This is a genomic window from Burkholderia sp. SIMBA_062 (assembly GCF_046534765.1).
Taxonomy (GTDB): Bacteria; Pseudomonadota; Gammaproteobacteria; order Burkholderiales; family Burkholderiaceae; genus Burkholderia; species Burkholderia ambifaria.
Genome location: NZ_JAWRYD010000047.1, coordinates 1 through 47,199 on the forward strand (window position 1 = coordinate 1; position 47,199 = coordinate 47,199).

The window sequence follows — 47,199 nt, forward strand, 5'->3', positions numbered from 1 at the left end:
CGGCGAAACCAGCGGCGAAACCAGCGGCGAAACCAGCGGCGAAACCAGCGGCGAAACCAGCGGCGAAACCAGCGGCGGCTTCATCGCCTTCTACCGGCGATGAAGCCGCGCCGCGCAACGCAATGGCGTCAGTCGAGCAGCGTCAGGATTTCGTCGTACAGCGCCTTCGGAATCCGCACGCCGTGCGCGATGCTGCGCGCGCGGGCATCGAAGCGCCGCTGCGACGGCAGCCGCGCGCCTTGCCCGGTGATCGACGCGAACATCCGCTCGCCGCGCGCAAGGCCCGCGTCGAGTTCATCGCCGAGGAAAACCTTCGGATCGAACGCGATCACCAGCTCTCCATGGCACGGCGTCGCGCCGACGCCTTCGTCGAAGTCCATCGACTCCCGGCTCGTCATGTCGCCGATCAGCGCGCCGCCGAGCAGCTCGACCATGGCCGCCAGCGCCGAGCCCTTGTGGCCGCCGAAGGTGCGCATCGCGCCCTGCAGCGCGGCCTTCGGATCGGTGGTCGGCTGGCCGTCGGCATCGATCGCCCAGTGCGGCGGGATCGCCTTGCCCTGTTTCGCGTGCAGCTCGATGTCGCCGCGCGCGATCGCGCTGGTCGCGAAGTCGAACACGAAGGGCACGCCGTCCGGGCGCGGCCACGCGAACGCAATCGGGTTCGTGCCGAACACCGGTTCGCGGCCGCCCTCCGGCGCGACCCAGCTGTGGCTCGGGTTCACCGCGATGCCGACCAGCCCCTCGGCGGCGATCGCCTCGACCTCAGGCCACAGCGCCGAGAAGTGGTAGCAGTGGTTGATCGCCATCGCCGCGATCCCGTGCTGCTTCGCCATCTCGACCAGCACCGGCAGGCCGGTTTCGAAGCTGAGCAGCGAGAAGCCGCGATGCGCGTCGACCGCGACGATCGACGACGACAGCCGGCGCAGCGTCGGCACGGCCTGCGCATCCACCTTGCCCTTCTTCAGCGAGCGCACGCAGACGAGCAGCCGGTACACGCCGTGCGAGTGGCACTCGTCGCGCTGGCCCTGCGTGATCACGTTCGCGATCGCCTGCGCGTGCGCCGCGGACATCCCGTTGTGCGTCAGCACCCGCAGCGCGAGCGCGTGGACCTCATCGAGCGGCAGGACGACTTCGGCGAGCGGCTCAGACATCGCGCGCTTCCCGCGGCGCGGGCACGCCGTCGATGCGTTGCGGCACGTTCAGCGGGTTGCCGTTGCGGATGGCGTCGGGCAGCAGCGCGTCCGGCACGTCCTGGTACGACACGGGGCGCAGGAAACGCTCGATCGCGCGTGCACCGACCGACGTGGTGCGCGTGTCGGACGTGGCCGGGAACGGGCCGCCGTGCACCATCGCGTGACCGACCTCGACACCCGTGCCGAAGCCGTTGACGAGAATGCGGCCGGCCTTGCGCTCCAGCGTCGGGCGCAGCGCGGCAAACAGCGCGGCGTCGCCGTCGGCGAGATGCGCGGCGATCGTCAACTGGCCTTCGAGCGACTTCAGCACGCGATGCAGCGTGTCGGCATCCGGGCAGCGCACGATCAGAGATGCGGGGCCGAACACTTCGTCACGCAGTTCTTGGTGCGCGATGAACGCGTCCGCCGACGTCGCGAACAGCGCCGCGCGTGCCTGGTAGCGGCCGCCTTCCACTCCTTGCGCCAGCAGCTCAACCGCGTCGTGCGCGCGCAGCGCGGCCACGCCTTGCGCATAGCTCGCATGGATGTGCGGCGTGAGCATCGTCTGAGCGGCGCTCGCCTGCACGGCGGAGGCCGCCGCGGCTTCGAACGCGCGCAGCGCAGGGCCGTCGACCGCGAGCACGAGGCCCGGGTTCGTGCAGAACTGGCCGGCGCCGAGCGCAAGCGACGCGGCGAACTGCGGCGCGATCGTGTCGTGGCGCGCGTCGAGCGCGGCCGGGAACAGCAGCACCGGATTGATCGAGCTCATTTCCGCATAGACCGGAATCGGCTCGTGGCGCGCGGCCGCGATGTTCATCAGCGCGACGCCGCCGCGGCGCGAGCCGGTGAAGCCGACGGCCTTGATGCGCGGATCGGCGACGAGCGCCTGGCCGATCTCGCGCGACGCGTCGAACAGCAGCGAGAACACGCCGGCCGGCAGCCCGCATTCGTGCACGGCTTGCTGGATCGCGCGGCCGACGAGCTCGGACGTGCCCGGATGCGCGGAGTGCGCCTTGACGATCACCGGGCAGCCGGCCGCGAGTGCCGACGCGGTATCGCCGCCCGCGACCGAGAACGCGAGCGGGAAGTTCGACGCGCCGAACACGGCGACCGGCCCGATCGCCACGTTGCGCAGGCGCAGGTCGACCCGCGGTAGCGGCTTGCGGTCCGGACGGGCCGGGTCGATGCGCGCGTCGACGTAACCGCCGTCGCGCACGAGCGACGCGAACAACGCGAGCTGGCCGACCGTGCGGCCGCGTTCGCCTTCGATGCGTGCGCGCGGCAGGCCCGTTTCGGTGACGCAGCGCTCGATCAGATCGTCGCCGAGCGCCATGATGTTGCGGCCGATCGCGTCGAGAAACGCGGCGCGCTGCTCGGGATTCGTTTCGCGGTACGTGTCGAACGCGTCGTCGGCGAGCGCGCAGGCCGTCTCCAGGTCGTGCAGGCTCGCGCCGCCGAACGCGGGGTCGAGCGGTTCGCCGGTCGCGGCGGCGATCGCGTGGAGGGTGCCGTTCTGTCCGGCGATGGCCGACTGGCCGATCAGGAGCTGACCTGTGAGTTGCATGGTTTTTCCTCGGAAAATGCGGGGCCGGGCGTGATGCGCCCGGCCGGAATGGAAAGGGGAAAGCGGGGGCGTCAGTCTTCGTCGTCTTCGAGCTGCAGCTTGTCGGAACGGATGCCGGTGTTGGCGCCCCAGTAGAAGATGACGAGCGCGACGGCCGCGACGACGACCGTGTCGTACGGATGCGCGAGCTGGCCGGTGCCGCCGAAGCCGCCGAAATACGACAGCACGATCATGGCCGCGTAGAACGCGATCAGCCACGCGGACGAACGCACCTGCTCGGCGATGCTCAGGTGCGCGGTCGGCACCCAGCGGCGGCACGCGAGATAGATCACGAACATCACGATCTGCAGGCCGAGCAGCCAGGACACCGTGCCCCAGCCCGACCAGTAGACGATCAGCGCGGCGATCACGAACGACGCGGGGCCGGTGATGCCGAAGGCCACCGCGCGGAACGGCCGCGGCAGGTCGGGCGCGGTGCGGCGCAGCGCGGCGACCGACACGGGCGCGACCGCGTAGCTCAGCACGAGCGCCGCCGACACGATGTTGATCAGCGCTTCCCACGACGGGAACGGCATCGTCCAGAAGATCGCGAGGCCGAACGTGAGCCACAGGCCCGCGCGCGGGATGCCCGACGCTTCGTCGACGCGCGTGAACACCTTGAAGAACGTGCCCGTCTTCGCCCAGCCGTAGACGACGCGCGGCGTTGCGTTCATGTAGATGTTGCCGCAGCCGCTCGGCGAGATCATCGCGTCCGCGACGACCATCACCGCGAGCCAGCCCACGCCGAGAGCGAGCGCGATGTCGCGGTACGGCAGCGAGAACGCCTTGCTCACGTCGTGCCAGCCGGCGGCGAGCATGTCGGTCGGGATGCTGCCGATGAACGCGAGCTGCAGCAGCACGTAGATCAGCGTCGACAGCAGGATCGACAGGATCAGCGCGATCGGAATCGTGCGCTGCGGATTGCGCACCTCGCTCGCGACCGACACGATCGGCGTGAGGCCGAGGTACGCGAAAATGATCCCGCCGGCCGACACGGCCATCTCGATGCCCGGCATGCCGAACGGCGCGAAGCCGTGCACGGTCAGGTTGGCGGGCTTGAAGAACGTGAATAGCACGCCGATCACCGCGAGCGGCACGATGAACTTGAAGATGCTGATGATGTTGTTCGCCTTCGCGAACGTCTTCACGCTCGAATAGTTCAGGTAAAAGAAGAAGCACAGCAGCCCGGCCTGCACGAGCCAGCCGATCGTCGTCGGGTCGCTCGACCCGGCCTTGGTGAGGCCGGGGAACCACGCGGCCGCGTACTGGCGCGCGGCGACCACTTCGATCGCGATCAGGCTCGAGAACGCGATCAGCGTGATGAAACCCATCAGGTAGCCGAGCAGCGGACCGTGCGAGAACACCGGGTAGCGGACCACGCCGCCCGCGCGCGGCAGCGCGGCGCCGAGCTCGCAGTAGACGATGCCCAGCAGCAGCACCGAGAAGCCGCCGAGCAGCCACGAGAAGATGCCGGCCGGGCCGGCGATCGCCGACACGTGACTCGCGGCGAACAGCCACCCCGAGCCGAAGATCGCACCGAGACCGATGAACGTCAGGTCGGTCAGCGACAGCTGTTTCTTGAACTTGCCGTGACCGCCGTCGGCGGGCACGGAACGGGAAAGCGGGACGGACGGGTGTGTGTTGCCTTGGCCTGGCATGGGTTTGTCTCCTGGGAAATATCGTGGCAGGTGGGCTTGCGCCGCGCTCCGACGGAGCAGCGGCACACACCTGCCGGCCGGCGTGCGACCGGTTCGAACGACCGGGCGGGCCGACGGCCGTTCATGCGCGGCGCGGGCTGGCGCCGCGGCGAACGGACCCGTGCGGGCCATACCTGACCGGAAGTGGCGATGCGACGAGGGGAAGCCGTTGCACCGCCGGGTGGGGAAGTCGCTCAGCGGTTCGCCCGGTTCTGTTCGGCGCGGTGCGCGGCGTCGAATGCGATGGAAGCGCGCGGTGCGAACTGGTTGCGGATGGCGGGGAAAATTTCGGTCCGCCGGATGGCGTTTCGGCTCACTGCAATCTCCTGCTTGGTATTGCTTCCTGTTGCTGCGTATCGCTTCATCTCGGCTGGCGACAGGCGCGTCGACGAGCAACCAGTATCGCCGTGCAAACACCCATCACGCTTGAGTCGTATCGCGGAGCAGAATGACGAAATCGGCACAGTGGCGGGAAGGGCCGCGAAAGGCGTTCCGCACTGTGCCGATTTCGTCGCCGTCCTCATCGAAAAGCCACAAGCGGACCGGCGCGCGACGGAGGAAGCTATGCTCCTTTCCCCACTTCGGACGGCTCATGATGAAGCGCATTCAGATCATCGATTCGCACACGGGCGGCGAACCCACGCGGCTCGTCGTGTCCGGCTTCCCCTCGCTCGGCAACGGCACGATGGCCGAGCGCCGCGACGTGCTCGCGCGCGAGCACGATCGCTACCGCACCGCATGCATTCTCGAGCCGCGCGGCAGCGATGTGATGGTCGGCGCGCTGCTGTGCGAACCCGTGTCGCCGGAGGCTGCGGCCGGCGTGATCTTCTTCAACAACAGCGGCTACCTCGGGATGTGCGGGCACGGCACGATCGGCGTCGTGCGCACGCTGCATCACATGGGCCGCATCGAGCCGGGCGTGCACCGGATCGAAACGCCGGTCGGCACCGTCGAGGCGACGCTGCACGACGACCTGTCGGTCAGCGTGCGCAACGTGCTCGCGTATCGCCATGCGAAGGCCGTCGCCGTCGACGTGCCGGGCTACGGCTCCGTGAAGGGCGACATCGCGTGGGGCGGCAACTGGTTCTTCCTGATCAGCGATCACGGCCAGCGCGTGGCCGGCGACAACGTCGCGGCGCTGACCGCCTATTCGTCGGCCGTGCGCGAAGGGCTCGAGCGCGCGGGCATCACCGGCGCGAACGGCGGCGAAATCGACCATATCGAACTGTTCGCCGACGATCCCGAGCACGACAGCCGCAGCTTCGTGCTGTGTCCGGGCCATGCGTACGACCGTTCGCCGTGCGGCACCGGCACGAGCGCGAAGCTCGCATGCCTTGCGGCCGACGGCAAGCTCGAAGCGGGCGTCGTGTGGCGGCAGGCGAGCGTGATCGGTAGCGTGTTCCAGGCGAGCTATGCGCAGGCCGACGGCGGCATCGTGCCGACGATCCGCGGCAGTGCGCATCTCAGCGCGGAAGCGACGCTGCTGATCGAGGAGGACGATCCGTTCGGCTGGGGCATCGTGTCGTGAGCGAGGCCAGGACCGACGTCGTCGTGATCGGCGCCGGCATCGTCGGTGCCGCATGTGCGCATGAACTCGCGCAGCGCGGGCTGCGCGTGCTCGTCGTCGACGACGCGAGCGGCGGCGCGACCGGCGCCGGCATGGGGCACCTCGTCGCGATGGACGACAACGCGGCCGAGCTCGCGCTGAGCCATTACTCGATCGCGCTGTGGCGTGCGTTGAGCGGCGACATGCCGGAAGGCTGCGCGTACCGCAATTGCGGCACGCTGTGGCTCGCGGCCGATTCCAACGAGATGGACCTCGCGCGCACCAAGCAGATGACGCTCGCCGCACATGGCGTGGCGGGCGAACTGATCGACGCGGCGACGCTCGCGCGGCTGGAGCCAATGCTGCGCGCGGGGCTCGGCGGCGCGCTGAAGATCCCGGGCGACGCGATACTCTATGCGCCGGTCGCCGCGAGCTGGCTGTTGCAGCGCGCGCCGGGCATCACGTTGCGGCGCGACCGCGCGGTGGCGGTCGACGGCCCGAGCGTGACGCTCGCGAGCGGCGACACGCTGCGCGCGGAACGCGTCGTCGTCGCGAACGGCGTCGCCGCGCGCACGCTGTTGCCCGAATTGCCGCTGCGCCCCAAGAAGGGCCATCTGCTGATCACCGACCGCTACCCGGGCCAGGTGTCGCACCAGCTCGTCGAGCTCGGCTATGCGGCGAGCGCACACGCGAGCGACGGCACGTCCGTCGCGTTCAACGTGCAACCGCGGCCGACCGGCCAACTGCTGATCGGCTCGTCGCGCCAGTTCGATACGGAAGACGCGCGTATCGAGCCGCCAGTGCTCGCGCGCATGCTGCGCCGTGCGGCCGGCTACCTGCCGGATCTGACCGACCTGAACGGGATTCGCGCATGGACGGGCTTTCGTTCCGCCAGCCCCGACGGCCTGCCGCTGCTCGGCGAACATCCGGCGCGGCCGGGCGTGTGGCTCGCGGTCGGGCACGAAGGGCTTGGCGTGACGACCGCGCCGGGCAGCGCGCGACTCGTCGCTGCATTGATGACCGGCGAGCGGCCGCCGATCGATATCGAACCGTATTTGCCGGGACGTTTCCTGACGACGTCCCACGTAGCCGGAGCGCTGACATGAAACGACCCCCACGCTCACTTCGTTCGCTTGGCGGGACGCAGTCCCCCCATCCCCCGAAGGCAGAGTCCCGTACGTGCGGGGCGGCCCGGCGGAGGCTGACATGATCATTCATCTGGACGGCCGCGCGCTGACGGTGGCCGATGGCGTGACCGTCGCGGCCGCCGTCGCGGCGAGCGGCGACGACACGACGCGTGTGTCGTGCACGGGTGCGGCGCGCGCGCCGTTTTGCGGGATGGGCATCTGCCAGGAGTGCAGGATGACGATCGACGGCCGCCGTCGTCTGGCCTGCCAGACGCTGTGCCGCGACGGGATGCGGGTGGAGCGCACGCGATGAAACAGGAACGACTGAGCGTCGACGTCGCGATCGTCGGCGCGGGCCCGGCCGGGTTGTCGGCCGCGCGGGCCGCCGCACGAAGCGGCGCAACGATCGCGATCGTCGACGACAACCCGCGCGCGGGCGGACAGATCTGGCGCCAGGCCGCCGCCGCGACGCCGGTGGCGGCCGCGGCGGAACGCCTTGCCGTGCTGCGGCAGCCGAACGTTACGCATCTCGCGGCCACGCGCATCATCGCCGAAACGCAGCCGGGCACGCTGCTGCTCGAGGACGACGAGCGCGGCTTTCTGCTCGAATTCCGCACGCTGATCGCGTGCTGCGGCGCGCGTGAGTTGCTGCTGCCGTTCCCGGGCTGGACGCTGCCGGGTGTCACCGGCGCGGGCGGCCTGCAGGCGCTGATCAAGTACGGCCTCGACGTGCGCGGGCAGCGCACGGTGATCGCCGGCAGCGGCCCGCTGCTGCTCGCGAGCGCGGCGACGGCCCGGCAGGCAGGCGCGCAGGTGTCGCACGTGCTCGAACAGGCGGCATGGGGCGACGTGGCCGGTTTCGGCGCGGGGTTGTGGCGCTGGCCGTCGAAACTCGCGCAGGCCGCGAAGCTCGTCACGGCCGCCTACCGGCCCAATGCCTACGTCGTCGAAGCGTTCGGCGACAAACGGCTGGAACGCGTGCGGATCCGGCAGGGCGAGCGCGAGTTCGACGTCGACTGCGACCGGCTCGCGTGCGGCTTCGGGCTCGTGCCGAACACCGTGCTGCCGACCCATCTCGGTTGCCGGATCGAGAACGGCGCGGTCGTGGTCGACGCGCACCAGCGCACGAGCCGCGACGGGTATTTCGCCGCGGGCGAGTGCACGGGTGTCGGTGGTAGCGAACTGGCGATGGTCGAAGGCGAGATCGCCGGCTGCGCGGCCACCGGGCAGGTGGCGCCGCTGGCCGCGCTGGTTGCGCGGCGCGCGCACTGGCAGGCGTTCGCAGACGCGGTGCGCGAGCGCTTTGCGATCCGCGAGCAGATCCGCCGGCTCGCGCGGCCCGATACGCTGCTATGCCGTTGCGAGGACGTGCGCTTTGACGCGGTGGCAGACGCGGTCGTGCCGGCGCCGGGCTGGACGGCCGCGAAGCTGCAGACGCGCTGCGGGATGGGCGCATGCCAGGGCCGGGTGTGCGGCGCGGCCGCGCAGGCGCTGTTCGGCTGGACGCCGCCGGTGCCGCGCACGCCGCTCGTGCCGGCGCGGGTCGGTACGCTGATGCTGGACGACACGGCGTCCTGCGACGCCGCCTGACGCGCCATCGGTCTGGGGTCGATCAAGGGCATCGCGTTCGTCGTCGCGATGCTGGTCGGGGATGGCATTGTTCGAATGGATCGAGCGTGCGCGGAAGGTGCGGTAGCCGGAAATCTCGCCCCGGCTGAATCGGTCTGGCGCGGCGAGGGCGCCGGACGAGATCACGCTCGCCGCCGGATGAGGCGATATGGTGGTTGCATGACGATCCCGGCGGCAGCGCGAGCCACCACGTCAGGGCTGTTCGCGCACATGCCGCTGGCCGAATGGCCGCGCGATCACCCCGTGCAGCCACGCGCTCCACGCAGCGAACGCCCCGGCCCGGGCCGCGGGTTCCGCAAGGGTCGCGTCGACCGGCCCGGCACCGCCGGCAGTCAACGTCGCATGACCGGCCGCTTCGAGCGTCAGGCATTCGCCCTCATCGAGCACGCGACGGACGTATTGCGGCGCATCAGGCAGCCAGTCGAGCCTGCCGTGGCGCAACGTGACCGCGAGCGCGCCGTCGAGCACGATGACCTGGCTGCCCTTGTCGAACCACGCAAAGTGGCTTTGCCCGGCGTCGAGCCGGATGTCTTGTGTTCGCATGGCGAGTCCCTTTCCTGGTTGCGCAGCCCCGCGACGGCGGGGCGACAGCGTGCAATCAGGTTAGGGAAACGCACGCGGGCCGGACAGATTCAGGGGACGGGAATCTGTTACGGTGCAGGCGGCGATTTTGACCGGCTGTATCGGTGGGTTTTCCCCGCATCTGTATCTGGCGTGTGCCGGGGCGCGCGGGCACGATGGCCCGCATGACATCCGTCACCGACTCGTCCCGCACGCCTTTGCCGATGGCCGGCGAGCCGCTGTACGAACGACTCGCCGAGCATTACCGCCGCATCATCGCGGCCGGCACGCTGTCGCCCGGCGACCGGATGCCGTCGGTGCGCGCGTTCATGGCGCAGCACGGCGTGAGCCTGTCGACCGCGATCCAGGCGTTCCGCCGGCTCGAGGATACGGGCTGGTGTGAAGCAAGGCCGCGCTCGGGCTACTTCGTGCGGCGGCGCGCGGCGGCCGCGCTCGATACGCTGCCGGAGTGCGACGGGCCGCCGCTGAGCGTCGAGCCGCCATTCGCGGGGCTGCACGAACGCGTGTCGCGCGTGATCGATCGCGCGAACGCGTCTCCCGATGCGTTGAATCTTGGCGGCGCATCCGCGCTGGCGACGCTGTATCCGGCCGAGCGCCTGCAGGCGCTGGCGATCCGGCTGCTGCGGCGCAAGCCGACGCTGTTGACCGACGCGGGGCCGGTCGGCGGTTCGCCCGAATTCCGCCAGACGATGGCCAAGCGTGCGCTGTCGTACGGCGTGACCGTGTCGCCGGACGACGTGATGTCGACGAGCGGTGGCGTCGATGCGGTGAATCTCGCGCTGCGCGCGGTGGCGCGACCCGGCGACACGATCGCAATCGAATCGCCGGCCTTTTTCGGCTTGATCCAGCTGCTCGAAAGCCTCGGCCTGCGTGCGCTCGAGATTCCGGCCAGCCCGACGACCGGGCTGGCGATCGAAGCGCTCGACGTGGCGCTGACCGCGTACCCGGACATTCGGGCCGTGGTCGTCGTGCCGAACCTGCAGAACCCGCTCGGCAGCGTGATGCCCGACGAGCGCAAGGCCGCGCTGGTCGCGCTGTGCTCGCGCCGCGGCGTGGCCGTGATCGAGGACGAACCGTACCGCGAACTCGTCGAAGCGCCGCACGCGGTGAAGCCCGTGAAGGCATGGGACCGCGACGGCACGGTGATCTACTGCCCGTCGTTCAACAAGGTGCTGGCGCCCGGGATGCGGCTCGGCTGGATGAGTGCGGGCCGCTGGCACGCGCGCGTGAAGATGCTCAAGTTCGCGCACAGCCGCCACAACGCCGCGTTGCTGCAGGCCGTCGCGGCCGAATTCGTCGGCTCGGGTGCGTTCGATCGGCACCTGCGCCGGTTTCGCGAACAACTGCGTGTGCAGCGCGACGTGACGATCGATGCGATCGCGCGCCATTTTCCGGCAGGCACGCGGATGAACCGGCCGCCGGGCGGCATGCTGCTGTGGATCGCGCTGCCGGACGGCGTGCGTTCCGAAGCATTGTTCGACGCGGCGCTGGCACGTGGGGTAAGGATCGCCCCCGGCTCGATCTTCTCGAATTCCGACCGCTTCGATGCCTATATCCGGCTTGCGTGCACGCGGGTATTGGACACGGCTCACGAAGCGGCCATCGAAACGCTCGGCCAGCTGATACGCGACGCGGCGGCCGCTGCGTAAGCGGGCCGGCTGTCGGCCGGGCAGGCATGCCGGCTACCGGGCCCGGCGGGCGCGACGGCGGCACGGGCCGGCCGAGCCGGCACGCCGCGTTCACCGCGGCCGGCCGCCGTGCCATCACGCGCCGACGATACGGTTTCGGCGATTTCATCGGCCGACCGTATGCGCGGCGAGGTGCTGACGGATCAGCGACAGGTAGCGATCGCCGACCGAGAAGTCGCGCGCGGCGCGCGGGCGTTCCGCCTGGCGCAGCGTGGCCGGCGCGCTCATGCCGAGGTATCGGCATAACGCGGACGGAAACGGCTTGCGCGTCGCCCCAAGCTGGCGCGCCGCGCGCTCGACGCGGGCGTCGCCCACCTGTGCACGCAGCCATGCCAGCACTTGGCGATCGGTGTCGTTGACGATACGGACCAGATGTTCCATCGCGCACCCCACTGTTCATAAATACAGTACTGTAAATATAACCAGTATATGAGGCGGCCGCAAGCGGCGCGCATGCGCGTGGCCGTTCGGCCAGGGTCAGCGCGCCGGCGCGGCGAGGCGGGCAGCCGGGGATCCGGTAGTCCGGGCGGCATGCGCCGCGGGGGCGGCGGGCGGGGCGGCCGGGGCGAGATTCGCGTAGCGCGCGTCGGTCAGCGTGCCGAGGAACGCGACGATGTCGTCGATTTCCGCGTCGGTCAGCGCGGGCGGCGTGCCCGGACGGCGGTTCATCGGCGTCGAATTGACGTTGATGTTGCCGCGATAGGCGGCCGGCACGTCGTCGAACGTTCTGGCGCCGTGATACCAGTAGCCGGGGTCGGTCGAGCGCGTGTTGTAGAACGCGACTGCATCGCGCAGCGTTGTGAACACGCCGTTGTGCATGAACGTCTGCTTGATCGCGACATTGCGCAGCCCTGGCGTGCGCAGGTAGCCGCACCATTGTGTCGGCTCGGGCCAGCGCAGCCGCGTGGCCGTGTCGCACAGGCCGTTGTCGAAATGGCGCGGGTCGCGGTTCGCGGGCAGCGCGCGATTGCGCGGCACCGCGATCGCGTCGTAGCCGAAATCGGTGAAGAGCGAGCGCTCCGGCCGGCTCGACGTCTCCGACAGCGTGTGGCAGCTCATGCAGTTGCCCTTGTCGGGATTGCGGAACAGCGCCAGACCGCGCATCTCGGCCGGCGCGAGCGGCTTGCGGGCGCGCAGGAATGCGTCGAAACGCGACGTGAACGGCGCCATGTCGTCGCTCTGCAGATAGGCCTCGACGGCCGACCCGAGCGCGCGCACCAGTTGCTCGGGATCGCGCCGCACCGACGCGCCGAAGCGGGCGGCCAGATCGCCCGCCAGTTCGGTGCCGTCGACCTTGCGCAGCAGCGCGGCCGGCGACCGGTTGTTCATCTCGTTCGGATCGAACAGCGGCCCGCGGATCTGTTCGGCGAGCGTGTCGGCGCGGCCGTCGCTGAAGAGCCCGCCGAACGGCGACGGCGCGGGCGCATCGTCGTCCTGGTAGAAGTGTCGGCGCGGCACGTAGCGCACGTAGAGCAGCGACGGCGCATTGCGCTGGCTGAAACGTCCGTGGCGACTGCCTTCCGGCACGCCGGGCCCCGCGAGCGAAGCGGCCGACAGCGTCGGCGCGAATGCACGCCCCGGATCGTGGCAGCCCGCGCACGACATGCCGCGCGGCTCGGACAGCCGCGGATCGAAGAAGATCCGGCGGCCGAGCGCGACGAGCGTCGGATCGGGCGCGAAGCGGGCGGTCGCCGCGTCGACCTTGCCGGTCACCTGCGGCGTGCCGTTGCCGATCGTGTCGACGACGCGCGACGGCGGGGCGCCGGGGAGCAGGACCGTTTCGGACGGCGCGGCATGGGCCGCGAGCGCCGCGCCGACGAGGACGGCGGCGGCAAGCACGCGTACCGTGCGGCCGCTGCCGGCGATCGACACGGAAGCCCGATCCGAACGGTCGGCACAGGCGGCGACCGACACGGAAGCGCAATCCGAACGCTCGGCGCTGCCGGCGACCGACACGGAAGCACAAACCGAACGCCCGGCACAGGCCGCCGACAAAACCGGCCACTTCCCCGATCCGCCCATCCGTCGCCAGCAGCCGCCCGAATCTGTCAAACCCGTCAAACCGTCAAGCAATCGAACGTCGTCGGTCACGGCGCGATGAACCCCGTCTTGTCGCATGCGAGCGTCGTGCCCGACTGGTCGCACGACGCGAGCAGCTTGCCCGCCGCCGAATACGCACGAAACACCCAGCCCGTCGCCGGCGCTGCCCGCCGCTCCATGATCAGGAAGCCGAAGCTGTTGTTGTGCGACAGCCGCTCGATCACGGCGCCCGGTGCGGGCGTCAGGCCCGCGGGGAACGGATCGGGCAGCGCGACGTCGAGGTTGTCGCCGCCGTTGCCGGACACGATCGTCGCCGGATGTCCGGACGAGAAGTTGATTGCCTGGAAGTCGTGCACGTGCCCGTGCAGCGCGACGTGGACGCCGGGCGGGTAGTACGCCTGCGCGTTCAGGCTCGACATCACCGACTGCAGCGCGAGGTTGCCCGGCGCGGGCGTGCTGCCGGCGATCGGCGCGAACGCGAGGATCGGATGGTGGTTCGTGAAGATCGTCGTCGTGATGCCGGCCTTCGATGCGAGCGACGCCACCGTCTGGAACTGCTTCTGGTAGATCCGGAATTGCGCGTCGGTCGTCTTCAGCGGATTGCGGCCGACCTTCGCGGTGTCGAACACGATCACCTGCGTGCCGCCGCCGAGCGACACCGCATAGGGCTCCGAGTAGTTCGCGTCGTTGTCGTTGGCCGGATCGTCGCACGAACGGCCTGCCGAATACGGGCGCGGATCGAGGAAGCGGTACCAGCCCTGGCCGGCCCGCGCGCATTCCTCGTGGTTGCCGCGCACGACCACCCACGGCGCCTTCGCGAACAGCGGCGCGGCCGGGCGGAACAGGTCCGCCTGCCACGTATCCCAGCCATAGCCCCACGGGCTGTCCTTGCAGCCGGCGATGTCGGGCGGGCACGCGTTCTCGCGATAGTGATAGTCGCCAACATGCAGCACGAGATCCGGCGACAGCTTCGCGACGCTCGCCGCGATCGTGTCGAACGGCCAGACCGTCGCGTCGTTGCACGCCTGCCATGCGTTGTCGGCCTTCTTCATCCGGCAGCCGGTGTCGGCGATGATCGCGATGCGCTGCGGCTGCGCTTTCGGCAGCGGCAGCGCACGGCCCGCGACGCTGGCCGTCTGCGCATCGGCCGGCAGCGTCGTTTCACAGACCGACACCGGGAAGCTCGACGGTTTCGAGTCGGCCGGGTCGCTGGCGGTCGGCCGCTGGGCGACGGTCGCGGCGCCGGCGCGCAGCGTCATGCGCGACAGCTTGCCGTCGACGGACAATTGCGGACACAGCGGATCGCCGGCCGACGCGGGCGTGTAGTTCGTGACGACGCGCGCGATCGCCTCGTTCGCGTTGCCGATCTCGACCCATGCGGACTGGACGTTGACCGGCGCACTGGCCGGATCGGCCGGCGTATCGATGTGATTCGAGCACGCGGACAGCGCGGCGAGGGCAACAAGGGTAGCGCAGCGCGCGAGCAGTGCGCGCGGGAGGAGTCGTCGCATGGGAGGCACCGTAGGAAAGTCGTCAACGATACGCAGCACGAATGTAAGAAATGTGAAAAAAATCGGGGCGCGACAGGATGCATCGACGATGCGCCGGATATCGCGGCCGGCGTCTTGACTTCAAGCCGGCTTGAAGCAGTACAGTCCGGTTCATGATCCACGAACAATAACGGGAATCGACGATGGAAACCAATGGTCGCAACGACGAACAATCCGCGCTGTGGAATGGCCCGTCGGGGCGTGCGTGGGTCGATGCGCAGGCGCTGATCGACCGGATGTTCGAGCCGTTCGAGGCGCTGCTTGCCGATGCGGCGAGCGCGTCGCCGTGCGCAGCATGCTTGACGTCGGCTGCGGCACGGGCGCGGTCACGCTCGCGATTGCACGCAGGCTCGGCGAGAACGCGCAATGCACGGGCATCGACATCTCGGCCACGATGATCGATGCCGCGCAGGCGCGCGCCGAACGCAGCGGCATTCCTGCCCGCTTCGTGCGCGCGGACGTGCAGACTCATGCGTTCGAGCCCGCGAGCGTCGACCTGATCGTGTCGCGCCTGGGCGTGATGTTCTTCGACGACCCGGTCCGGGCCTTCGCGAATCTGCGGCACGCGGCGCGGCCGGACGCGCGGATGCGGTTCGTCGCGTGGCGCAGCGCGGCCGACAATCCGTTCATGACGACGGCCGAGCGGGCCGCCGCGCCGTTGCTGCCGAACCTGCCCGCGCGCCGGCCCGGCGCGCCGGGGCAGTTCGCGTTCGGCGACCGGCAGCGGATCGCGTCGGTGCTGTCGGACAGCGGCTGGGCCGACGTCGCGATCGAGCCGGTCGACAGGGTGTGCGCATTGCCCGAGCCCGCGCTGAACGGCTACATCGCGCGGCTGGGCCCGGTGGGGCTCGCGCTGCTGGAGGCGGACGACGCGACGCGGCGGCGCGTGGTGGACACGGTGCGTGCCGCGTTCGAGCGTTACGTGCACGGCGCTCAGGTGCGCTTCGACGCGGCATGCTGGCTCGTGACGGCGCGCGCGCCGTCCGCGTAACGCGTTGCGATCAAAAACGGATCGGGAAAGGGCCGCCTGACGCACGACGCCACCGGGCCGCGCGACGTACGCGTGTCAGCGTTTGCGCGCGCGCAGCATCAGCCACGCGCAACCTCCGGCAGCCAGCGCGAGGCCGAGCAGGACAGCCTCGACGCCGAGCGCGAAACCGGGCGGCATTTCGCCGCTGTTCGGCGCGGGCGACAGATTGCCGCCCATTGCGATGGCGCCGCCGGCCAGCAGCGCCATGCAGACGATCCAGTAGACCTTGCCGCGCGGCGCCGCGGCCCGGATCCGCCACAGCGCGATGCCGGCTCCGCCGAGATAAAGCACGGCGAGCGTGCCGAGCGCGACGATGTCGGCGGAGCGGCTTTGCAGGAGCCCGTTCATCGTGCGGCTCGGCCGAACGTGCCGGACCGGCGCGGTGCAGCAAAGGCTGCGGCGTGCGCGTTCATTCGGCCTCCGTCGCGTGCCCCGGCGCGCGGCTCAGCAGATGCGTGCGCTTGTCGGCCGCGAGCGACACATAGCGTTCGTACTGGCGCAGCACGTCGGCGATCACTTCGTCGCCGCGCAGGTATTCGACGTCGTAGCCGAGCCGCCCGTCCTCGAAGAACGTGACGATCCCGTACACGTGCGCACGCGCCGCGTCGGGCTCGGCCGCCTCGCGCACCAGGAACGCGGCCGCGGATTTCACCGTCACGCGCACGCCGTACACGAAATCGCGGTGCTCGGCGGTCGGCACGGTGAGCCGCACGGCGTCGTCGCTGTCGCGCTGCACATGCGCATCGACGCCGCCCGCGCGCAGTTCGTCGGCGACCTTGCGCAGCGCGGGCTCGACCGTCTCGGCGACGAACCGGCGCGCGTCGGCCTCGGTCGTCTGCCGCAGGATGTGCGTCAGGCGGTCGCGCCAGTGCTGGCCGGTCCAGAAGGTCGTCGCGGGTGCGACGTCCTGCGAATAGTGCGCGCGGTCGGCCGCGAGCCCGCGCCACAGCCCGTAGCAAAGCGCGAGCATGATGATGGCGACCGGCAGTGCGGCGATCAGCGTCATCGCCTGCAGTGCGCCGAGCCCGCCGGCGACGAGCAGCACCGCGGCCGTTACGCCGAGCAGCGCGGCCCAGAACAGCCGTTGCCAGACCGGCGAATGCGCGGCGCCCCGCGTCGCGATCTGGTCGAGCACGAACGCGCCCGAATCGGCGGACGTGATGAAGAACACCGCGATCAGCACGATCGCGGCGATCGACAGCAGTTGCGACAGCGGCAGGAAATCGAAGAAGCGGAACAGCAGCGCGTCGACATTGGTGGCGGTCTGCGCGAGCGCGCCGGCCGCCTCGTGCGTGTCGAGCCAGATCGCGCTGTTGCCGAACACAGTCATCCACACGAGGTTGAACGCGGTCGGGACGAGCAGCACGCCGATCACGAACTGGCGGATCGTCCGGCCGCGCGAGATGCGTGCGATGAACATGCCGACGAACGGCGACCACGACACCCACCACGCCCAGTAGAGGATGGTCCAGCCGCCGAACCAGCCTTCCTCGCGCGGCGACGCGTACGCATAGGTGCGAAACGACAGGTCGACGAGATTCGACAGGTACTGGCCGATGTTGTCGCCGAGCGCGCGGAACAGGAATGCCGTCGGGCCCGCGACGACCACGAACGCGAGCAGCAGGAACGCGAGCAGCAGGTTCAGCTCGGACAGCCGGCGCACGCCCTTGTCGAGACCGCTCGCGGCCGACAGGCCCGCGAGCAACACCACGATCGCGACGAGCCCGATGCGAAACAGATTGCTGCCGGTGTCCCAGCCGACGACCGTATGCAGGCCCGCGCTCATCTGCATCACGCCATAGCCGAGCGTGGTCGCGATGCCGGCGACCGTACCGACCAGCGCGAATGCATCCACGGTATGGCCGATCCAGCCGTTCACGCGTTCGCGCAGCACCGGATACAGGCCCGAGCGCAGCGTCAGCGGCAAGTTGTAGCGGAACCCGAAATAGGCGAGCACGAGGCCCATCAGCCCGTAGATCGCCCACGCATGGAAGCCCCAGTGGAAGAAGGTCATCAGCATCGCCTCGCGCGCGGCGGCGGGCGTGCCGGGGTCGACGGTCGGCGGCTTCAGGACGTGCTGCATCGGCTCGCCGACGCCGAAATACATGAGGCCGATGCCCATGCCGGCCGCGAACAGCATGGCCGTCCACGATACGAAGCTGAACTCGGGTTCGGCGTCGTCGGGGCCGAGCCGGATGTTGCCGAAATCGCTCGCCGCGATCAGCACGAGAAATACGAGGAACGTGGTGACGGCAAGGACGTAGAACCAGTCGAAGCGCATGACGACCCATTGCTGGCCGGCGGAGAACAGCGTGCCGGCTTCGCTCGGGAGCAGCGCGCAGACGGCCAGCAATGCACCGATGACCGCGAGCGCGGGCAGGACGACCTGCGGCTTGAATGTTGTGCGCGGGGAGGGACGGGAATCTGGCATGTCGGGCATCCAGTTGTGGGCGCAACGAGGCGCGACGCCATCCGGCGTGCGTCGAGTGTACCGCGGTGTCAGGACTGCAAGAAGGGGTATGCAGGAGAGTTAAACCTGACAGATTGTAAGGTATCGAGGGAATCGAGGAAACCCGCGCTGTTTGCACGGCGGGCCGACGGGACGTGGAAAGCCCGGTGAACGCCGGGCGTCGGGCGCCCGGACGGCGCGCGCAATGCGCATCGTCCGGGGCGCGGGCAGCGCGCAGAAGGCGCTGCCGCCCGGGTCGCGAAGTTCTGCGAGCAGCAGGTGGACGACGCGATTGCGCGCGGGGCGCGCCTGCTGGTCAGAACGTGACGGCGATCCCGGCCATGCCGACGAACTGGCCGTGCGTCGTCGACGGCGTGAGCTGCTGCGAATCGCCGACGATCGGCGCCGCATCGATGATGTGGCCGGCGCCTTGCGCGCCGAGCGTCTGCCCGCTCGAATGCGTGTACGCCTGCAGCGCATAGAGCGTCGTGCGCTTCGACAGGCTGTACGACTCCTTCAGCGAATACTGCTGGTAGCGGGCCGCGCTCGCGACGCCGTTCGCCTTTGACGCGAGCGTGTACGCGAACGCGCCGGCCACCGAGAAGGTCGGCGTGCAGCGGTACGCGGCGAGCGCGCCGTAGGTGTTGAACACGGCGGTGTCCGTGAACGCGGCGCCGTTGCCGGGCAGGTACTTCACGTTCGAGTAGTTGAGGCCCATCGTCAGGTTGCCGAGCGTATAGTTGCCGGCCGCCGCGACCTGCTCGACGGCCTTCGCGGTGAGGTAGCCCTGGTTCAGCACCGACACCGCGAAGCTGCCCGACGCCGCGGTCGCCGGATTCAGGAAGCCGGTCGACGAGCCCGAGCTGTTGATGCGCAGGTAGCCGGCCGCGATCCCGATCGGCCCGTTCGCATAGCGCAGCGCGGCGCTGAACGTGTTGCCCTTGCCGGTCGCACCGGCGATGCCGCCGAACGCGTACATCGCGCTCGCGCTCAGCCCGGCGAAGGTCGGCGACGTATAGGTAACCGAATTGTTCACGCGGATCGTCGTGTCGAGGCCGTCGATGTCGCCCGGATGCGCGCCCGTCGCGCCGGTCAGCCAGCTGCTCGACGCGTACGGGCCGACGAACAGGAAGTACGGCGTGTACTGGCGGCCGGCCGTTACCGTGCCGTAGCGGTCGTTGCGCAGCCCGACGAAGGCCTGGCGGTTGAAGATCGTGCCGGCGGCTGCCTGCGCGCCGGTGTTCAGGTTGAAGCCGGATTGCAGATCGAAGATCGCGTGCGTGCCGCCGCCGAGATCCTCGTCGCCGCGCAGCCCGAACTTCGACGCATACAGGTTGCCGTCGCGCATGTACACGTTCGAGTGGCCTTGCTGGTTGTTCACGTACGCGATCGAATCGTCGACCACGCCGTACAGCGTCACGCTGCTCTGCGCATGCGCTGAGCAAGCGCCGAACGACGCGGCCGATAAAATCAGGATTGCAAAACGGTGATGCGGTGCATTCATCGTCGATCTCCAAGTCTCTTCAACGGGGCGGGAGGCTGGGTGGCCTCCTCTTTGGTAAGGGGGCGGGCCGCGGGGACGGCCCGCCCGATCAGGATGTCGAGTTCGCGCAGGCTTGCGCGATCAGTCGACGAGCGCCACGACGATGCGACGCCACGCGCCGTCGCGCGCCTCGTGCTCGACGCGCGCGCCACGCACCGCAAGCGCGCCTTGCAGCGACGCCGGCAGCAGGATCTCGACGCGCTCGGCGGGGCGGCGCATGCGGCCTTCCCAGCGGACCGACACGCCGAGTTCACCCGATGCCTCGCGCGCGGTCTCGATGCGCCACAGCCCGTATTCGCCGTCGCGCCACGCTTCCGTTTCGCCGTCGTCCTCGACGCATTCGCCGTACGCAACACCGTCCTCGATGCGCGGCGCGACGATGAAGCCGCGCGTGTCCGCCCGTGCGCCGAACCGCTGCGCGGCGACGTTCAGCGGCAGCACGCGGCCTTCGCGCAACAGCATCACCGGCGTGTCCAGCGGCGCGGGCAGCGTCACGCTCGCGCCGCCGTCGAACGACTGCGCACTCGCACAGCACGTCCAGCGCGCACCGGACGGCAGGTAGACCGTGCGCTCCGTGCGGCCCGGGTCGACGACCGGCGCCACCAGCAGCGCATCGCCGAGCATCATGTCGTCGCATTCGTCGTAGCAGCGCGGGTCGCCGGGGAAATCGCCGAAGGTCGGCCTCAGCACGGGCTCATAGCGCGTGGTCGACAGCCACAGCAGGTGATAGAGATAGGGCAGCAGCCGGTAGCGCTGCTTGATCAGCGACGCGAGCTGCGCGGTGATCTCGGGATACATCCACGGTTCGTTGACGGTGCCGTCGTCATTCCACGAATGGATGCTGAAGCGCGGCATGAAGATGCCGAACTGCACCCAGCGCAACAGCAGCTCGGGCGACGGCGCGGGACCGGAGAAGCCGCCGATGTCGTGACCGATGTTCGACACGCCGGACAACGCGAGCCCGAGGCCCATCTTCAGGTTGTAGCGCAGCGTTTCCCACGACGTGTAGTTGTCGCCGGACCAGGTCTGAACATAGCGCTGCATGCCTGCGCCGCCCGAGCGCGACACGAGGAACGGCCGCTGCGCCGGCGCATGCGCGCGCTGCGCGTCGCGCGACGCGCGCATCATCAGCATCGTCTGCAGCACCTTCGCCTCGCGCGCGGGGAACGGCCGGCCGAAGCCGTGCGCGATCGCGTCGGGCGACCAGATCTCGTATTCGTTGTTGTCGTTCCACGTCGACTCGATCCCGTAGTCGAGCAGCGCCGACGTGACCTGCTCGCGCCACCAGCGGTAGGCGTCCGGCTGCGTGAAGTCGATATACGCACCGACTTCGTCCCAGAACTGCACCCACGCCGGTTCGCCGGACGCCGAGCGGATCAGCAGCCCGCGCCGCGCGGCGTCGTCGAACGCGGGATGGTCGCGCAGCAGGCACGGCTTGATGTTCGCGCACAGCCGGATGCCATGGTCGCGGTAGTGCTTCACGAAACCCTTCGCATCGGGAAACTTCTCGCGGTTCCAGTTGAACACGTAGCGCTTCGCGCCGATCGACGTATAGCCCGACGACAGGTGGAACGAGTCGCACAGGATGTCGTGCGCATCGCACTGCTCGACGAACCGGTTCATCTGCCGCTGCGCGTCCGGCGCATCGGTGTAGCTCATCGTCGAGCCCGAATAGCCGAGCCCCCATTTCGGCGTGCGCGCGGGGCGCCCGGTGAGCCACGTGAAGCGCCGCGCGGCCGTGAGCGGCGTGTCGGGCGACGCGATGAAGTAGTAGTCGAGATCGCCGTGCTCGGCGACGAAGTAGCGGTACAGCCCGTGGTAGTTGTCGAGCTCGCGGCCCATGTCGAACGTGCAATCCGACAACGTGTCGTAGAACAGCCCGAAGCCCTGACATGCGTTGGGCGACCACGTGACGTAGAACGGGATGTGCTTGTACAGCGGATCCGTGTGCTTCGCGCTGTAGCCCATCGCGTCGATGTTGCGCATCTCGAAGCGTGCGCCGGTGCGGTCGAGGTCGCCCGCGCGTTCGCCGAGACCGAACACCTTGTCGCCGCGCGCGCGTGCGACGTAGTGGTAGGCGCGATCGTCCCACCAGCCGAAGTTGTATGCCTGCGTCGCGCGGTCGGCGAGCACGACGCGCCACGCGCCGTCCGCGCCGCGCATCGACCACGTGCAATGGCCGCCTTGCCGGCGCACGGCGAGACGGACCTGCGCGGTCTCGATGCGCACGTCGCTGTCGTCTTCCGCGAACGCATAGGCCGGCAGCGCGAAGCCGCTCAGGTCGAGACGGTCGCGCCCGTCGAGCGGCACGTCGTCGAGGCCCGGCGCGATCGTCCATGTGCGCGGAGTGCGCGCCGTCGCGTCGGGCAGCACGCGCACGCGCACGATGTCGTCCTCGAGCACGAAGATTTCGAGCGTCGCGCCCGCGTCGGACGCGAGCAGCACGCGGTTCGCCTGCCGGTCGGCGACGCGGAACACGGGCGGATGAAGAAGCGAAGTCATGAAGGCGATTCCTGGTGAGAACGGATGTCAGGCATGCTGCGCGAGCAGGCGTTCCTGCTTCGACTGCCCGCGGATCAGCACCGCGAGCAGCGTGACGCCGATGATGTCGAACAGGCCGAGGCACGCGAACAGCGGCGCGTAGCCGATCTTGTCGGCGAGCGCGCCGACCAGCAGCGAGAAGCCGAGCCCGCCGATCCACGCGGCCATTCCCGCGAAGCCGCTGGCGGTGCCGACTTCCTCGGAATCGAACACGTCGGCCGACAGCGTGTTGACGAGCGCAGAGATCATCTGGTGCGCGAAGCCGCCGACGCAGAACAGCGCAATGGCCGTGTACGGCGACGACACGAGCCCGATCGTCGCCGGCCCGAGCATCAGCACCGCGCCGAGCGCGACGCCCGCGACGCGCGACCATACGAGCGGCAGGCTGAACCGTTTCGCGAGGTAAGGCGACAGGTAGCCGCCGGCAATGCCGCCGAGGTCTGCGGCGAGGAACGGCATCCACGCGAAGATCGCGATCTCCGTGAGCGCCATGTGGCGTTCGGTCGCGAGATACAGCGGAATCCAGAAGCTGAAGGTCTGCCATGCCGGTTCCGCGAAGAAGCGCGGCAGCGCGATCGCCCAGAAGCGGCGCGCGGTGACGACGTCGCGAATCCGGCGCTTCGACACGGCCGGCATCGTGGCCTGGCCGCCGCGGATCAGCGCGCGCTCCTGCGACGTGAGGCGCGGATGATCGGCCGGCGACCGGTATTGCGTGTACCAGAGCACGGCCCACGCGAAGCCGAGCGCGCCGGTGACCATGAACGCGGATTGCCAGCCGAACCGCATCGACAGGAACACGACGAGCGGCGGCGCGATCGCGGCGCCGAGCGACGTGCCCGCGTTGAAGTAGCCGACCGCGACGGATTTCTCGCGATCGGGAAACCATTCGGCCACGGCCTTCATTCCCGACGGAATCGCCGCGGCCTCGAACAGCCCGAGCAGGCCGCGCAGGATGCCGAGCGACAGCCAGCCCGACGCGAAGCCGTGCGCGACGCCGACCACCGACCACAGCATCGCGAACAGCGCGAACCCGAGCCGCAGCCCGATCAGGTCGACGATGAATCCGCACACCGGCTGCATGATCGTGTAGCCGATCTGGAACGCGCCGACGATGTACGAGTACTGCTGCGTCGAGATCGCGAACACGTGCTTCAGTTCCGGTGCGAGCACCGCGAGGGAATTTCGTGCGAGATAGTTGAGGATCGTGCCCAGACATACCAGCACGATGATCCACCAGCGCAACGCCTTGACTGTCTTCACTGCTGTCTCCTGATCGATGCAAGCCAGCCCGGCCGGGATGCCTTGCTCAGTCTTATTCATACGACGTCCGATCTTGCCGAACGCCGATTTGCCTGATTCCTGACCTGAACGGCCGTGTTCACTCGAACATTCGGCTGGAATCGAAAGCTACGTTATCTGACGACTGATCATTTTCGAACATCCTATGTTCGAATTCGAATCCGGTCAACGTGAATCTGCATTCGAACGAACGTGCTCGGGGCTTTCCCGATCGGCAGGCGGATACGGTGTCCGCCGCAGGCCGCGCGACCGGGTGCAGAACGCCCGGGCGACGATACCGAGCGCCGTTCGTACGCCTCATCCACCAGAAAGGCGCGACGGGGCCGTGACAACCCTGATGAAAATTTATTTTTTTCCGGACGACAGATTGTGTAAATTCATTTTCATCTACCTTGCAAAACCATTCGCATGACGCCTCTCGCTCCGCACGAAGCCAGTCAGGATGAATCCGCGATCGCGGAGCGCATCGCGTCGGCCATGCCGCGGATGACGCCGATCCACCGCCGGATGGGCGAGTTCGTGCTCGCGAATCCCTTTCGCGCAGCGACGATGCGGATCGACGAGCTCGCGCAGGCGGTCAATGCATCGATCGCGACCGCGAACCGCTTCGCGAAGGCCCTCGGCTTCGACGGCTATCCGGCGATGCGTGCGGCGCTCGTGCGCGGCTTCGAGGCGACGCTCGGCCCCGTCGAGCGGCTGCGTTCCGCGCAGGAGCAGGAACAGGAGCAGGGCGTTCGCGGCGCCGCATGGATCGATGCGGTGTTCGATCAGGCCGTCGAGAACATCGAGAACACGCGTGCGCAACTGGATGCGACGGACGTCGAGGCGGCCGTCGAGGCGATCGTCGGCGCGCGGCGCGTGCTGATCCTCGGCGCCGGTTCGAGCGCGTTTTTGACCGGTTTGATGGAGCACGGATTGTCGGTGTGTCACGACAACGTGCAGTCGCTCGCGCTGCTCGGCGGCCCTTCGCATGCGGCGCGGCGCTTGTATACGGCCGACTCGCGCGATCTCGTGATCGCGCTCGCGTTTCCGCGCTACGTGAAGGACACGATCGAGCTGGCCCGCCGCGCGGCCGTGCGTGGCGCGCGCGTGCTCGGCATTTCCGACGGACCGGGCTCACCGCTCGCGCCGATCGCGTCGCTGAACCTGTACGTGAAGGCCCAGCGGCGTTTCGCGGCCACGTCGGAAGCGGCCGTGCTGACGATGATCGAGGCGCTGATCGATGCGGTCGCGCTGCGCACCCATCGCTCCGCGAAGTCCGCCGCCGAAATGACCGAATTCCTGTTGCCGTGGCTGATGCAGCCCCAAGCGGCGCTGCCGGCCGCCAACCCTTCTTCCTCCGGTCCGAAAAAATCATGACATCACCCGCGATCATCGCGATTCACGGCGGTGCGGGCACGATCCTGCGCGATGCGATGGATACCGACACCGAACACCGGTACCGCGCCGAGCTCACCGCGATCCTGCAGGCCGCGCAACAGGTGCTCGCCGACGGCGGCAGCGCGCTCGACGCCGTCACCGTCGCCGTACGGATGCTCGAGGACTGTCCGCTCTTCAACGCCGGGCGCGGCGCCGTCTATACGGCCGAAGGCAAGCACGAACTCGACGCGGCGGTGATGGACGGCGCGACGCTCGCGGCCGGCGCGATCTGCAGCGCGACCCGCATGCGCAATCCGGTGCTCGCCGCGCGGCGCGTGATGGAGGCGAGTGAGCACGTGCTGTTCGCCGGCGCGGGCGCCGACGCGTTCGCAGTCGAGCAGGGCCTCGAACTCGCCGAGCCCGGCTATTTCGACACCGAAGCGCGCCATGCGCAGTGGGTCAACGCACGCGCGGCGGCGGCCGGCACGATGCTCGATCACGACGCCGCGAGCTTCGCGTTCGGTGCAGGACCAGGGGCTACGCCGGCCGGCCGGGCCGAGCCGCTCGATCCCGATCGCAAGCTCGGCACGGTCGGCGCGGTCGCGTGCGATCTCAATGGCCATGTCGCGGCGGCGACGTCGACCGGCGGCATCACGAACAAGCAGCCCGGACGCGTGGGCGATTCGCCGATCATCGGCGCCGGCTGCTACGCGGACGACGCGACCTGCGCGGTATCCGCGACGGGCACCGGCGAGATGTTCATCCGGCTCGCGACCGCGCACGACGTGGCCGCGCAGATCGCGTATCGCGGCGCAACGCTCGCCGACGCCGCGCACGATGCCGTGATGAACAAGCTGCCGCGCCTGGCCGGGCGCGGCGGGATCATTGCGGTCGACGCGCAGGGCAACGTCGCGATGCCGTTCAATACGGAAGGGATGTATCGCGGCTATGCGCGCGTCGGCGAGACGCCCGTGGTGGGCATCTATCGCGACGATGCGGCCTGATTCCGGATCGCACCAGGAGACCTACACATGACTTCGAGCCGAACCCCGTCCGAGCTGGTGCTGCCGGATCAGCGCGTCGTCGCCGTCGACGACCTGTCGGTCATGTTCCGTCGCGAAGCCACGACGTTCGATGCGGTGCGCAACGTGTCGTTTCACGTCGACCGCGGCGAGACGCTCGCGATCGTCGGCGAATCGGGCTCCGGCAAGTCGGTCACGTCGCTCGCGCTGATGCGGCTCGTCGAGCACGGCGGCGGCGAGATCACGAGCGGCCGGATCGCGTTGCGGCGTCGCGGCGGCGCGCTCGTCGACCTCGCCCAGGCGAGCGCGGCGACGATGCGCGGGATTCGCGGCGCGGACATCGCGATGATCTTCCAGGAACCGATGACGTCGCTGAACCCGGTGTTTACGGTCGGCGACCAGATCAGCGAGGCGATCGCGCTGCACCAGTCGAAAAGCGCGAGCGACGCGCGCGCGGAGGCGTTGCGGCTGCTCGATCTCGTGCGCATCCCGGAGGCGCGCCGCGTGTTCGCGCGGTATCCGCACCAGTTGTCCGGCGGGATGCGGCAGCGCGTGATGATCGCGATGGCGCTGTCGTGCCGGCCCGCGCTCCTGATCGCCGACGAGCCGACGACCGCGCTCGACGTGACGATCCAGGCGCAGATCCTGCAGCTGATCCGCGGCCTGCAGGACGAAATGAACATGGGCGTGATCTTCATCACGCACGACATGGGCGTGGTCGCCGAAGTGGCCGACCGCGTGCTCGTGATGTATCGCGGCGAGAAGGTCGAGGAGGGCGAGTCCGAGCGCATTTTCGCGACGCCCGCGCATCGCTACACGCGTGCGCTGCTCGCGGCCGTGCCGCGGCTCGGCTCGATGCAGGGCACCGATATCCCCGAGAAATTCCCGCTGCTGAAGGTGGACGCGACGGGCGCGCCCGCGCCGGCGCCCGCCGCGCACGACGCCGCCGACGCGCAGCCGCCGGTCGATCCGGCCGCGCCGCCGATTCTGCGCGTGCGCGATCTCGTCACGCGGTTTCCGGTGAAGAGCGGCGTGTTCAGCCGCGTGTCGCAGTACGTGCATGCGGTCGAGCGCGTGAGCTTCGAGCTGCGCGCGGGCGAGACGCTCGCGCTCGTCGGCGAATCGGGCTGCGGCAAGTCGACCACCGGGCGCTCGCTGCTGCGCCTCGTCGAATCGCAGAGCGGCTCGATCGAATTCGACGGCCGCGACATCAGCGCGATGAAGGGCGCGGACCTGCAGGCGCTGCGCCGGAACATCCAGTTCATCTTCCAGGATCCGTTCGCGTCGCTGAACCCGCGCCTGACGGTCGGCTTCTCGATCATGGAGCCGCTGCTCGTGCACGGTGTCGCGAGCGGCCGCGAAGCGCAGGCGCGCGTCGACTGGCTGCTCGACAAGGTCGGCCTGCCGCCGGAGGCCGCGCGCCGCTATCCGCACGAATTCTCGGGCGGCCAGCGCCAGCGGATCGCCATCGCACGCGCGCTCGCGCTGAACCCGAAGGTCGTGATCGCCGATGAATCGGTGTCCGCGCTCGACGTGTCGGTGCAGGCGCAGATCGTCAACCTGATGCTCGACCTGCAGCGTGAACTCGGCGTCGCGTATCTGTTCATCTCGCACGACATGGCGGTGGTCGAGCGCGTGAGCCATCGCGTCGCGGTGATGTATCTCGGCCAGATCGTCGAGATCGGCCCGCGCCGCGCGGTGTTCGAAGCGCCGCAGCATCCTTACACGAGGAAGTTGATGAGCGCGGTGCCGGTGGCCGACCCCGCGCGCCGGCATGCGCCGCGCCAGCTTGCGGCGGACGAGATTCCGAGCCCGATCCGGGAGATCGGCGACGAGCCGACGGTCGCGCCGCTCGTCGCGGTCGGCCCCGATCATTTCGTCGCGACGCATCGCGTCGGCGGCGCGTATTGATTGCACGGCGAGTCGCATATGGACCGCAGCTGCGCACGCGCCAGGCAACGGCGTCATTTTCCCGAGCGGATGCAATCACGCCGCGATTTCAACCACGCGTTACCGAATCATCCACAGGAGCCAGACAAAATGAACAAGCCGCATTCGTTCCCGATGTTCCGTCCGCGCGCGCTCGTCGCTGCGGGGGCAGGCGCGCTCGCGCTGTCGGTCGCGGCGCCCGCGTTCGCGCAGCAGAACGTCGTGGTCGCCGTGTACTCGACGTTCACGACGATGGACCCGTACGACGCGAACGACACGGTGTCGCAAGCCGTCGTCAAGTCGTTCTACGAAGGGCTGTTCGGCTTCGACAAGGACATGAAGCTCGTCAACGTGCTCGCGACGGGCTACCAGGCGTCGCCCGATGCGAAGGTCTATACGGTCAAGCTGCGCGAGGGCGTGAAATTCCAGGACGGCACCGACTTCAACGCCGCCGCGGTGAAGGCGAACTTCGACCGCGTGACCGATCCGGCGAACAAGCTGAAGCGGTACGGGCTGTTCCGCGTGATCGAGAAGACCGAGGTGGTCGATCCGATGACGGTGAAGTTCACGCTGCGCGAGCCGTTCTCCGCGTTCATCAACACGCTCGCGCACCCGTCGGCGGTGATGATTTCGCCGGCCGCGCTGAAGAAGTGGGGGCGCGACGTATCGCTGCATCCGGTCGGCACGGGCCCGTTCGAGTTCGTCGAATGGAAGCAGACCGACGACATGAAGGTGAAGAAGTTTGCCGGCTACTGGAAGAAGGGCTACCCGAAGGTCGATTCGATCGACTGGAAGCCGGTGGTCGACAACAACACGCGCGCCGCGCTGCTCAAGACCGGCGAGGCGGATTTCGCGTTCACGATTCCGTTCGAGCAGGCCGCCGACCTGAAGAGCAATCCGAAGGTCGAGCTGATCGAGCGGCCGTCGATCATCCAGCGCTACATTTCGCTGAACACGCAGAAGAAGCCGTTCGACAATCCGAAGGTGCGTGAGGCGCTGAACTACGCGGTCAACAAGGAAGCGCTCGCGAAGGTCGTGTTCGCCGGCTATGCGACCCCGCAGACGGGCGTCGCACCGGTCGGCGTCGAATACGCGACCAAGCTCGGGCCGTGGCCGTACGATCCGGCGAAGGCGCGCGCGCTGCTGAAGGAGGCCGGCTATCCGAACGGCTTCGAATCGACGCTGTGGTCCGCGTACAACCATTCGACGGCGCAGAAGCTGATCCAGTTCGTGCAGCAGCAGCTCGCGCAGGTCGGTGTCAAGGTGCAGGTGCAGGCGCTGGAAGCCGGCGAGCGGGTCGCGAAGGTCGAGAGTGCGCAGGATCCGGCAACGGCACCCGTGCGGATGTACTACACCGGCTGGTCGGCGTCGACGGGCGAGGCGAACTGGGCGCTGTCGCCGCTACTCGGGTCCACGTCGGCGCCGCCGAAGCTCTACAACACGGCGTACTACAAGAACGGTGCGGTCGACGACGATCTCGCGAAGGCGCTCGAGACCACCGACCGTGCGAAGAAGGCCGCCCTGTACGCCGACGCGCAGAAGCAGGTGTGGGCCGATGCGCCGTGGATTTTCCTGGTGCAGGAGAAGATCGTTTATGCGCGTAACAAGCGCCTGCACGGCATGTACGTGATGCCGGACGGTTCGTTCAACTTCGACGAAATCTCGGTGAAATGACGGCGGTTCACCCGCTGCGCGGCGCCGGTGGCACACCCTGCCGGTGCGCTGATTCGATCGGTGCCCCATGCTGAATTTTCTCGTCAAACGCCTGTTCGGCCTGCTGCCCACGCTCGCGATCGTCGCGGTGCTGGTGTTTCTGTTCGTGCATCTGCTGCCGGGCGACCCTGCGCGGCTCGCGGCGGGCCCCGAAGCCGACGACGCGACGGTCGCGCTGGTGCGCGCCGATCTCGGCCTCGACCGGCCGCTGCCCGCGCAGTTCGCGAACTTCTTCGTGAAGATCGCGCACGGCGATTTCGGCACGTCGACGCGCAGCAAGCGGCCGGTGTCGACCGAGATCGGCGAGCGCTTCATGCCGACGCTGCTGCTGACGCTCGTCAGCATGGTGTGGGCGACGGCGTTCGGGATGGCGATCGGGATCGCGTCGGCGGTGTGGCGCAACCGCTGGCCCGACCGCCTCGGGATGACGATCGCGGTGTCGGGCATCTCGTTTCCGGCGTTCGCGCTCGGCATGCTGCTGATGGAAATCTTCTCGGTGAAGCTCGGCTGGCTGCCCGTCGTGCCGGACGGCACGTGGAAAAGCTACGTGCTGCCGTCGCTGACGCTCGGCGCCGCGGTCGCGGCCGTGATGGCGCGCTTCACGCGCGCGTCGTTCGTCGAGGTGCTCAACGAGGACTTCGTGCGCACCGCGCGCGCGAAGGGCGTGCACGAGCCGATGGTCGTGCTCAAGCACTGCCTGCGCAACGCGATGATCCCGGTCGTCACGATGATGGGGCTGCAGTTCGGCTTCCTGCTCGGCGGCTCGATCGTCGTCGAGGCGGTGTTCAACTGGCCGGGAATCGGGCGCCTGCTGGTCGACGCGGTGACGATGCGCGACTACCCGGTGATCCAGGCGATCGTGCTGCTGTTCTCGCTGGAATTCATCCTGATCAACCTGACCGTCGACGTGCTGTACGCGGTCATCAACCCGACCATCCGGTTCAAGTGAGGCCCGCATGAACGCGACTGTCCAGCCCGCGGCGCCGGCCGCATCGAACGCGATCCGCACGCCGTGGCGCGAATTCTGGCGCAAGTTCCGCAAGCAGACCGTCGCGCTGGTCGCGGGCGGTTTCGTGCTCGGGCTCGTCGTGCTGGCGTTCGTCGGCCCGCACATCGCGCCGTTCGATCCGGAAAACTATTTCGACTACGACGCGCTGAACGCCGGGCCGTCGGCCGTGCACTGGTTCGGCGTCGACTCGCTCGGCCGCGACATCTTCAGCCGGATCATCACCGGCACGCGCATCTCGCTCGCGGCCGGCTTCTTCTCGGTCGCGCTCGGCGCGCTCATCGGCACGTTCTTCGGGCTGCTCGCCGGCTACTACGAAGGCTGGTGGGACCGCATCACGATGCGCGTGGCCGACGTGCTGTTCGCGTTCCCGGGGATCCTGCTCGCGATCGGCGTGGTCGCGATCCTCGGCAACGGGATGGTCAACGTGATCTGCGCGGTCGCGATCTTCAGCATTCCGGCGTTCGCGCGGCTCGTGCGCGGCAACACGCTGATGCTCAAGCACATGACCTACGTGGAAGCCGCGCGCAGCATCGGCGCGTCCGACTGGACGATCATCATGCGGCACATCCTGCCGGGCACCGTGTCGTCCGTCGTCGTCTACTTCACGATGCGGATCGGCACGTCGATCATCACGGCCGCGAGCCTGTCGTTCCTCGGGCTCGGCGCGCAGCCGCCGACGCCGGAGTGGGGCGCGATGCTCAACGAGGCGCGCGCCGACATGGTGAGCGCGCCGCACGTCGCGATTTTCCCGAGCCTTGCGATCTTCCTCACCGTGCTCGCGTTCAACCTGCTCGGCGACGGGCTGCGCGACGCACTCGATCCGAAGCTGGAGCGCCGCTGATGCGTGCACTGCCGATGTGGGCCGCGACGCTGCCGGCCGGGCCGCGCGCCACGATTGCCGACGTGCCGGGCGTGACGGTCGGCCATGCGACGCTCGATGCCGGCGACGTGCAGACGGGCGTGACCGTCGTGAAGCCGCATCCGGGCGACCTGTACCGCAGCAAGGTGCCGGCCGGCGCGGCCGTGATCAACGGCTTCGGCAAGAGCGTCGGGCTGGTGCAGGTCGATGAGCTCGGCACGCTCGATACGCCGATCGCGCTGACCAACACGTTCGGCGTCGGCGCGATCGCGCACGCGCAGATCCGCGCGGCGATCGCGAACAATCCGCGGATCGGCCGCGACTGGTCGACCGTCAACCCGCTCGTGTTCGAGTGCAACGACGGCTTTCTGAACGATATCCAGGCATTCGCGGTGACGGCCGCGCATTACGACGACGCGTGCCGCGCGGCGGCGCGCGACTTCGCGCGCGGCGCGGTGGGCGCCGGGCGCGGGATGTCGTGTTTCGACCTGAAGGGCGGGATCGGCTCTGCGTCGCGCGTGGCGGTCGCGGCCGGCCGGCCGTATACGGTCGGCGCGCTCGTGCTCGCGAATTTCGGCCGGCTGCCGATGCTGACGCTCGGCGGCGTGCCGCTCGGGCGCGTCGTCGCGCAGCGGCGCGCCGCCGCGGCCGCTGACGCCGCCGCCGCCGCGCACGCTGCGCCCGAGCAAGGCTCGATCATCCTGCTGCTCGCGACCGATGCGCCGCTCGACGCACGGCAACTGTCGCGGCTCGCACGCCGTGCGGGTGCGGGCCTGGCGCGCACCGGTTCGGTCTACGGGCACGGCAGCGGCGACATCGCGCTCGCATTTTCCACCGCATACACGATCGCGCACGACGCGTCGACCATCGCGCTGCCGGCCCTCGTGGCCGATGCGGCGCTCGATCCGCTGTTCATGGCCGCGGCCGAAAGCGTCGAGCATGCGATTGCCGATGCGCTGCTGCAGGCCGTGACCGTGGTCGGGCGCGACGGCCACGTGCGGCAATCGCTGCGCGACGCGGTGCCCGATCTCGAGCGCCTGTTCAACGACGACTACGAAGGGCGTCATATTCCGTCATGAAAATCCTGATCTCGACCGACATCGAAGGCGTCGCCGGTGTGTTCGCCGTCGAGCAGACGCGGGCCGGCAATCCGGAGTACGAACGTGCGCGCCGCTGGATGACCGCCGAGGCGAACGCGGCGATCGAAGGCGCATTCGCGGGCGGCGCGCAGGCCGTCTGGGTCAACGACTCGCATGGCGGCTTTCGCAATCTGCTGCCCGACGGGCTCGATGCGCGTGCGCGCGTCGTGCTCGGCAAGCCGCGCACGCTTGGGATGATGGCGGGCCTCGAACAGCAGCCCGATCTCGTGTTCATGATCGGCTTTCACGCGAAATCGCAGACGCGCGGCGTGCTCGCGCACACGATCAACAGTTTTGCGTTCACGCAGGTGTGGCTGAACGGCGTCGAACTCGGCGAAGCCGGGCTGTACGGCGCGCTGGCGCGCGAATACGGCGCGCACGTCGCGCTGGCGTCGGGCGACGATGTGTTCGCCGAGGAAACCCGGCCGCTGTTTCCGGACGCGCGTTTCGAGACGGTCAAGACGGCCCGCGGCGCATCGAGCGGCGACACGCTCACGCCGGCCGCGTCCTGCGCGCGCATTGCGACCGCCGCACGCGAAACGGTCGCGCATGCGCTGGCGTCCGGCTGGCGCGCGACCGCGCATCGGCCTGCACCGGCCGCTTGCACGCTGCGCGTGCAGACGGCCGCACTCGCCGATCTGTTCGGCATGCTGCCGTCGCTCGAGCGGGTCGATGCGGTGACGTTGCGCTTCGACGGGCCATCGGTCGAGCACGTGGTGCGCACGCTGAACTGCCTGTCGGCCATGTCGTTCATGCTGCGGTGATGTGTGCCGACCGGATGTCGCCTATGCGCGGCGCGTCACGCAGGCCGGGCGGCCGTTTCGAGCAGGAACGCTTCCATCGCGGCAACCAGCGCAACAAGGTGGGGGCCGTCCCGCACGCGATGAAACGTAGTGAGCATCTCCGCGCCGATGAAGTCGCAATCCGGCCGATTTGGCCGTCGGGTCGTGCGGCTGTCCGGTCGCACAAGCGTGGAGCGGATCTCGGACCGATCGAAGGTGACCCGCCTTCGATGCCAAATCATTCATGATGGAATTCGGGCCTTGAGAAATACACTGCCAGATCCCTACGACCATATTCCCCGTAGCGTGGTCGTGACCGCCAACGACTATGCGGCGGGCACGACGTTTCCGGAGCACGCGCACGGGCGCGGACAGTTCGCGTTCGCGTCGCGCGGCACGATCAGCGTGTCGACGCCGCACGGCCGCTGGCTGGTGCCGCCGCAGCGCGCGTGCTGGGTGCCGCCCGGCGTGCGGCACGAAATGACGATGACCGGGGCGGTCACGATGCTCAACACGTTCGTGTCCGACGACGCGGCCCGGGCCGCGGGGCTGCCGGACCAGTGCGGCGTGTACGGCGTGTCGCCGCTGTTGCGGCAACTGATCGACGATGCGATCGAGCTGCCGGCGATGTACGACGTCGACGGCCGGGCGGGCAAGCTGATGGCGCTGCTGGTCGCGGAAATCGCGACGATGCCGCGGTTGTCGCTGCACGCGCCGCTGCCCGCCGACGCGCGCCTCGCGAGCATCTGCCGGCACCTGTTCGCGTCGCCGTCGATCGCGGCCGATCTCGACCAGGTGGCGACCCATGCGGGCGTGAGCCGGCGCACGTTTACGCGGCTGTTCCGCGCGCAGACCGGCGTGAGTTTCGCCGCGTGGCGTCAGCAGGTCTGCATGCTCGCGGCGATTACGCGCCTGAGCGATGGGCAGCCGGTGACACGGGTCGCCTTCGAGCTTGGCTATGCGAGTGCGAGCGCCTTTACGTCGGCGTTTCGCCGCATCCTCGGCGATACGCCGAGCCGGTATCTGGAGGTTCGCCGCTAGCCGGGGCGGCGCTGCGGTCGCACGAAAAAAACGCGCCTGCCAGGATTCGGTCAGGCGCGCTTAAAGGCACTCGGTCAGAAAAATGCGCGTCCAGCCGGCGAGGCGGTGTTCGCGCATTGATTCGTGAAATTGTTGCGTATCCCGATTCAATTCCATCGGTGTATCGCGGATAGCAAAGCATACGCCGCATAACCCGCGAACGATATCGCGCGCCGCCAACGATTCATGTGCTGCCGCAGCATGCGTTTGAATCGCGCGTTCGACGCCGCGGCCGGAGGCCGCCAATCATGGACTTTGGCGATGGTCGTCGCGCGTGCTGCGGCGCAACATCGAATGTTGACGCCCAAAACGAAAACCGCCGCGCGACGCGATGCCGGTCGGTATCGCGCCATGCGGCGGTTTAGTGCGAGCAGCCGGCCTGCGCCGGCTCGTCGTCACACGTCGAAGAACACGGTTTCGTCCGGCCCCTGCATGCGGATGTCGAAGCGGTACACGACGGGCCGGCCCGGCTGCGCATCACGTTTCGCGACGAGCGTCGCACGGCGTTCGGCCGGCACCAGGTTCAGCACCGGATCGGCCGCGTTTGCCGCGGCTTCGTCGTCGAAATACACGCGGGTGAACGCGTGGGTCAGGATCCCGCGCATCATCACCGTCACGGTGATGTGCGGCGCTTCGTCGGCAGAGATGCGGCCCGGCTTCACCGTCGGGACCACGAAGCGGTTCTGCGCATCGGTGCCCGTGCCGACGCGTGCGAAGCCGGTGAAGCCGGACTTCGCGACGTCGTCGCGCGATGCGGGATAACGGCCCGCGCCATCCACCTGCGTGAATTCGAGCACCGCGTCGCCGACGACGTTGCCGTCGCCGTCGAACACCTGACCCACCAGCAGCACGTGCTCGCCTTCGGCGTCCGGCGTGGCGATCGCCGGCGTGAACAGGCTCTTCAGGTCGTAATCGTATTGCTGCGGGCACAGGCCGTATGCGAAGTACGGGCCGACCGTCTGCGAAGGGGTTTGCTTCAGCGTCGTCATGGTTCAGCGCTCCATCGGGGTAGCATCGCGGCCGCGCAGCACGATGTCGAATTCGTAGCCGAGCGCATAGCCTTCTTCGGTAATGTCCATCGAGAAGCGCGAGATCAGGCGATCGCGCGCGGCTTCCGGCGTGCCCTGGAAGATCGGGTCGTACGCGAGCAGCGGATCGCCGGGGAAGTACATCTGCGTGACGAGGCGCGAGCCGAAGTAGTCGCCGAACAGCGAGAAGTGGATGTGATTCGGGCGCCACGCGTTCGGATGGTTGCCCCACGGATAGGCGCCGGGCTTGACCGTCAGGAAGCGGTAGCGGCCTTCGTTATCGGTCAGGCAGCGGCCGGCGCCGAGGAAGTTCGGATCGAGCGGCGCGTCGTGCTGGTCGACCTTGTGCACATAGCGGCCGGCGGCGTTTGCCTGCCATACCTCGACGAGCGTGTTGCGCACGGGCTTGCCGCCTTCGTCGAGCACGCGGCCGGTGACGACGATGCGCTCGCCGAGCGGCTCGCCGTTCTTCACGGCGTTCTTCGTCAGGTCGTGGTCGAGCGCGCCGAGATCCTCTGCGCCGTAGACGGGCGTGTACTGGTCGCGCAGCTTTTCCTTCAACGGGATCATCGGGCGCGTCGGGCCGCGTTTCACCGACGAACGGTACTCGGGGTGGACATACGCGGGATGCGACTGCCAGTCGCGCGGCGTGAGGATCGTGGGGGAATCCATCGGGTGTCTCCTGATAGGTGTTTTCGCGAAGGGATGGCTAGACTTTAACCAATCCGGAAAGTTATGCAAAATGACCTTTTTTAGCGAATCGCATAACCGTTCGTTATGTTCGGCGACGCCAATGAAAATCCGCCGGACAGGCGGCCTGTCCGGCGGAAAAAGCGATCGGGCCTCGCGTCGTCGGTGACGACCCCGTGCACGGCCCTCCAGCCAGCCCGTCGCTGCTTTGTTGTGTTTCGTTGTTGTGGTTATTTGGCCTCCCCGAGCGTGCCGTCGTTTGTTTTTCGTTCTTCGCCTTTCGTTCGTTACGGTCTGGCGGGATCGAAGACGATCCCGTCGAATTCCAGCGACAGCGCGCCGCTGCGCAGCAGCGCGGCCGGGGTCGCGGTGCGCTCGGCGCCGAGCACGTCGCCCACGTAGTTCGCGCAGAACCCGCGGTGCGCGAGCAGGCTGAAGCGGCCGCCGAGCAGCGCGTCGATCCGCTGTTCGGCCAGCGCGTGCACGTGGCGTTGCGCGTCGGCGGTCGGTGCGGCGACGCGGCGAGCCAGCGCGACGCGTCCGCCGTCGGCGCGGGCGATGAAGCGCGACAGCGGCGTGAGCTTCGTCCGCGCAAACGCGGGCTCGGCGATCAACGGTTCGTCGCCCGACGTATCGACGACGATGCCGAAGCGATCGGCCCATGCGCCTGCGTTGCCTGCCGCGTCGCGCAACGCGCCGGCCGGTACGCGGATGAACACGAGATCTCCGACGTGCGCGCCGGCGGCCAGCGTGCGCACCGTGGCGAGCGGCAGCGTGCGGTCCGTGTCGCGGGCGTCGCGCGGTGCAGCGGGATGCGGTTCGAAGGCGGTGGTGTCGGTTCGGGTGCTCATCGCGGCTCCATCGGGCAGTGACAGGACGGAGCGGATTATGCTGACAAGTATCCAAAATTGCTTGTATGGATGCTTGGGTAGCCTAATATCCGACCTCGAGCACCATTTTTCGATACCGACATGACCGAGACCGCCCAACTCATCGAAACGCTGAAGCGCCAGCTGAAGGCGCAGGGAATGACCTACCGCGACGTCGCGCGCGCGCTCGACGTGTCCGAGACGAGCGTGAAGCGGCTGTTCGCGGGCGGCCGCTTCACGCTGGAGCGCGTCGCGGAGATCGCGCAACTGCTCGGCTATACGCTCGCCGAACTCGTGCAGGAGGCGTCGGCATCCGCGCCGCGCTTGCGCGTGCTGACCGAGCAGCAGGAGGCGCTGCTCGTGTCGGACGAGAAGCTGCTGCTCGTCGCCGTTTGCGCGGTCAACTACTGGACCGTGCAGGACATCGTGTCGGCCTATTGCCTGACGCAGGCCGAGTGCGTGAAATACCTGCTGATGCTCGACCGGATGAACGTGATCGCGCTGCTGCCGGGCGACCGGATTCGCGTACGCGTCGCACGCGATTTCGACTGGCTGCCGGGCGGGCCGATCCGACGCTATTTCCATGCACATGTGCTCGACGACTTTCTCGGCAGCCGTTTCGACGGCCCGGGCGAGACGATGACGTTCTCGCAAGGGATGCTGACCGACGCGGCCGCCGCGGAACTCGAGCAGGAACTGCGGCGGCTCGGCGCCAAGGCGGCGGCGCTGCATGCGGAGTCGTCGTCCGCGCCGCTCGGGCAGAAGCGCGGCACGGGCCTGCTGATCGCCAAGCGGATCTGGGAGCCGACCGGATTCCACGCGCTGCGGCGCCATGCGTGACGCCGCACCGAATACTTGGGTCTTTCCGGAAAGTTATGCAAAATGGCACAACATCATCATTTGCATAACCGCCCGTTATGAATAACCGCATCGCCGACGGCCGCGTCAAATTCCGGCACCTGCAGTGTTTTCTCGCGGTCGCGCAGCTGGGCGGCGTGCAGAAGGCGGCCGAAAGCCTGTCGATCACGCAGCCGGCCGTGTCGAAGACGATCGCCGAACTGGAGTCGATCCTCGGCGTGAAGCTGTTCGAGCGCGGGCGGCACGGCGCGCAGCCGACCCGCGAAGCGCAGCTGTTTCTCCCCCATGCGAACGCGTGCGTGCTGGCGCTGCGGCAGGGTGTCGGGCTGCTCGCGCGCGAGGGCGGGGCCGCCGCGGCGACGCTCGAGATCGGCATGCTGCCGACCGTGGCGGCATCGCTCGCACCCGCGCTGATGAAGGCGCTGGCCGCACGCTGGCCGCGCATCGTCGTGCGGATCGCGACGGCCGCGAACACCGAGTTGCTGGAGCGGCTGAAGGCGGGCGCGATCGAGTGCGCGATCGGGCGCCTGTCGGAGCCGGAGCGAATGATCGGGCTCGCGTTCGAGCAGCTGTACAACGAGCCGCTCGTCGCGGTCGTGCGCGCGGGCCATCCGTTGCTGGCCAGCACCGCACCGGCCGCCGAACTCGCGCGCTTTCCGGTCGTGCTGCCGCCGTTCGGCACGCTGATCCGCCAGTCGGCCGAGCAATTGCTCGGCGCATGCGGCGCGCCGCCGCTGGATTCGTTCATCGAGGTGCTGTCGGTGTCGGTCGCCCGCGCACTCACGCTCGAGAACGATGCGGTCTGGTTCGTGCCGCTCTATGCGGCCGAATACGACCTGTCGGCCGGTGCGCTCGCGCGCCTGCCGCTGCCGTCCGCGGGCACCGACGAGCCGGTCGGGCTCGTGCTGCGCACCGATGCGCAACCGTCGCCCGTCGCGCGGACGCTGATCGACGCCGTGCGCGAAATCGCCCGGGCGCGATTCGGCGATGCGCGAGCGCATCGGGCGCCGCGCGACGCACGCAAGCCGGCTCGCCGCGCACGTTGAGGCGCCGCGCACGGCCGCGCCATGTGGCGCTCGGCTGTCGTTCCTTCACCCTCATTCGTTAGCCGTTCGGTCAGTAGCGTGCTTTGTCGTGCTTGGCATATCGTATCGTTTTTGATACGCTTGATGTCACGACGATGGCGAGACAGCAGATTCAGATCACGCTCGGCGTGCGGTTCTTCCGCACGGCGCGTGGCAACGAGCCGGTGCGCGAATGGCTCCAGGCGCTCGGGCAGATCGAGCGCAGGATGATCGGCGAAGAGATCAAGACCGTTCAACTGGGCTGGCCGCTCGGCATGCCGCTGGTCCGGAAGATGTCGAAGGATCTGTGGGAAATCCGCGTGATGTTGCCGAGGCGAAGCGCGCGCGTGCTGTTTACGGTCGTCGGCGACTCGATGGTACTGCTGCACGCGTTCTTCAAGCAGTCGCTAGCCACGCCGTCCGACGATCTCGACGTGACCGTCGCGCGGCTGAAGGCGCTCACGCACGCCATCTGAATTTCCCGGTTGCGCCGGCACATGCGAGCGCCGCTGTGCCGGCCGGCAACGCCATGCATTGGAGTATCCATGACGACCACGAACAACCCGCATATCGGCAGCGATTTCGACACCTTCCTGGAGGAAGACGGCCATCTCGAAGCGGCCACCGCCACCGCGATCAAGCGCGTGATCGCGTGGCAGATCGGGCAGGAGATGAAGGCGCAGCACATCACGAAAACCGCGATGGCCGCACGGATGAAAACCAGCCGCGCCGCGCTCAACCGGCTGCTCGACGAAACCGACACGAGCCTCACGCTCGCGACGCTCGCGAGCGCGGCCACCGCACTCGGCAAGCGGCTCAGCTTCGAGCTGGTGCCGGCCTGACGCGCATGACGAATGATGTGCGGCGCGGGCGGTGAACGCTTGCGCGATGTGCGTGCGTCTCCTTAGCGGTCGAGGGTTCGGCGGCGTGCGTCCACGCGTTCCTCCACCGAGTATCGTTTAAGCCTCATCGCAAATCTCTCGTTCAAACGGGGGACGGGACTAACCGACTCGTGATGACGACCGCTGCCGGGAAGGCGGCGAGCTTGATTCATTTTTATTCCGATTTTCGGGGATTTCCTAGCGATATTCAGGACGATTTTCGAATTCGTCCGATTTCCATTGAGCGATCTTCTTTTTACACTCCGACAGCACTGTGAATAACATTTAGTTAGGCAAACGTTTGCGCGTAGCCTCAGCTGCAGCGGATGTGCGAATAGAGGAAAACGATGAGCAGCTGCAGTAGGCACGGTCGAACAGCAGGACCCATCGCTCGGAGGTTCAATCGGAATGTTGCGCTTCGTTGGCATGCCGTGAAGGCGATTTCCTGCCTTCTCGTAATTGGATCAACGACGACAACCAGCGCTTCCAGTCTCGAGAATCTGGCAAGTGAGGCGCTCGCCGCCGATGCGGCATTCAGAAGTGCGGAGGCCGCTTGGCGCGCGGGTATCGAAAAGGCCCCGCAAGGTCGGGCGGGACTGCTGCCGCAAGTTGGCATACAGCAGGTCATCTATCGCAACGGCGTAAGGATTCCAGGGCAGACCATACCCGGCTACGCGACTAATGGCTTCACCCTTACGCTGAACCAGCCGCTCTTCAATTGGGCTGCATGGGAAAGCTGGCAGCAGGGGAAGCTCCTCGTGATGGATGCCGATCTTGCGCTGGCGCAAGCGAAGCAGGACTTGCTACTCCGTGTTTCCCGCGCATATCTATCCGCATTGAACGCACAGGATGACCTCGCGCTCGCCATCGGCCACCGCAAGGCCGTCGCGGAACAACTGGCACTCGCGAAGCGCCGCTTTGCATTGGGCGATGCGACCATCGTCGATACGAACGAGGCGTTGGCCGGCTTCGACGCCGCACGGGCCGATGAGGTCGCGGCGCAAACGCAACTCGATACAAGCTACGCCGCGCTCCGGAAGATTGTCGGCCGTCCTGTTGGCAGGGTAAACAGCTGGCGCGACGATGCACGGCTACCGTCCGTGGAGCCTGCAGACCTGGAACAGTGGATGAACACGGCCGCCACCGCAGATTACGGTGTGCGTAGAAAGATGATCGCAATCCAGCTTGCCGGCCGCGAGCGCAGCAAGGCGCGCGCCGGCGACGCCCCCACTGTCGCCCTGGTCAGCAACATCAGCAATGGAAATGCGGCGTTTATCAACGGTCAGACGAACTTCTACACCGGCGCGAGCCGGGGCAGCTCTGGCTATGTCGGCATCCAGATATCGTTGCCGCTGACCGATGGCCTGATGACCCGCAGCAAGATTCGTGAAGCGCTCGCACTGGAAGACAAGGCTCGCGAAGATTTGGACGATGCACAGGGCAGTGCCCGACTCACCGCCCACGACGCTTACTTGGGCGTCACGCGAGGATTGGCACAGACTGATGCGCTTGCTAGCGCGGTGCGGTCCGCCGAGGTCGCGTTGCGGTCGAATCAAACCGGCTACCGAGTCGGCGTTCGAGTGAACGCGGATGTACTCGACGCAGGAGACAAACTCTACCGGGCACAGCGCGATCTGGCGCGCGCTCGTACGGAAATGTTTGCACAAGCGCTGAAGCTGAAAGCGAGTACCGCCGATCTGGGCGAGGCCGACCTCGCTGCCCTCGACACGATGCTGGTTGAGAACATTTCCGACCGCACACCGAGCTCCGGCGCGGCGGGAGGGCACTAATGCATCAACTCATCAGGCGGCATCTGCTTATCGCAGCCGCGTTCGGTATCGCGTCAAATTTGCTTCTGCTTACGCCAACCATCTATCTGCTGCAGGTTTATGACCGCGTGCTGCCAAGCCAGAGCATTCAGACTTTGCTGATGCTGATGGCCTTCATGGCAATTGCAATCGGGATGAATCTGGGCGTCGATATAGCCCGCAGCCGGATCTTGTCGGACCTGGGCGTGCAAATCGGCAACCGGCTTGAGCGACTCGCGTTGCAGGCGCAAATTTCCGCTCACGCCTATCGGCTGCCGTCACGCGCGCTTGCGAGTCAGGGTGATATCAATACGCTGCGGGCGTTTCTCTCGGGGTCCGGTGTGATTGCGTTTTTCGATGCGCCTTGGCTGGTGGTCTACGTGATTGTCATCGGCCTTTTTCATTGGTCCCTGGCGCTGATTGCGGTGATCAGCGCACTGTTGTTGATTGGTGTCGCACTGGTCAACGATCGGCTCACACGTAAGGGTATCGAGTCGTACCTCGCGCGGCAGCGGGAGAGCGACGCGTTCTACCAGCACCTCATCCGCAATGCCGAAGTCATGACCGTGCTGGGCATGGTGGATAACCTGGTGGGCGCATGGGATGTACGCAAGCGCGACTACGTCGCCGAGCAGCGCGGCGTATCGGATCGCAGCGCGTTCTATCGCGACGTGACGAAGGGGCTGCGGCAGGCGATCCAGGTGATCATGATGGCCGCCGGAGCGTGGCTCGTGATTTCGGGCCATGCGACGCCAGGCGTGATGCTCGCCACGACCATCCTGCTCGGCAAGGCGCTGGCACCGATCGAACAATTGATCGGCAACTGGAGGCAGGCCGGCGAGCTGCGCGAGGCGTGGCCTCGTCTGGACGCACTGCTCGCGGCTCAGCGCGAGGCCGAACCGATTGCACTGCCGCCGCCGACAGGCGAAATCCGGGTTGAACAGATTGCCTTCAGCGTGCCATCGCGAACGCCGGGGCTGGGACGGTTACTACTGCGGGGCATCAATTTCACGCTGGCCGCAGGCCAGACGCTGGTCATTACAGGTCCCAGCGCATCGGGCAAGTCAACTTTGCTGCGGGTCATTGCCGGGCTGTGGCGTCCGCAGGCAGGCACGGTGCGACTCGACGGTGCCGATGTGGCGCAGTGGCCCAGGCAATCTCTTGGTCGGTATCTCGGGTATGTGCCGCAGGACGTCGAACTGTTCGCGGGCACCGTTGCAGAAAACATTGCACGTACCGCGAAGCCCCTCCCGCTCGATTCGGTCGCGATCGTCCAGGCTGCGCAGCGCGCGGGGGTTCACGAGATGATCTTGAATTTACCTGATGGTTACGAGACGCTGATCGGGGATGCCGGGGAGTTGTTGTCCGGCGGACAGCGTCAGCGCATTGCTCTCGCGCGTGCCTTGTACGGTGAGCCCGCCGTACTGCTGCTGGATGAACCCAATGCGAGTCTCGACACGATGGGGGAAGCCGCGCTCGAACGCGTGCTGCGCCATCTGAAAGCCGAGGGTATGACCATCGTCGCGGTCACCCACCGGCCGTCGCTGCTCGCGCTGGCAGACCGAATCTTGCGGCTGAAGGATGGCCAAATGGAACAGCTTGAAATGCCATCCGGCCCGCAGCAGGCCGACTGCGGTCCGCACTCAGGGACCGGACAGACCGACGATACAAGCGGAATGCCGCCTGTCATGGGTCTGGCTGCTCTGCAGGCGGGACGGTCCTCACTTCAGGCGGCCAAAGTGCCGACGGTCGAACCGGCCATGGAAGGCAACCGATGAGAACGTTCATGTCGTTACATCGCGTGAGCGAAACGCTGAAACGTTGGTGGCCGGCTTCCGTGGCATCCGACGGCAGCCTGCTGCCGCTGCCGCGCCGGTTGATCGGCGTCAGCGTCGCAGGTGTCGTCGTTGGGCTGGGTTTGATGTGGGGATGGGCCGCGCTCGCGCCGCTTTCCGGTGCAGTCGTCGCCGAAGGCTCGGTGCGCACCGAAGGTGAACGCAAGACGGTTCAGCATCTTGAAGGCGGGATCGTGAAACAAATCCTGGTCCGGGATGGGGACCGTGTGAAGGCGGGCCAGGTGCTGGTTGTGCTGGACAACGTGAGTCCGGCGGCCGAATTGTCGGCGTTGCAGGCGCAATTCGATTCGGAACAGGCACGGGTCGCGCGCCTTTCCGCCGAGCGCGAGCTGAAGGAAACGTTGGCGTTCCCGGCTGCGCTCGAAAAACAGCGCGACGATCCGCGCGTTGCCGAGTTGCTGGCACGCGAATCCTCGTTGTTCATCGCGCGCCGGCGTGCGTTCGTCGACCAGAGCACGATGCTGCGCACCGAACTGGCACAGACCCGCCAGGAAATCGCGATCAGTTCGCAGTTGATTCAGACGATGAACCGCAGCTATGAGATGGCGCGCCAGCAGCGGCGGACCAACGAAACGTTGCAACAGGAAGGTTTCGTTGCAGAAACGAAGGTGCTCGATTTGCGGCGGGCCGAGGCTGATGCACTGTCGCGCGTCCAGTCAGGCGCCGCCGATCTGAGTCGCGCGAAGCAGCGGCAAACCGATCTCGAACTTCGCATTGCCGGGCTGCGTCACGACTATGTGAAGGCAGCTGACGACGAGCTTAAGGAAGCCTCCACGCGCGCGATCCAGATTGGCGAGCGGCTACGTCCAGCTCGCGATCAGTCGGCTCGGACCCGCGTGACTGCGCCGGTGGCGGGCGTAATCGTCGGCCTGAAGGTACATACGATCGGCGCAGTGATCGCGCCTCGCGAGCCGATCGTTGATGTTGTGCCGGAAGGCGCGCCGTTGATCGTTGAAGCGAACATCCGGCCGGACGACGTGCGCGAGATCGTGCCGGGAAGTCATGCTGACGTTCGATTGACGGCCTACAACTCGCGTACCACGCCGATGCTTGACGGCAAGGTCACTTACATTTCCGCGGACGCGCTGACCGACAGCGATAGGCGTACCCGATTCTATGTTGTGCGTGTCGAGGTTCCGGCGCAAGCGCTGGAAAAGGCAAACCGCCTTGCCAGGGAGCCGGTCGCGCTAGGGCCTGGACTTCGTACCGAGGTGTATATCCGTACGCATGCGCGCTCGGCATTCGATTATCTGCTCGAACCGGTCAGGGACGGGATTCGGAAGTCGATGCGGGATTAAATTTGCAGCGTTATGCAGGAAAGTACCCTTTATATTGGGTGCGCCACGATCGAAATTCGATCGGTTTGGAAGAAGTTTTTACGAGTTCGGAGTTTGTTGAATCCACTCCATAACGTGGTTGTTAAACGCAGTTTCTGAGAGGGTGAGACTAATGAAAGCAGTGACAGCAGCCGCGGTGGCGACCGCCACCGTAGCAAGCAACGTAAGTTACGCGCAGCCGGTGCCGGCATCCGACCTGCCGGTCGCGTTGCCGGGAAGTTTGCGTTATGTCCGACCGGATGACACACCACAAATGGCTCCTGCATTGACGAGCCATCTGAATTCCGCGCAACAAGCGAGTTCGCCGACCAATCAGTCCATTTCGCCGCAAGGTGGAAAAGAGGTGACGAAAATGATTTCCAGACCAAAAACTCCTGTTGAGTTCGTTCAGAACCTCAAGGTGATTTTTGACGGCGACATCCTGCTGCAAGACGCGTTCTATACCGAGGCCAATCTGAAGGATATTTTTAACCTCGAAGTGGCAAGTGTAATCGAGAAAAGTGACGGAGCTGAGCGGGATATTTCGATTTCGGGGAGTGTATCGGATTCAGTATTTCCGAGGATAAAGACATCGGAGTTTTTTGGGGGATCGGCGGCGGGTGCTCGATTTGGGGGCGGGAAAACGATTCATCAATCAGGTGCGGTCACGGCAGCCTTGAACTTTGGAATGTACAAAGGGGGTCCGGATTTTAATGCTGCAATGAAAATTTTCGCGAATAAATTTGTCCGTCTTCCGTCTGAACCTTTTCCTCATGGCGGTCCAGGCGCACCCACAGCACCTCATGGGAGTGAAACATGGAGGTGTCATCAGGTAGCCGGCCAATATGAGAGGACCATTACTGTCGGGTTCAATTCTGCTGGCAATCTTTCAAATATTCTTATTGAAGTAAAGAAGAATTGAAGGCGAGGGATATAAAAATGAAAAATCATCTTGATGAAGGTGCTCTTAAGAAGCTGGCTGATTTTTTTGGCTTGAACTCGCCTCCATATAATGCAATTATCGCTGCGGCAGAAAAATCCCAGTTCCTGGCTGCCGAGTTGAACGCTTTTGCTGAATTGAAGGGTTGGGAGTTCGCGCTCGGAGAAAAAGGTAAAGGAGTTTACACCAATCCGAAAGATAAAGTCATTGCCTTCGATCCTACATGGAGCGAACCGGCAAATATTTTTGCCACCACACTGGCTCACGAACTCGGACACGTGCTGTTGCCGGGCGGCATGGGTGGTTCGCCAGCACTAAATCCCGATCAGGCTGTCGCGAATGGTTTGACGAACGAAGGGGTGGCGCTGCTTTCCGAATACATCGTTGCCATCCAGTTGGGGTTAACCGGTGGCGCGGCCGGCCATATGCACTCTGACTCACCTGACAGTCGGCTGACGCTGCAATTGAATAAATTGGCACTGTCGACCGGTATCGACGTCAACAATATATTGTTTGGGTCCGCATCGGCTCACGCACTTGCCGGTCCCGACACGGCATTGGTGGACGCTGCAGGTAAATACTCCGGAACGCTTTCGCCGTCAATTGCACTGAATCTAACCTACGTGCAATATTACGCGGACTGGTGGATTCTCCAACATGCCGGTGTGGATCCGAAGACCGTGGAGTGGGAAAAGATCCAGGGTCCGACTATCACGTACAAAGACATCGTTATCGACGGCAAGCTGGTTGTGTCGATTGATACCAAGGCCATTCCCCTAAAAAACGGTGGATGGCTGATGGTGAACGGCGAGGTTTCGTTGAATGGCGTTGTAACGTCGACCCTGTTCGGGGCCAACGGCCAGATCTGGGAACTAGCGAAATTTGACTACTCAGGATTTAAACTCCAGGACGTGTTTTTTGGAGCAGACGGTAAGGTAACCCAGCGGTACGACTTCAGGCTAGACAACAGCTACACGAAGTACGACTTCAGCGCAGATGGTTCCCAGACCGCAACGTTGTACGGCGTGAACGGCAAGATAACCGAGTATGCGAAGTTCAACGCCAATGGCAACAAGACGTTGGACATCTTCTACGGTGCCGATGGCAGGGCCACGCAGCAGTACAACTTCAACCTGGACAAGAGCTACACGAAGTACGACTTCGCCGCCGATGGCTCGCAGACTGCGACACTGTATGGCGCGACCGGTCAGATAACCGAGTACGCGAAGTTCAACGCCAATGGTAACAAGACGCTGGACATCTTCTACGGAGCCGATGGCAAGGCGACTCAGCAGTACAACTTCAATCTGGACAAGAGCTACACGAAGTACGACTTCGCCGCCGATGGCTCGCAGACTGCGACACTGTATGGCGCGACCGGTCAGATAACCGAGTACGCAAAGTTCAACACCAACGGCAACAAGACGCTGGACATCTTCTACGGAGCCGATGGCAAGGCCACGCAGCAGTACAACTTCAATCTGGACAAGAGCTACACGAA

39 protein-coding genes and 1 pseudogene are annotated in these 47,199 nt (G+C 67.1%); 24 read left to right on the forward strand and 16 right to left on the reverse strand.

What is annotated here, in order from left to right:
- Window positions 1–128 precede the first annotated feature (128 nt).
- The 4 genes from SB786_RS32480 to SB786_RS32495 all read right to left on the reverse strand — a co-directional run bounded on the left by SB786_RS32480 (window position 129) and on the right by SB786_RS32495 (window position 4,837).
- Window positions 129–1,151 (reverse strand): Ldh family oxidoreductase, encoded by a 1,023-nt coding sequence (locus SB786_RS32480; RefSeq protein WP_410731042.1) that lies wholly within the window; start codon window positions 1,149–1,151, stop codon window positions 129–131.
- Window positions 1,144–2,736, reverse strand: coding sequence for an aldehyde dehydrogenase (NADP(+)) (locus SB786_RS32485; RefSeq protein WP_410731043.1), 1,593 nt, complete (start codon window positions 2,734–2,736; stop codon window positions 1,144–1,146). The genes SB786_RS32480 and SB786_RS32485 overlap by 8 nt, the downstream gene beginning before the upstream one ends.
- Window positions 2,737–2,807: 71 nt before the next feature.
- A complete protein-coding gene (locus SB786_RS32490; protein WP_410731044.1) occupies window positions 2,808–4,433 on the reverse strand; it encodes an APC family permease in 1,626 nt (541 codons plus the stop codon).
- 233 nt (window positions 4,434–4,666) lie between these two features.
- On the reverse strand, window positions 4,667–4,837 hold the full coding sequence (locus SB786_RS32495; protein WP_410731046.1) for a hypothetical protein: 171 nt from the start codon (window positions 4,835–4,837) through the stop codon (window positions 4,667–4,669).
- 230 nt (window positions 4,838–5,067) lie between these two features.
- Here SB786_RS32495 and SB786_RS32500 point away from each other — a divergent pair, with 230 nt between their 5' ends.
- The 4 genes from SB786_RS32500 (at window position 5,068) to SB786_RS32515 (ending at window position 8,735) form a co-directional block, all read left to right on the forward strand.
- Entirely contained in the window at window positions 5,068–6,000 is a 933-nt protein-coding gene (locus SB786_RS32500) for a 4-hydroxyproline epimerase (RefSeq protein WP_410731076.1), read from the forward strand.
- The gene (locus SB786_RS32505) at window positions 5,997–7,124 is read left to right on the forward strand and encodes an NAD(P)/FAD-dependent oxidoreductase (RefSeq protein ID WP_410731047.1); all 1,128 of its coding nucleotides are present in this window, start codon (window positions 5,997–5,999) and stop codon (window positions 7,122–7,124) included. Before SB786_RS32500 ends, SB786_RS32505 begins: the two co-directional genes overlap by 4 nt.
- A 100-nt stretch (window positions 7,125–7,224) precedes the next feature.
- Entirely contained in the window at window positions 7,225–7,458 is a 234-nt protein-coding gene (locus SB786_RS32510) for a 2Fe-2S iron-sulfur cluster-binding protein (protein ID WP_059450582.1), read from the forward strand.
- Complete coding sequence (locus tag SB786_RS32515) at window positions 7,455–8,735, forward strand: FAD-dependent oxidoreductase (RefSeq protein WP_410731048.1); 1,281 nt, start codon at window positions 7,455–7,457, stop codon at window positions 8,733–8,735. Before SB786_RS32510 ends, SB786_RS32515 begins: the two co-directional genes overlap by 4 nt.
- Before the next feature lie 231 nt (window positions 8,736–8,966).
- Here the strand turns inward: SB786_RS32515 and SB786_RS32520 are convergent, their stop codons facing one another.
- Window positions 8,967–9,317 carry a hypothetical protein gene (locus SB786_RS32520; RefSeq protein ID WP_410731049.1) on the reverse strand — a complete coding sequence of 117 codons (351 nt, stop codon included), beginning with the start codon at window positions 9,315–9,317 and terminating at the stop codon, window positions 8,967–8,969.
- 194 nt (window positions 9,318–9,511) lie between these two features.
- Between SB786_RS32520 and SB786_RS32525 the strand changes: the two genes are divergently transcribed.
- Window positions 9,512–11,005 (forward strand): PLP-dependent aminotransferase family protein, encoded by a 1,494-nt coding sequence (locus SB786_RS32525; protein ID WP_410731050.1) that lies wholly within the window; start codon window positions 9,512–9,514, stop codon window positions 11,003–11,005.
- A gap of 144 nt (window positions 11,006–11,149) precedes the next feature.
- Here the strand turns inward: SB786_RS32525 and SB786_RS32530 are convergent, their stop codons facing one another.
- From SB786_RS32530 to SB786_RS32540, 3 genes are all read right to left on the reverse strand, one after another.
- Window positions 11,150–11,425, reverse strand: coding sequence for a hypothetical protein (locus tag SB786_RS32530; protein WP_006761733.1), 276 nt, complete (start codon window positions 11,423–11,425; stop codon window positions 11,150–11,152).
- A gap of 96 nt (window positions 11,426–11,521) precedes the next feature.
- Window positions 11,522–13,105 (reverse strand): cytochrome-c peroxidase, encoded by a 1,584-nt coding sequence (locus SB786_RS32535; protein ID WP_410731051.1) that lies wholly within the window; start codon window positions 13,103–13,105, stop codon window positions 11,522–11,524.
- A gap of 26 nt (window positions 13,106–13,131) precedes the next feature.
- The gene (locus SB786_RS32540; protein WP_410731052.1) at window positions 13,132–14,595 is read right to left on the reverse strand and encodes a metallophosphoesterase family protein; all 1,464 of its coding nucleotides are present in this window, start codon (window positions 14,593–14,595) and stop codon (window positions 13,132–13,134) included.
- A 182-nt stretch (window positions 14,596–14,777) separates the two neighbouring features.
- On the opposite strand from SB786_RS32540, the pseudogene SB786_RS32545 reads away from it, so the two are divergent.
- Window positions 14,778–15,625: pseudogene (locus SB786_RS32545) on the forward strand (class I SAM-dependent methyltransferase).
- A 75-nt stretch (window positions 15,626–15,700) separates the two neighbouring features.
- On the opposite strand, the gene SB786_RS32550 reads toward SB786_RS32545, so the two are convergent.
- From SB786_RS32550 to SB786_RS32570, 5 genes are all read right to left on the reverse strand, one after another.
- On the reverse strand, window positions 15,701–16,012 hold the full coding sequence (locus tag SB786_RS32550) for a hypothetical protein (RefSeq protein ID WP_006761899.1): 312 nt from the start codon (window positions 16,010–16,012) through the stop codon (window positions 15,701–15,703).
- A 61-nt stretch (window positions 16,013–16,073) separates the two neighbouring features.
- Entirely contained in the window at window positions 16,074–18,095 is a 2,022-nt protein-coding gene (locus SB786_RS32555; protein WP_410731053.1) for a BCCT family transporter, read from the reverse strand.
- Window positions 18,096–18,429: 334 nt separating this feature from the next.
- Window positions 18,430–19,617, reverse strand: a complete 1,188-nt coding sequence (locus SB786_RS32560) for a porin (RefSeq protein ID WP_410731054.1) — start codon at window positions 19,615–19,617, stop codon at window positions 18,430–18,432.
- 120 nt (window positions 19,618–19,737) lie between these two features.
- Window positions 19,738–22,158, reverse strand: a complete 2,421-nt coding sequence (locus SB786_RS32565; protein WP_410731055.1) for a TIM-barrel domain-containing protein — start codon at window positions 22,156–22,158, stop codon at window positions 19,738–19,740.
- 27 nt (window positions 22,159–22,185) lie between these two features.
- A complete protein-coding gene (locus SB786_RS32570) occupies window positions 22,186–23,457 on the reverse strand; it encodes an MFS transporter (RefSeq protein WP_410731056.1) in 1,272 nt (423 codons plus the stop codon).
- A 447-nt stretch (window positions 23,458–23,904) separates the two neighbouring features.
- Between SB786_RS32570 and SB786_RS32575 the strand changes: the two genes are divergently transcribed.
- The 9 genes from SB786_RS32575 (at window position 23,905) to SB786_RS32615 (ending at window position 34,349) form a co-directional block, all read left to right on the forward strand.
- Entirely contained in the window at window positions 23,905–24,855 is a 951-nt protein-coding gene (locus SB786_RS32575) for a MurR/RpiR family transcriptional regulator (RefSeq protein WP_410731057.1), read from the forward strand.
- Window positions 24,852–25,859 (forward strand): isoaspartyl peptidase/L-asparaginase family protein, encoded by a 1,008-nt coding sequence (locus SB786_RS32580; protein WP_410731058.1) that lies wholly within the window; start codon window positions 24,852–24,854, stop codon window positions 25,857–25,859. The genes SB786_RS32575 and SB786_RS32580 overlap by 4 nt, the downstream gene beginning before the upstream one ends.
- Window positions 25,860–25,886: 27 nt before the next feature.
- The gene (locus SB786_RS32585; RefSeq protein WP_410731059.1) at window positions 25,887–27,788 is read left to right on the forward strand and encodes a dipeptide ABC transporter ATP-binding protein; all 1,902 of its coding nucleotides are present in this window, start codon (window positions 25,887–25,889) and stop codon (window positions 27,786–27,788) included.
- A 129-nt stretch (window positions 27,789–27,917) separates the two neighbouring features.
- Window positions 27,918–29,480, forward strand: coding sequence for a glutathione ABC transporter substrate-binding protein GsiB (gene gsiB, locus SB786_RS32590; protein WP_410731060.1), 1,563 nt, complete (start codon window positions 27,918–27,920; stop codon window positions 29,478–29,480).
- A gap of 67 nt (window positions 29,481–29,547) precedes the next feature.
- Window positions 29,548–30,468, forward strand: a complete 921-nt coding sequence (gsiC, locus tag SB786_RS32595) for a glutathione ABC transporter permease GsiC (protein WP_006762331.1) — start codon at window positions 29,548–29,550, stop codon at window positions 30,466–30,468.
- A 7-nt stretch (window positions 30,469–30,475) separates the two neighbouring features.
- On the forward strand, window positions 30,476–31,369 hold the full coding sequence (gene gsiD / locus SB786_RS32600) for a glutathione ABC transporter permease GsiD (protein ID WP_410731061.1): 894 nt from the start codon (window positions 30,476–30,478) through the stop codon (window positions 31,367–31,369).
- The gene (locus SB786_RS32605; RefSeq protein WP_410731062.1) at window positions 31,369–32,466 is read left to right on the forward strand and encodes a P1 family peptidase; all 1,098 of its coding nucleotides are present in this window, start codon (window positions 31,369–31,371) and stop codon (window positions 32,464–32,466) included. Before gsiD ends, SB786_RS32605 begins: the two co-directional genes overlap by 1 nt.
- Window positions 32,463–33,290 (forward strand): M55 family metallopeptidase, encoded by an 828-nt coding sequence (locus SB786_RS32610; protein WP_410731063.1) that lies wholly within the window; start codon window positions 32,463–32,465, stop codon window positions 33,288–33,290. The genes SB786_RS32605 and SB786_RS32610 overlap by 4 nt, the downstream gene beginning before the upstream one ends.
- A gap of 279 nt (window positions 33,291–33,569) precedes the next feature.
- A complete protein-coding gene (locus tag SB786_RS32615) occupies window positions 33,570–34,349 on the forward strand; it encodes an AraC family transcriptional regulator (RefSeq protein ID WP_410731064.1) in 780 nt (259 codons plus the stop codon).
- A 434-nt stretch (window positions 34,350–34,783) separates the two neighbouring features.
- Here SB786_RS32615 and pcaG read toward each other — a convergent pair whose 3' ends face one another.
- The 3 genes from pcaG to SB786_RS32630 form a co-directional block, all read right to left on the reverse strand.
- Window positions 34,784–35,377, reverse strand: coding sequence for a protocatechuate 3,4-dioxygenase subunit alpha (gene pcaG, locus SB786_RS32620; protein ID WP_410731065.1), 594 nt, complete (start codon window positions 35,375–35,377; stop codon window positions 34,784–34,786).
- 3 nt (window positions 35,378–35,380) lie between these two features.
- Window positions 35,381–36,088: a protocatechuate 3,4-dioxygenase subunit beta gene (pcaH, locus tag SB786_RS32625; RefSeq protein ID WP_410731066.1), complete on the reverse strand. Its 708-nt coding sequence runs from the start codon at window positions 36,086–36,088 to the stop codon at window positions 35,381–35,383.
- Between the two features lie 305 nt (window positions 36,089–36,393).
- On the reverse strand, window positions 36,394–36,957 hold the full coding sequence (locus SB786_RS32630) for a YiiX/YebB-like N1pC/P60 family cysteine hydrolase (protein ID WP_410731067.1): 564 nt from the start codon (window positions 36,955–36,957) through the stop codon (window positions 36,394–36,396).
- Between the two features lie 120 nt (window positions 36,958–37,077).
- On the opposite strand from SB786_RS32630, the gene SB786_RS32635 reads away from it, so the two are divergent.
- The 9 genes from SB786_RS32635 to SB786_RS32675 all read left to right on the forward strand — a co-directional run.
- A complete protein-coding gene (locus tag SB786_RS32635) occupies window positions 37,078–37,815 on the forward strand; it encodes a helix-turn-helix domain-containing protein (protein WP_410731068.1) in 738 nt (245 codons plus the stop codon).
- A gap of 77 nt (window positions 37,816–37,892) precedes the next feature.
- Window positions 37,893–38,879, forward strand: a complete 987-nt coding sequence (pcaQ, locus tag SB786_RS32640) for a pca operon transcription factor PcaQ (protein ID WP_410731069.1) — start codon at window positions 37,893–37,895, stop codon at window positions 38,877–38,879.
- 134 nt (window positions 38,880–39,013) lie between these two features.
- Entirely contained in the window at window positions 39,014–39,373 is a 360-nt protein-coding gene (locus SB786_RS32645; protein WP_410731070.1) for a type II toxin-antitoxin system RelE/ParE family toxin, read from the forward strand.
- A 69-nt stretch (window positions 39,374–39,442) separates the two neighbouring features.
- Window positions 39,443–39,739: an XRE family transcriptional regulator gene (locus SB786_RS32650; RefSeq protein WP_006758577.1), complete on the forward strand. Its 297-nt coding sequence runs from the start codon at window positions 39,443–39,445 to the stop codon at window positions 39,737–39,739.
- Window positions 39,740–40,209: 470 nt separating this feature from the next.
- Window positions 40,210–41,568 (forward strand): TolC family protein, encoded by a 1,359-nt coding sequence (locus SB786_RS32655; protein ID WP_410731071.1) that lies wholly within the window; start codon window positions 40,210–40,212, stop codon window positions 41,566–41,568.
- Window positions 41,568–43,364 carry a type I secretion system permease/ATPase gene (locus SB786_RS32660; protein ID WP_410731072.1) on the forward strand — a complete coding sequence of 599 codons (1,797 nt, stop codon included), beginning with the start codon at window positions 41,568–41,570 and terminating at the stop codon, window positions 43,362–43,364. The genes SB786_RS32655 and SB786_RS32660 overlap by 1 nt, the downstream gene beginning before the upstream one ends.
- Window positions 43,365–43,372: 8 nt before the next feature.
- Entirely contained in the window at window positions 43,373–44,740 is a 1,368-nt protein-coding gene (locus SB786_RS32665) for an HlyD family type I secretion periplasmic adaptor subunit (protein ID WP_410731073.1), read from the forward strand.
- A gap of 151 nt (window positions 44,741–44,891) precedes the next feature.
- Window positions 44,892–45,680 (forward strand): hypothetical protein, encoded by a 789-nt coding sequence (locus tag SB786_RS32670; RefSeq protein WP_410731074.1) that lies wholly within the window; start codon window positions 44,892–44,894, stop codon window positions 45,678–45,680.
- A 17-nt stretch (window positions 45,681–45,697) separates the two neighbouring features.
- A partial coding sequence (locus tag SB786_RS32675) for a hypothetical protein (protein WP_410731075.1) occupies window positions 45,698–47,199 on the forward strand: 1,502 nt, incomplete at its 3' end.

Bases quoted from the DNA above. Each gene is read 5' to 3' on its own strand.
- SB786_RS32605 (WP_410731062.1), top strand. From the start codon at position 31,369: ATGCGTGCACTGCCGATGTGGGCCGCGACGCTGCCGGCCGGGCCGCGC.
- SB786_RS32565 (WP_410731055.1), bottom strand. From the start codon at position 22,158: ATGACTTCGCTTCTTCATCCGCCCGTGTTCCGCGTCGCCGACCGGCAG.
- SB786_RS32585 (WP_410731059.1), top strand. From the start codon at position 25,887: ATGACTTCGAGCCGAACCCCGTCCGAGCTGGTGCTGCCGGATCAGCGC.
- SB786_RS32555 (WP_410731053.1), bottom strand. From the start codon at position 18,095: ATGCCAGATTCCCGTCCCTCCCCGCGCACAACATTCAAGCCGCAGGTC.
- SB786_RS32580 (WP_410731058.1), top strand. From the start codon at position 24,852: ATGACATCACCCGCGATCATCGCGATTCACGGCGGTGCGGGCACGATC.
- pcaH (WP_410731066.1), bottom strand. From the start codon at position 36,088: ATGGATTCCCCCACGATCCTCACGCCGCGCGACTGGCAGTCGCATCCC.
- SB786_RS32495 (WP_410731046.1), bottom strand. From the start codon at position 4,837: ATGAAGCGATACGCAGCAACAGGAAGCAATACCAAGCAGGAGATTGCA.
- SB786_RS32670 (WP_410731074.1), top strand. From the start codon at position 44,892: ATGAAAGCAGTGACAGCAGCCGCGGTGGCGACCGCCACCGTAGCAAGC.
- SB786_RS32510 (WP_059450582.1), top strand. From the start codon at position 7,225: ATGATCATTCATCTGGACGGCCGCGCGCTGACGGTGGCCGATGGCGTG.
- SB786_RS32575 (WP_410731057.1), top strand. From the start codon at position 23,905: ATGACGCCTCTCGCTCCGCACGAAGCCAGTCAGGATGAATCCGCGATC.
- SB786_RS32645 (WP_410731070.1), top strand. From the start codon at position 39,014: ATGGCGAGACAGCAGATTCAGATCACGCTCGGCGTGCGGTTCTTCCGC.
- SB786_RS32650 (WP_006758577.1), top strand. From the start codon at position 39,443: ATGACGACCACGAACAACCCGCATATCGGCAGCGATTTCGACACCTTC.
- SB786_RS32665 (WP_410731073.1), top strand. From the start codon at position 43,373: ATGTCGTTACATCGCGTGAGCGAAACGCTGAAACGTTGGTGGCCGGCT.
- SB786_RS32485 (WP_410731043.1), bottom strand. From the start codon at position 2,736: ATGCAACTCACAGGTCAGCTCCTGATCGGCCAGTCGGCCATCGCCGGA.
- SB786_RS32520 (WP_410731049.1), bottom strand. From the start codon at position 9,317: ATGCGAACACAAGACATCCGGCTCGACGCCGGGCAAAGCCACTTTGCG.
- SB786_RS32500 (WP_410731076.1), top strand. From the start codon at position 5,068: ATGAAGCGCATTCAGATCATCGATTCGCACACGGGCGGCGAACCCACG.
- SB786_RS32635 (WP_410731068.1), top strand. From the start codon at position 37,078: ATGACCGAGACCGCCCAACTCATCGAAACGCTGAAGCGCCAGCTGAAG.
- gsiD (WP_410731061.1), top strand. From the start codon at position 30,476: ATGAACGCGACTGTCCAGCCCGCGGCGCCGGCCGCATCGAACGCGATC.
- SB786_RS32525 (WP_410731050.1), top strand. From the start codon at position 9,512: ATGGCCCGCATGACATCCGTCACCGACTCGTCCCGCACGCCTTTGCCG.
- SB786_RS32540 (WP_410731052.1), bottom strand. From the start codon at position 14,595: ATGCGACGACTCCTCCCGCGCGCACTGCTCGCGCGCTGCGCTACCCTT.
- gsiB (WP_410731060.1), top strand. From the start codon at position 27,918: ATGAACAAGCCGCATTCGTTCCCGATGTTCCGTCCGCGCGCGCTCGTC.
- SB786_RS32610 (WP_410731063.1), top strand. From the start codon at position 32,463: ATGAAAATCCTGATCTCGACCGACATCGAAGGCGTCGCCGGTGTGTTC.
- SB786_RS32560 (WP_410731054.1), bottom strand. From the start codon at position 19,617: ATGAATGCACCGCATCACCGTTTTGCAATCCTGATTTTATCGGCCGCG.
- pcaG (WP_410731065.1), bottom strand. From the start codon at position 35,377: ATGACGACGCTGAAGCAAACCCCTTCGCAGACGGTCGGCCCGTACTTC.
- SB786_RS32660 (WP_410731072.1), top strand. From the start codon at position 41,568: ATGCATCAACTCATCAGGCGGCATCTGCTTATCGCAGCCGCGTTCGGT.
- SB786_RS32515 (WP_410731048.1), top strand. From the start codon at position 7,455: ATGAAACAGGAACGACTGAGCGTCGACGTCGCGATCGTCGGCGCGGGC.
- SB786_RS32490 (WP_410731044.1), bottom strand. From the start codon at position 4,433: ATGCCAGGCCAAGGCAACACACACCCGTCCGTCCCGCTTTCCCGTTCC.
- pcaQ (WP_410731069.1), top strand. From the start codon at position 37,893: ATGAATAACCGCATCGCCGACGGCCGCGTCAAATTCCGGCACCTGCAG.
- SB786_RS32550 (WP_006761899.1), bottom strand. From the start codon at position 16,012: ATGAACGGGCTCCTGCAAAGCCGCTCCGCCGACATCGTCGCGCTCGGC.
- SB786_RS32480 (WP_410731042.1), bottom strand. From the start codon at position 1,151: ATGTCTGAGCCGCTCGCCGAAGTCGTCCTGCCGCTCGATGAGGTCCAC.
- SB786_RS32530 (WP_006761733.1), bottom strand. From the start codon at position 11,425: ATGGAACATCTGGTCCGTATCGTCAACGACACCGATCGCCAAGTGCTG.
- gsiC (WP_006762331.1), top strand. From the start codon at position 29,548: ATGCTGAATTTTCTCGTCAAACGCCTGTTCGGCCTGCTGCCCACGCTC.
- SB786_RS32630 (WP_410731067.1), bottom strand. From the start codon at position 36,957: ATGAGCACCCGAACCGACACCACCGCCTTCGAACCGCATCCCGCTGCA.